General features: G+C 69.4%; 55 protein-coding genes, 4 tRNA genes and 2 pseudogenes (2 of these 61 cut by a window edge). 42 read left to right on the top strand and 19 right to left on the bottom strand.

The window, feature by feature from the left end; genetic code table 11:
* Nucleotides 1-485 carry the 5' portion of an alpha/beta hydrolase gene (locus ACXVUM_RS18005; protein WP_458523285.1) on the bottom strand. 253 nt of this gene lie to the left of the window's left edge, so 485 of the gene's 738 nt are visible here — the first part of the coding sequence; it begins with the start codon at nucleotides 483-485; its stop codon lies off the left edge, out of view.
* A 186-nt stretch (nucleotides 486-671) separates the two neighbouring features.
* Between ACXVUM_RS18005 and ACXVUM_RS18000 the strand changes: the two genes are divergently transcribed.
* Both ACXVUM_RS18000 and ACXVUM_RS17995 read left to right on the top strand, forming a co-directional pair.
* The gene (locus ACXVUM_RS18000) at nucleotides 672-1043 is read left to right on the top strand and encodes an OB-fold nucleic acid binding domain-containing protein (RefSeq protein ID WP_458523284.1); all 372 of its coding nucleotides are present in this window, start codon (nucleotides 672-674) and stop codon (nucleotides 1041-1043) included.
* Nucleotides 1033-1737, top strand: coding sequence for a DUF3159 domain-containing protein (locus ACXVUM_RS17995; RefSeq protein ID WP_458523283.1), 705 nt, complete (start codon nucleotides 1033-1035; stop codon nucleotides 1735-1737). The genes ACXVUM_RS18000 and ACXVUM_RS17995 overlap by 11 nt, the downstream gene beginning before the upstream one ends.
* A gap of 56 nt (nucleotides 1738-1793) precedes the next feature.
* Here ACXVUM_RS17995 and ACXVUM_RS17990 read toward each other — a convergent pair whose 3' ends face one another.
* Together ACXVUM_RS17990 and ACXVUM_RS17985 are read right to left on the bottom strand one after the other, a co-directional pair.
* Nucleotides 1794-2453 carry a potassium channel family protein gene (locus ACXVUM_RS17990; protein WP_458523282.1) on the bottom strand — a complete coding sequence of 220 codons (660 nt, stop codon included), beginning with the start codon at nucleotides 2451-2453 and terminating at the stop codon, nucleotides 1794-1796.
* The gene (locus tag ACXVUM_RS17985) at nucleotides 2450-3115 is read right to left on the bottom strand and encodes a potassium channel family protein (protein WP_458523555.1); all 666 of its coding nucleotides are present in this window, start codon (nucleotides 3113-3115) and stop codon (nucleotides 2450-2452) included. Before ACXVUM_RS17985 ends, ACXVUM_RS17990 begins: the two co-directional genes overlap by 4 nt.
* Nucleotides 3116-3238: 123 nt before the next feature.
* Between ACXVUM_RS17985 and ACXVUM_RS17980 the strand changes: the two genes are divergently transcribed.
* The 3 genes from ACXVUM_RS17980 to dxs are packed head-to-tail and all read left to right on the top strand — an operon-like array spanning nucleotide 3239 to nucleotide 8524.
* Nucleotides 3239-5275: an APC family permease gene (locus tag ACXVUM_RS17980; protein WP_458523281.1), complete on the top strand. Its 2037-nt coding sequence runs from the start codon at nucleotides 3239-3241 to the stop codon at nucleotides 5273-5275.
* Nucleotides 5272-6561, top strand: a complete 1290-nt coding sequence (locus ACXVUM_RS17975) for a class I SAM-dependent RNA methyltransferase (protein WP_458523280.1) — start codon at nucleotides 5272-5274, stop codon at nucleotides 6559-6561. The genes ACXVUM_RS17980 and ACXVUM_RS17975 overlap by 4 nt, the downstream gene beginning before the upstream one ends.
* A gap of 49 nt (nucleotides 6562-6610) precedes the next feature.
* On the top strand, nucleotides 6611-8524 hold the full coding sequence (gene dxs, locus ACXVUM_RS17970) for a 1-deoxy-D-xylulose-5-phosphate synthase (protein ID WP_458523279.1): 1914 nt from the start codon (nucleotides 6611-6613) through the stop codon (nucleotides 8522-8524).
* Nucleotides 8525-8531: 7 nt separating this feature from the next.
* On the opposite strand, the gene ACXVUM_RS17965 is transcribed toward dxs, so the two are convergent.
* The gene (locus ACXVUM_RS17965; protein WP_458523278.1) at nucleotides 8532-9836 is read right to left on the bottom strand and encodes an HRDC domain-containing protein; all 1305 of its coding nucleotides are present in this window, start codon (nucleotides 9834-9836) and stop codon (nucleotides 8532-8534) included.
* A gap of 5 nt (nucleotides 9837-9841) precedes the next feature.
* On the bottom strand, nucleotides 9842-10453 hold the full coding sequence (locus ACXVUM_RS17960) for a DUF3000 domain-containing protein (RefSeq protein WP_458523277.1): 612 nt from the start codon (nucleotides 10451-10453) through the stop codon (nucleotides 9842-9844).
* 136 nt (nucleotides 10454-10589) lie between these two features.
* Between ACXVUM_RS17960 and hemE the strand changes: the two genes are divergently transcribed.
* From hemE to hemQ, 3 genes are read left to right on the top strand one after another with little or no spacing between them, the layout of a single operon-like run.
* On the top strand, nucleotides 10590-11648 hold the full coding sequence (hemE, locus tag ACXVUM_RS17955) for a uroporphyrinogen decarboxylase (RefSeq protein WP_458523554.1): 1059 nt from the start codon (nucleotides 10590-10592) through the stop codon (nucleotides 11646-11648).
* Entirely contained in the window at nucleotides 11645-13060 is a 1416-nt protein-coding gene (gene hemG, locus ACXVUM_RS17950; RefSeq protein WP_458523276.1) for a protoporphyrinogen oxidase, read from the top strand. Before hemE ends, hemG begins: the two co-directional genes overlap by 4 nt.
* Nucleotides 13057-13752, top strand: a complete 696-nt coding sequence (hemQ, locus tag ACXVUM_RS17945) for a hydrogen peroxide-dependent heme synthase (RefSeq protein ID WP_458523275.1) — start codon at nucleotides 13057-13059, stop codon at nucleotides 13750-13752. The genes hemG and hemQ overlap by 4 nt, the downstream gene beginning before the upstream one ends.
* Before the next feature lie 27 nt (nucleotides 13753-13779).
* Here hemQ and msrB read toward each other — a convergent pair whose 3' ends face one another.
* From msrB to ACXVUM_RS17925, 4 genes are all read right to left on the bottom strand, one after another.
* A complete protein-coding gene (msrB, locus tag ACXVUM_RS17940) occupies nucleotides 13780-14202 on the bottom strand; it encodes a peptide-methionine (R)-S-oxide reductase MsrB (RefSeq protein ID WP_458523274.1) in 423 nt (140 codons plus the stop codon).
* Complete coding sequence (locus ACXVUM_RS17935; RefSeq protein WP_458523553.1) at nucleotides 14199-15386, bottom strand: glycosyltransferase family 87 protein; 1188 nt, start codon at nucleotides 15384-15386, stop codon at nucleotides 14199-14201. The genes msrB and ACXVUM_RS17935 overlap by 4 nt, the downstream gene beginning before the upstream one ends.
* Nucleotides 15387-15500: 114 nt before the next feature.
* Nucleotides 15501-17090 (bottom strand): alpha/beta hydrolase, encoded by a 1590-nt coding sequence (locus ACXVUM_RS17930; RefSeq protein WP_458523273.1) that lies wholly within the window; start codon nucleotides 17088-17090, stop codon nucleotides 15501-15503.
* 68 nt (nucleotides 17091-17158) lie between these two features.
* Nucleotides 17159-17908, bottom strand: a complete 750-nt coding sequence (locus tag ACXVUM_RS17925; RefSeq protein ID WP_458523272.1) for a pyrimidine reductase family protein — start codon at nucleotides 17906-17908, stop codon at nucleotides 17159-17161.
* A gap of 20 nt (nucleotides 17909-17928) precedes the next feature.
* On the opposite strand from ACXVUM_RS17925, the gene zapE reads away from it, so the two are divergent.
* Complete coding sequence (gene zapE / locus ACXVUM_RS17920) at nucleotides 17929-18942, top strand: cell division protein ZapE (RefSeq protein WP_458523271.1); 1014 nt, start codon at nucleotides 17929-17931, stop codon at nucleotides 18940-18942.
* On the opposite strand, the gene ACXVUM_RS17915 is transcribed toward zapE, so the two are convergent.
* Nucleotides 18939-19499, bottom strand: coding sequence for a GNAT family N-acetyltransferase (locus ACXVUM_RS17915; protein ID WP_458523270.1), 561 nt, complete (start codon nucleotides 19497-19499; stop codon nucleotides 18939-18941). The genes zapE and ACXVUM_RS17915 overlap by 4 nt on opposite strands.
* Before the next feature lie 121 nt (nucleotides 19500-19620).
* Between ACXVUM_RS17915 and ACXVUM_RS17910 the strand changes: the two genes are divergently transcribed.
* A complete protein-coding gene (locus tag ACXVUM_RS17910) occupies nucleotides 19621-20070 on the top strand; it encodes a hypothetical protein (protein WP_458523269.1) in 450 nt (149 codons plus the stop codon).
* Here ACXVUM_RS17910 and ACXVUM_RS17905 read toward each other — a convergent pair whose 3' ends face one another.
* Nucleotides 20071-21225, bottom strand: coding sequence for a GTP-binding protein (locus ACXVUM_RS17905; RefSeq protein WP_458523268.1), 1155 nt, complete (start codon nucleotides 21223-21225; stop codon nucleotides 20071-20073).
* A gap of 149 nt (nucleotides 21226-21374) precedes the next feature.
* On the opposite strand from ACXVUM_RS17905, the gene ACXVUM_RS17900 reads away from it, so the two are divergent.
* The 8 genes and pseudogenes from ACXVUM_RS17900 to ACXVUM_RS17865 all read left to right on the top strand — a co-directional run bounded on the left by ACXVUM_RS17900 (nucleotide 21375) and on the right by ACXVUM_RS17865 (nucleotide 28572).
* Nucleotides 21375-21503: a hypothetical protein gene (locus ACXVUM_RS17900; RefSeq protein ID WP_458523267.1), complete on the top strand. Its 129-nt coding sequence runs from the start codon at nucleotides 21375-21377 to the stop codon at nucleotides 21501-21503.
* 105 nt (nucleotides 21504-21608) lie between these two features.
* Nucleotides 21609-22115, top strand: a complete 507-nt coding sequence (locus ACXVUM_RS17895) for a hypothetical protein (protein WP_458523266.1) — start codon at nucleotides 21609-21611, stop codon at nucleotides 22113-22115.
* 451 nt (nucleotides 22116-22566) lie between these two features.
* A pseudogene (locus ACXVUM_RS17890) lies at nucleotides 22567-23704 on the top strand (tyrosine-type recombinase/integrase).
* Nucleotides 23705-23887: 183 nt separating this feature from the next.
* A complete protein-coding gene (locus tag ACXVUM_RS17885) occupies nucleotides 23888-24115 on the top strand; it encodes a DNA-binding protein (protein ID WP_458523265.1) in 228 nt (75 codons plus the stop codon).
* Between the two features lie 179 nt (nucleotides 24116-24294).
* Nucleotides 24295-24702: a helix-turn-helix domain-containing protein gene (locus ACXVUM_RS17880; protein WP_458523264.1), complete on the top strand. Its 408-nt coding sequence runs from the start codon at nucleotides 24295-24297 to the stop codon at nucleotides 24700-24702.
* Nucleotides 24703-24888: 186 nt separating this feature from the next.
* On the top strand, nucleotides 24889-25185 hold the full coding sequence (locus ACXVUM_RS17875) for a hypothetical protein (protein WP_458523263.1): 297 nt from the start codon (nucleotides 24889-24891) through the stop codon (nucleotides 25183-25185).
* A gap of 284 nt (nucleotides 25186-25469) precedes the next feature.
* On the top strand, nucleotides 25470-26963 hold the full coding sequence (locus ACXVUM_RS17870; RefSeq protein ID WP_458523262.1) for a phage major capsid protein: 1494 nt from the start codon (nucleotides 25470-25472) through the stop codon (nucleotides 26961-26963).
* A gap of 841 nt (nucleotides 26964-27804) precedes the next feature.
* Complete coding sequence (locus tag ACXVUM_RS17865) at nucleotides 27805-28572, top strand: DUF5131 family protein (protein WP_458523261.1); 768 nt, start codon at nucleotides 27805-27807, stop codon at nucleotides 28570-28572.
* On the opposite strand, the gene tcmP is transcribed toward ACXVUM_RS17865, so the two are convergent.
* Nucleotides 28540-29535 (bottom strand): three-Cys-motif partner protein TcmP, encoded by a 996-nt coding sequence (tcmP, locus tag ACXVUM_RS17860; RefSeq protein WP_458523260.1) that lies wholly within the window; start codon nucleotides 29533-29535, stop codon nucleotides 28540-28542. The genes ACXVUM_RS17865 and tcmP overlap by 33 nt on opposite strands.
* Before the next feature lie 554 nt (nucleotides 29536-30089).
* Here tcmP and ACXVUM_RS17855 point away from each other — a divergent pair.
* Complete coding sequence (locus tag ACXVUM_RS17855; protein WP_458523259.1) at nucleotides 30090-30851, top strand: hypothetical protein; 762 nt, start codon at nucleotides 30090-30092, stop codon at nucleotides 30849-30851.
* Between the two features lie 372 nt (nucleotides 30852-31223).
* Here the strand turns inward: ACXVUM_RS17855 and ACXVUM_RS17850 are convergent, their stop codons facing one another.
* From ACXVUM_RS17850 to ACXVUM_RS17835, 4 genes are all read right to left on the bottom strand, one after another.
* Nucleotides 31224-31379 (bottom strand): hypothetical protein, encoded by a 156-nt coding sequence (locus ACXVUM_RS17850; RefSeq protein WP_458523258.1) that lies wholly within the window; start codon nucleotides 31377-31379, stop codon nucleotides 31224-31226.
* A 125-nt stretch (nucleotides 31380-31504) separates the two neighbouring features.
* Nucleotides 31505-31579 (bottom strand) — tRNA-Val (locus ACXVUM_RS17845).
* Between the two features lie 19 nt (nucleotides 31580-31598).
* Nucleotides 31599-31672, bottom strand: a tRNA-Cys gene (locus ACXVUM_RS17840).
* Nucleotides 31673-31693: 21 nt separating this feature from the next.
* Nucleotides 31694-31766: transfer RNA gene (locus ACXVUM_RS17835), tRNA-Gly, on the bottom strand.
* A gap of 196 nt (nucleotides 31767-31962) precedes the next feature.
* Here ACXVUM_RS17835 and ACXVUM_RS17830 point away from each other — a divergent pair.
* From ACXVUM_RS17830 to ACXVUM_RS17770, 13 genes and pseudogenes are all read left to right on the top strand, one after another.
* Nucleotides 31963-32034: transfer RNA gene (locus ACXVUM_RS17830), tRNA-Val, on the top strand.
* Nucleotides 32035-32134: 100 nt separating this feature from the next.
* On the top strand, nucleotides 32135-32602 hold the full coding sequence (locus tag ACXVUM_RS17825) for a TIGR02611 family protein (protein ID WP_458523257.1): 468 nt from the start codon (nucleotides 32135-32137) through the stop codon (nucleotides 32600-32602).
* Nucleotides 32603-32712: 110 nt separating this feature from the next.
* On the top strand, nucleotides 32713-34767 hold the full coding sequence (thrS, locus tag ACXVUM_RS17820) for a threonine--tRNA ligase (RefSeq protein WP_458523256.1): 2055 nt from the start codon (nucleotides 32713-32715) through the stop codon (nucleotides 34765-34767).
* Nucleotides 34764-35321 carry an HIT family protein gene (locus ACXVUM_RS17815; protein WP_458523255.1) on the top strand — a complete coding sequence of 186 codons (558 nt, stop codon included), beginning with the start codon at nucleotides 34764-34766 and terminating at the stop codon, nucleotides 35319-35321. The genes thrS and ACXVUM_RS17815 overlap by 4 nt, the downstream gene beginning before the upstream one ends.
* Nucleotides 35322-35358: 37 nt before the next feature.
* Nucleotides 35359-35997, top strand: coding sequence for a phosphatidylinositol phosphate synthase (pgsA, locus tag ACXVUM_RS17810; RefSeq protein WP_458523254.1), 639 nt, complete (start codon nucleotides 35359-35361; stop codon nucleotides 35995-35997).
* The gene (locus ACXVUM_RS17805) at nucleotides 35994-36935 is read left to right on the top strand and encodes a phosphatidylinositol mannoside acyltransferase (RefSeq protein ID WP_458523253.1); all 942 of its coding nucleotides are present in this window, start codon (nucleotides 35994-35996) and stop codon (nucleotides 36933-36935) included. The genes pgsA and ACXVUM_RS17805 overlap by 4 nt, the downstream gene beginning before the upstream one ends.
* A complete protein-coding gene (locus ACXVUM_RS17800) occupies nucleotides 36932-38056 on the top strand; it encodes a glycosyltransferase family 4 protein (protein ID WP_458523252.1) in 1125 nt (374 codons plus the stop codon). Before ACXVUM_RS17805 ends, ACXVUM_RS17800 begins: the two co-directional genes overlap by 4 nt.
* A 43-nt stretch (nucleotides 38057-38099) precedes the next feature.
* A pseudogene (locus ACXVUM_RS17795) lies at nucleotides 38100-38588 on the top strand (exopolyphosphatase); the annotation flags it as partial.
* 155 nt (nucleotides 38589-38743) lie between these two features.
* A complete protein-coding gene (gene pdxS / locus ACXVUM_RS17790) occupies nucleotides 38744-39676 on the top strand; it encodes a pyridoxal 5'-phosphate synthase lyase subunit PdxS (RefSeq protein WP_458523251.1) in 933 nt (310 codons plus the stop codon).
* A 67-nt stretch (nucleotides 39677-39743) separates the two neighbouring features.
* A complete protein-coding gene (locus ACXVUM_RS17785; protein WP_458523250.1) occupies nucleotides 39744-40535 on the top strand; it encodes a PP2C family protein-serine/threonine phosphatase in 792 nt (263 codons plus the stop codon).
* Nucleotides 40536-40623: 88 nt separating this feature from the next.
* Nucleotides 40624-41484 (top strand): acyl-CoA thioesterase, encoded by an 861-nt coding sequence (locus tag ACXVUM_RS17780; protein ID WP_458523249.1) that lies wholly within the window; start codon nucleotides 40624-40626, stop codon nucleotides 41482-41484.
* Nucleotides 41481-42083, top strand: a complete 603-nt coding sequence (gene pdxT, locus ACXVUM_RS17775) for a pyridoxal 5'-phosphate synthase glutaminase subunit PdxT (RefSeq protein ID WP_458523248.1) — start codon at nucleotides 41481-41483, stop codon at nucleotides 42081-42083. The genes ACXVUM_RS17780 and pdxT overlap by 4 nt, the downstream gene beginning before the upstream one ends.
* A 120-nt stretch (nucleotides 42084-42203) precedes the next feature.
* Nucleotides 42204-42956 carry a YebC/PmpR family DNA-binding transcriptional regulator gene (locus ACXVUM_RS17770; RefSeq protein ID WP_458523247.1) on the top strand — a complete coding sequence of 251 codons (753 nt, stop codon included), beginning with the start codon at nucleotides 42204-42206 and terminating at the stop codon, nucleotides 42954-42956.
* A gap of 10 nt (nucleotides 42957-42966) precedes the next feature.
* Here ACXVUM_RS17770 and ACXVUM_RS17765 read toward each other — a convergent pair whose 3' ends face one another.
* Complete coding sequence (locus ACXVUM_RS17765) at nucleotides 42967-43572, bottom strand: hypothetical protein (protein WP_458523246.1); 606 nt, start codon at nucleotides 43570-43572, stop codon at nucleotides 42967-42969.
* A gap of 118 nt (nucleotides 43573-43690) precedes the next feature.
* On the opposite strand from ACXVUM_RS17765, the gene ruvC reads away from it, so the two are divergent.
* From ruvC to ACXVUM_RS17725, 8 genes are all read left to right on the top strand, one after another.
* Complete coding sequence (gene ruvC, locus ACXVUM_RS17760; protein ID WP_458523245.1) at nucleotides 43691-44239, top strand: crossover junction endodeoxyribonuclease RuvC; 549 nt, start codon at nucleotides 43691-43693, stop codon at nucleotides 44237-44239.
* Nucleotides 44236-44844 (top strand): Holliday junction branch migration protein RuvA, encoded by a 609-nt coding sequence (gene ruvA / locus ACXVUM_RS17755; protein ID WP_458523244.1) that lies wholly within the window; start codon nucleotides 44236-44238, stop codon nucleotides 44842-44844. The genes ruvC and ruvA overlap by 4 nt, the downstream gene beginning before the upstream one ends.
* Nucleotides 44841-45971: a Holliday junction branch migration DNA helicase RuvB gene (ruvB, locus tag ACXVUM_RS17750; protein ID WP_458523243.1), complete on the top strand. Its 1131-nt coding sequence runs from the start codon at nucleotides 44841-44843 to the stop codon at nucleotides 45969-45971. The genes ruvA and ruvB overlap by 4 nt, the downstream gene beginning before the upstream one ends.
* 121 nt (nucleotides 45972-46092) lie before the next feature.
* The gene (gene yajC, locus ACXVUM_RS17745; RefSeq protein WP_458523242.1) at nucleotides 46093-46461 is read left to right on the top strand and encodes a preprotein translocase subunit YajC; all 369 of its coding nucleotides are present in this window, start codon (nucleotides 46093-46095) and stop codon (nucleotides 46459-46461) included.
* A 173-nt stretch (nucleotides 46462-46634) separates the two neighbouring features.
* On the top strand, nucleotides 46635-48155 hold the full coding sequence (gene secD / locus ACXVUM_RS17740) for a protein translocase subunit SecD (RefSeq protein ID WP_458523552.1): 1521 nt from the start codon (nucleotides 46635-46637) through the stop codon (nucleotides 48153-48155).
* On the top strand, nucleotides 48152-49327 hold the full coding sequence (gene secF, locus ACXVUM_RS17735; protein WP_458523241.1) for a protein translocase subunit SecF: 1176 nt from the start codon (nucleotides 48152-48154) through the stop codon (nucleotides 49325-49327). Before secD ends, secF begins: the two co-directional genes overlap by 4 nt.
* On the top strand, nucleotides 49324-49887 hold the full coding sequence (locus ACXVUM_RS17730; protein WP_458523240.1) for an adenine phosphoribosyltransferase: 564 nt from the start codon (nucleotides 49324-49326) through the stop codon (nucleotides 49885-49887). The genes secF and ACXVUM_RS17730 overlap by 4 nt, the downstream gene beginning before the upstream one ends.
* A gap of 29 nt (nucleotides 49888-49916) precedes the next feature.
* Nucleotides 49917-52373 (top strand): RelA/SpoT family protein, encoded by a 2457-nt coding sequence (locus ACXVUM_RS17725; protein WP_458523239.1) that lies wholly within the window; start codon nucleotides 49917-49919, stop codon nucleotides 52371-52373.
* 57 nt (nucleotides 52374-52430) lie between these two features.
* On the opposite strand, the gene ACXVUM_RS17720 is transcribed toward ACXVUM_RS17725, so the two are convergent.
* Complete coding sequence (locus ACXVUM_RS17720) at nucleotides 52431-53471, bottom strand: peptidylprolyl isomerase (RefSeq protein WP_458523238.1); 1041 nt, start codon at nucleotides 53469-53471, stop codon at nucleotides 52431-52433.
* A 224-nt stretch (nucleotides 53472-53695) separates the two neighbouring features.
* Between ACXVUM_RS17720 and ACXVUM_RS17715 the strand changes: the two genes are divergently transcribed.
* Together ACXVUM_RS17715 and hisS are read left to right on the top strand one after the other, a co-directional pair.
* Complete coding sequence (locus ACXVUM_RS17715) at nucleotides 53696-54418, top strand: MBL fold metallo-hydrolase (RefSeq protein ID WP_458523237.1); 723 nt, start codon at nucleotides 53696-53698, stop codon at nucleotides 54416-54418.
* Complete coding sequence (hisS, locus tag ACXVUM_RS17710) at nucleotides 54415-55725, top strand: histidine--tRNA ligase (protein WP_458523236.1); 1311 nt, start codon at nucleotides 54415-54417, stop codon at nucleotides 55723-55725. The genes ACXVUM_RS17715 and hisS overlap by 4 nt, the downstream gene beginning before the upstream one ends.
* 7 nt (nucleotides 55726-55732) lie before the next feature.
* Here the strand turns inward: hisS and ACXVUM_RS17705 are convergent, their stop codons facing one another.
* A protein-coding gene (locus ACXVUM_RS17705) for an ABC-F family ATP-binding cassette domain-containing protein (protein WP_458523235.1) crosses the window boundary here: on the bottom strand, nucleotides 55733-56729 show its 3' portion. Its footprint extends 647 nt past the window's final position; 997 of the gene's 1644 nt are visible here — the last part of the coding sequence; the start codon falls outside the window, past its right edge; it ends in the stop codon at nucleotides 55733-55735.

The raw sequence follows: 56729 nt of genomic DNA, 5'->3' as shown, positions 1-56729 counted from the left end.
GTGCGCAGCGCAGTCCACGATCGCCCCAGTTCGGCACCCAGCCAGTCGGGGCTCGACGCCCGCATCCTCGCCACCGCCGCGTCGACGCCGTTCGCCTCGATGTCGGCGACGGTCGCCAGGGCCGCGGCGGCGGCGGGGGAGGGCCCGACGTCGGAGCCGCCGGCGGGCCACGGCGGGCTCGCCGCGACGACGCCCGCGCAGGACACACCCGCCGTCGCCGCCCAGTGCACCGCCACGCACGCCCCGATCGAGACGCCGGCCGCGAGGACGGGGCCGTCGGCGGCGGCTTCGTCGAGCGCCGCGAGATACGACGCGACCACCCCCGACGGGCCCGGGTCGACCGCGATCAACGGCACGCCGAGAGCGTCGGCCAGCGGTGCGAACGCCCGCGCCGCATAGTGCCCGTCCGACCCCGCTCCGGGCATCGCCACCAGCGACGATGCGATCGGCACGGCGAGGCCGCGGCCTCGGGTGGGTCGACTCACCCGACGATGGTCCCCCGGCGTGTGGTGCACACCCCGACGTGGGTCTACCCTGAGGATCCGACCAACGGCAGACAGCCGTCGTCGACGAGTTCCGGCGGACCGCCGGCGGGGCATGAGAAGGGTGATGATGATCGGTGGCCGGAGGCCCGCAATGATCGTTCCCGTCACACACACCGGGGTTCTCTCGTGACCGCCGCCGGTTACCTCAAGCGGCTGGGCAAGCGACTGACCGCCGATCTCGAGGAACTCGACGCGGAACAGATCTCCGAACAGTCCCAGGCGACCGGCGCGCAACGCGCCTGCGACTGCGGACAGGGTGAGGAGGTCACCATCCTCGGTGAGCTCCGGTCGGTGCAGACCTGTTCCAAGGCCGCCAAGACCGGGGTCGTCGCGGAGTTCTTCGACGGCACCGACGTCGTGGTGCTCAAGTGGATCGGCCGCAACCGGATCCCCGGTATCGAACCGGGCCGCAAACTCACCGTGCGCGGCCGTCTCGGGGTGAAGGACGGCGTCAAGGTCGTCTACAACCCCTACTACGAGCTCCTCGGTGACGACTGACGGCTCCCGGCCGGACGCGCACGAGGACGCTGCCGACGCCCCGGCGGTCCCCACCCTGCTCGAGCAGATGGGTGGCGTCTGGGGTCTGATCTACTCCACGGTCCCGATCGTCGTGTTCGTCGCGGTCAACGCGCTGTCGTCGTTGACGCCGGCGATCGTGGCCGCGATCGGCGTCTCGGTGGCCATCGCGATCCTGCGCCTCGCGCGGCGCGAGCCGGTGCAGCCGGCCATCTCGGGTCTGTTCGGCGTCGCGATCTGTGCGTTCATCGCCTATCGCACCGGCGACGCCAAGGGCTTCTTCCTGTTCGGCATCTGGAGCACGCTCGTCTACGCGGGGGCGTTCGCTCTGTCGATCGTGGTGCGCTGGCCGCTGGTCGGCGTCATCTGGAACGTGGTGAACGCCAACGGCACAGCATGGCGCAAGGACCGCCGGACCCTGCTGGCCTACGATCTCGCGACTGCGGTGTGGGCCGTGCTGTTCGGTGTCCGCTACCTCGTCCAGTCGTTCCTCTACGACTCCGATCAGACCGGGTGGCTCGCCGCCGCGCGGATCGGGATGGGCTGGCCGCTGACGGCGGTGGCGGCGCTGGCGACCGTCCTACTCGTGCGGTGGGCCGAACGCACCTCCGAGGCGTCCGACGCGTCGTCCGCGGAGATCGCCGACGACGACCCCGCGACGGAGTCCGCGCGCTGAGAGTCCGTCCGGCCCGGAACGCGGTCGACGACGTGCCGGCCCGACTAACGGGGCCGTCAGGACTGCAGGATCGCGGCCTGCAGATCGTCCTCGACCTCGGCGGGTGCGATGAACACCAGTTCGTCGCCACCCTCCACCGGGTCGTCGGGCTGCGGGACGATGACCCGCCCGCCGCGCAGGATCGCCACCAGCGCGGCGTCACGCGGCAGGAGCAGCTTGCGCACCGGCTTGCCGGCGAACGACGTGTCCTGCGGGAGGGTGATCTCCACGAGGTTCGCCTGACCCTGTCGGAACGTCATGAGACGCACCAGGTCACCGACGGAGACGGCTTCCTCGACCAGGGAGGCCAGGATGCGTGGGGTCGACACCGCGACGTCGACGCCCCAGTCCTCGCCGAACAGCCACTCGTTGCGCGGATCGTTGACACGGGCGACGACGCGGTTCACGGCGAACTCGGTCTTGGCCAGGAGGCTCACCACCAGGTTGGCCTTGTCGTCACCGGTGGCCGCGACGACGACGTCGAAGGTCTGCAGTCGCGCCTGTTCGAGGTTGTCGAGCTCGCAGGCATCCGCGTGCACCCACGTCGCCCCGGGCACGGCCTCGGCGTCGATGCTCTCGCGACGCCGCTCGAGCAGGACCACCTCGTGATTGCCGCCGATGAGTTCCCGTGCGATGGAGCGGCCGACGGCACCTGCGCCGGCGATGGCGACCTTCATTCCCCGCCCTCCCGCTGTGCCCCGGCGATGGCGAACGCCTCGTCACGGTGGTCACGCAACACCGCGACGAACACCGAGTCGTCCTGTTGCAGCACCGTCCGCGCCTCGGGCAGCAGCGACGTGCCCACGCGACTGATGAACGCGATGCGGGCGCCGGTCTCCTCCTGGAACACCTTGACGGTCTGCCCGATCCAGCTCTCGTGGACGGTGATCTGGGTGACCAGCACCGATCCCGACGGATCGCGCCATGCCGTCGCCGAGTCGCCGACACCGAGCGCGGCGACGAACCGCTGCGTCGTCCACGGCACGGTCGCGACGGTCGGGATGCCCAGACGTTCGTACACCGCGGCGCGCTTCGCGTCGTAGATACGGGCGACGACCCGCTCGACGCCGAACGTCTCCCGGGCCACACGCGCGGCGATGATGTTGGAGTTGTCGCCGGAGGACACCGCGGCGAACGCGTCGGCGTCGGCGATCCCGGCGGCTTGCAGGACGTCCCGGTCGAATCCCACACCGCGGACGGTGGTCCCGCCGAACGACGGGCTCAGACGTCCGAAAGCGGCGTCCTCGCGATCGACGATCGCGACCGTGTGGCCCTTGCTGTCGAGGGCGTGCGCGAGCGACGACCCGACGCGCCCGCAGCCCATGATCACTACCCGCACCGTGTGTGTGCTCCTCATCCGGCGACGATCGCTCCTCGTCGCGGGCGCTCGACGCGACCCGCCATTGCGGCGAACGCTACCGCCCGCCGTCGCCGTCCGTGTGCCCGCGTCTAAGGTTGCCTGGTGTCCAGGGTGTCCACCGTCTCGGTCGCGGCGAAACGCCTGCTGCTCGGCCGTCCGTTCCGCAGCGACACGCTCGGGCACACCCTGTTGCCCAAGCGCATCGCCCTGCCGGTGTTCGCCTCCGACGCCATGTCGTCGGTGGCCTATGCACCGCAGGAGATCTTCCTCGTGCTGTCCGTCGCGGGCCTCTCGGCCTACTCGTACACACCGTGGATCGGTCTCGCCGTGGCCGTCGTCATGGCTGTCGTCGTCGCCAGCTACCGGCAGAACGTGCACGCCTACCCGTCGGGAGGCGGCGACTACGAGGTCGCCACGGTCAATCTCGGGCCCAAGGCCGGTCTGACGGTCGGCAGTGCTCTCCTGGTCGACTACGTCCTCACCGTGGCGGTGTCCATCTCGTCGGCCGCGGAGAACATCGGATCGGCGATCCCCTTCGTCGAGCAGCACCGCGTGCTGTTCTGTGTGGTGGCGATCGTGCTGCTGACGAGTGTGAACCTCCGTGGGATCCGCGAGTCCGGGACCGCGTTCGCGATCCCCACATATGCGTTCATCGCCGGCATGGTCGTCATGCTCGTCTGGGGATTCGTCCAGATCTTCATCCTCGGCGACTCGGTGCGGTCGGAGACCGCCGACTTCACCGTGAAGGCGGAGAACAGTCACCTCGTCGGCATCGCGTTCGTGTTCCTCATCGCCCGGGCGTTCTCCTCCGGCTGTGCCGCGCTGACCGGTGTCGAGGCGATCAGCAACGGGGTGCCCGCGTTCCGGAAGCCCAAGTCCCGTAACGCGGCGACCACACTGCTGCTGCTCGGCAGCATCGCGGTCGCGTTGCTGATGGGCATCATCCTGCTGGCCCGCAAGATCGGGGCGAAGTACGTCGAGAACCCGGGCAACGATCTCGTCGGGGCGCCCGACGGCTATCAGCAGAAGTCGCTGGTGGCCCAGCTCGCCCACGCGGTCTTCGCCGACTTCACGCCGGGCTTCTACTTCGTCACCACCGTGACCGCCCTGATCCTGGTGTTGGCGGCGAACACCGCCTTCAACGGGTTCCCGGTGCTCGGATCGGTGCTCGCACAGGACCGCTACCTGCCGCGGCAGCTGCACACCCGCGGCGACCGGCTGGCGTTCAGCAACGGCATCCTCTTCCTGGCCATCGCCGCGATCGCGTTCGTGGTGGCGTTCGGGGCGCAGGTCACCGCGCTCATCCAGCTCTACATCGTGGGTGTCTTCGTCTCGTTCACGCTGTCGCAGATCGGCATGGTCCGGCACTGGACCCGCCACCTGCGCACCGAGTCCGACCCCCAGGCCCGTGGCCGGATGCAGCGCTCGCGGGTGGTCAACTCGATCGGCCTGCTCATGACGGGCAGCGTGCTGATCATCGTGCTCATCACGAAGTTCCTCGCCGGCGCCTGGATCGCCATCGTGGCCATGGTCGCGATCTTCGGCCTCATGCAGCTCATCCACCGCCACTACGCGTCGGTCCAGCGGGAGTTGGAGTCGACAGAGGACGACGGCGTGCTCCCCAGCCGGACCCACTCGGTGGTGCTGGTGTCCAAGCTGCATCTGCCGACGAAGCGTGCCCTCGGCTATGCCCGCGCGACCCGACCGGACACCCTGGAGGCCATCACGGTCAACGTCGACGACCGGGACACGCGTCGTCTCGTCGCCGAATGGGAGTCCAGCGAGCTGACGGTCCCGCTGAAGGTGATCGCGTCGCCCTACCGCGAGGTGACGCGACCGGTCATCGACTACGTCCGCCGGATCCGGCGGGAGTCGCCGCGGGACGTCATCACCGTGTTCATCCCCGAGTACGTGGTCGGCCACTGGTGGGAGCAGATCCTGCACAACCAGTCCGCGCTGCGGCTGAAGGGGCGTCTGCTGTTCGAGCCCAACGTCATGGTCACATCGGTCCCGTGGCAGCTGTCGTCGTCCGATCGCCGCAAGGACCGCGACGGTGACTACAACGCCCCCGGCGACATGCGACGCGGTGTGGTCGACATCCCGCCGGCCGCGATGTCCACCGACGACAGGACGTCGTGACCGTCGGCGACCGCGATTCGTCGTCGGGCTCACCCGGCGTCGGGGACCTGGTGGAGGTGGACGGCCTGCGCGCGGGCAACGGCGGTGTGATGGTCGGCCGGCACGACGGGCGGGTGGTGTTCGTCCGCGGAGCGCTCCCCGACGAACGGGTACGCGTCCGGATCACCGACGACCGGAAGGCCTCCTATCTCACCGCGTCTGTCGTCGACGTCGTCGACGCGTCGCCGCATCGTGTCGGGGATCGTTGTCCCGCGGCGGCGTCCGGTGCGGGCTGTTGCGACCTGGCCCATGCCGATGACGCGGGCGCCCTGGCGGTGAAGTCGCGCGCCGTGGGCGACGTACTGAGCCGCATCGGCCATCTCCCCGACGCGGTGATCGACGGGATCGAGCTCCGACAACTGACACCGACCGCCGGATACCGCACCCGCGTCCGCCTGGCCGTCGACGCCGACGGTGTCGCCGGCAACCACGTCCGCGCCGGCGACGCGGTGGTGACCGCGGCATCCTGCGCCCAGCCCGTCCCGGAGATCACCGACGCGGTCGTCTCCCGTACATGGACACCCGGCTCGGAGGTCGTCGCCGTCCGCGGCGACGACGGCACCGTGCACCTCGCCGAGCGTGCGCCCGACACGCGACGATCGGGGACCACCCGGGCCCGGTCGCAGCGGTCGCGGTCGCGACGGACCCAGGAGCCGCCGCGGGTGGTGGCCGGCAGCGGGTCGGTCGTGCGACGTGTCGGTGCCCGCGAGTGGGCGATGCCGATGGCGGGCTTCTGGCAGGCCCACACCGCCGGCGCCGAGGCATACGCAGGGCTCGTGGGGGAGATGGTGCGCGACGCCGCCCCGGAGGCGTCCGGGGCCTGGGACCTCTACGGCGGTGCCGGAGTGTTCGCGGGCGTTCTCGCCGACGTGCTGCCGGCACTCGACCACGTGACGATCGTCGAATCCGATCCGGACGCGATCGCCGCCGCCCGCCTCACCTTCGCCGACGACGCGCGGGTGGCCGCCTACCGCGGACCCGTCGGACCGGCGCTCGGCTCGTTGCCTCGTCCCGATGTCGTCGTCGCCGACCCGCCGCGGTCGGGTCTGGGTGCCGACGTGGTCGCCGGGATCGCGGCCGCCCGCCCGCGCGTGGTGGTGCACGTCGGGTGCGACCCGGCCGCGGCTGCTCGTGACCTGGGTCTGTTCACCGGACACGGCTACACGGTGGAGCGGCTGGTCGCGATCGACGCGTTCGGTCTGACGCATCACGTCGAGGTGGTCGCGGCCCTGGTTTCCGTAGACTGACCGACACGTCCGAGTGGATGTGCGGACACGGAGAGGAGCGTCGACGCCGATGGGTGTGTTGGAGCGTGTGGGGTCACCGCGAGACCTGCGAGCCCTGACCGGTGACGAGCTCGGCGAGCTCGCCTCGGAGATCCGCACCTTCCTCATCGACAAGGTGTCGGCCGTGGGCGGCCACCTCGGCCCCAATCTCGGCGTCGTCGAGCTCACCCTCGCGGTGCACCGCGTCTTCGACTCGCCGCGGGACGCCGTCATCTTCGACACCGGACACCAGTCCTACGTCCACAAGATCGTGACCGGTCGTCGCGACGGATTCGACACCCTGCGCCAGCGCGGTGGTCTCACCGGCTACCAGGAGCGGGCGGAGAGCGAACACGACTGGGTCGAGTCGTCTCACGCCTCGGCGGCGCTGTCCTACGCCGACGGGTTGAGCAAGGCCTTCGAACTCGACCACGAGGATCGTCACGTGGTGGCCATCGTCGGGGACGGCGCGCTCACCGGTGGGATGTGCTGGGAAGCCCTGAACAACATCACCGCCGGCGACCGGCCCGTCGTGATCGTGGTGAACGACAACGGGCGCTCCTACGCCCCGACGATCGGTGGTTTCGCGAAGAACCTCGCCGCTCTGCGACTGCAGCCCGGATACGAGAAGGCGCTCACCGAGGCCCGCAAGGTGCTCACCGGGGTGCCCGTCGTCGGCTCGCTCGCCTACGCGGTCCTGCACGGCATGAAGAGCGGGATGAAGGACTTCCTCGCCCCGCAGGCGATGTTCACCGACCTCGGCATCAAGTACGTCGGCCCGGTCGACGGACACGACCTCGCCGCGATGGAGAACGCGTTGGCCCACGCCAAGGCGTTCGGTGGCCCGGTCATCGTGCACGCGGTCACCCGTAAAGGCATGGGATACGCACCGGCCGAGAACGACGAGGCCGACCAGATGCACGGCATCGGCATCATCGACCCCCGGACCGGGCGCGCGACAAGCGTTCCGCCGCAGGACTGGAGTTCGGTGTTCTCGGCGGCCCTCGTCGAGGCGGCAGCGCGCCGCGAGGACATCGTCGCCGTCGTGGCAGCGATGGCGGGCCCGACGGGGCTCGCGCCGTTCGCCGAGCGCTTCCCGGACCGCATCTTCGACGTCGGTATCGCCGAGCAACATGCGCTGACGTCGGCGGCCGGACTCGCACTCGGCGGCAAGCACCCGGTGGTCGCGATCTACTCGACGTTCCTCAACCGCGCGTTCGACCAGTTGCTCATGGACGTCGCGCTGCTGAAGCAGCCGGTCACCCTCGTCCTCGACCGCGCCGGCGTCACGGGCCCGGACGGCCCCAGCCACCACGGCATGTGGGACCTGTCGCTGATGGCGATCGTTCCCGGCATGCGGGTGGCCGCCCCGCGCGACGCGCTGCGTCTGCGGGAGGAGCTCGGTGAGGCACTCGACACCGACGCCGGGCCGACGGCGCTCCGCTACTCGAAGGGCGCTGTGCCCGAGGACATCCGGGCCGTCGAACGTCTCGACGACGGCGTCGACGTCCTCTACCGTTCGCCCGGGTCGGATCCGGTCGACGTGCTCGTCGTCGGGGTGGGCGCCTTCTGCACCCTCGCTGTCGACACCGCGGAACGACTGGGGAAGCAGGGTATCCGCGCCACCGTCGTCGACCCTCGGTGGGTGCTGCCGGTACCGGACAGCATCGTGGCCTTGGCGCGTGCGCACCGACTCGTGGTGACCGTGGAGGACTCGGGGGTGCACGGCGGTGTCGGGTCCGCGGTCGCCTCGCGGTTGCACGCCGAGAACGTCGACGTCACCATCGCGCAGCACGGGATCCCGCAGCAGTTCCTCGAGCACGCCTCGCGGGGGGAGATCCTCACCGACCTCGGCCTGACGGCACAGGACATCGCCCGCGGGATCACCGCGACGGTCGCGACGATGCAGTCGGTTCCCCTCACCGACGACGTCTCCGCGCGCTGAGCCGCCGTCAGCCGTTAGGGGTGGTCTCCTCCGGCGGTTCGGTCTCGACGGCCTTTCGCATGGCCCCGGCGATCACCGGCCCGCACAGTTCGGCCTGCCATGGTCGGGCACCGAGCGACCGCAACCGATCTCCCACGGCGTCGTCGGTCGCGGGATCGACTCCGTCCCAACAGATCTGACGGAGCAGGTCGGGCTGGAGCAGGTTCTCGACGGGGGTGGACACCGTCTCGGAGAGAGCGGCCATCGCCGGCCGCACCGCAGCGATCCGGTCGGCGGCAGCGGGGTTCCGATGCGACCACCGGTTGACGGCGGGCAGGCCCACGCTCCGAGCGGTCCGGGGCGGCAGTTCGGAGTCCGGGAGGCGACGCGCGCGGTCGAGTGCGTCGAACCATCGTCGCGCAGAACGGCGTTGGCGGTGTCCCCCGAACACCGGCAGCGCGACCAGCTCGTCGACCGAGGTGGGCGCGGCGGTGGCGGCGGCGACGATCGCCGAGTCCGGCAGCACCCGACCGGGCGCGATGTCGCGGTTCGCCGCGACCTCCTCGCGAGCTGTCCACAACTCGCGCACCGCGGCCAGGGTGCGCGGCGACTTCACGGTGTGCAGACCCGAGGTGCGTCGCCACCGGTCCGGACGGGGCGCAGGATCCGGTTTGGTCCGCACGTGGTCGAACTCCTCGGCGGCCCAACGGGTCTTGCCCGACTCCTCGAGGGCGGCCGCCACGGCGTCACGCAGTTCGACGAGCACCTCGACGTCGAGCGCGGCGTAGTTCAGCCAGTCGTCCGGGAGCGGCCGCTTGGACCAGTCCGCCGCACCGTGCCCCTTGGCCAGACCCAGTTCGAGGAAATGCGCCACCATCGCGGCCAAGTTGACGCGCGGCAGCCCCAGCAACCGGCCGGCGAGTTCGGTGTCGAAGAGATCGGCGCAGACGAAGTCGAGCTCTCGCAGGCAGGGCAGATCCTGGTCGGCGGCGTGCAGCACCCATTGGGGCCCGTCGAGCGCCTCGATCAGCGGCCCGAGGGCATCCGGGTGGTCGATCGGGTCGACGAGAAAGCTGCCCGCGTCGGTCCGCTTGATCTGGATCAGATACGCACGGTTGGAGTACCGGAAGCCGGAGGCGCGCTCGGTGTCGAGGGCGATCGGACCGTGACCGGCCGCGATCCGTCGGGCGGCGTCGGCGAACTCCTCCGGCGACGACAACACCGGCGGCACACCGTCGGCGGGATGCGCCAACGGGACGACTGTCGGTTCGGCGTCGGCCGGTGTGGCATCGGACTCGCCGGGGTCGGGTGCGTTGTCGGGCGGTGGCGTCATCCGTGTCAGGTGACGCGGTCGCCGACACCGAGCGTCGTGACACCGCTCGGCGGCAGACCGGCGGCCAGGGACAGGACGTCGCAGAACGCCTCGACGTGGGCCGCGAGGTCGACACTGAGTGCCGTCCACGACGCCCGTAGTTCGAGTTGGTGCGCGCGGGGCGGACCGGAGATGTCGCCGTAGCGAACCGACGTCGTCGAGGTCACGGTGCCGCCGAGCGCGGTCACGGTGGTGTCCGACAACGGCTCACCCGACAACGCGTCGACGAGCCAGCTCCACGCCACCTCCGGCAGCAGGGGATCGGTGGCCAGTGCGGCCTCCACCTCGGCCTGGATGAACGCGACGAGACGCATGGTGCCGTTCCAGGCGTCTTGGCCCTCGGGGTCGTACAACAGGATCAGACGCCCGAACGCGCTGCCGTCGGAGTCGGTGGGGATCTGCGAGGAGTCGGGGTCGATGGTGCGGACCTCCGCCCCGATCGCATGGCTGAAGGGGGCGAGTCGCTGGGGCGGACGAATACTGCCGACCTCGATGTCGGGTCGGATACGCGCAGCGTGCATCGAGTCGACCGCGCTACGGAAATCGTCGGGCTCCGTGCGAGCCCCGGATGAGGTCACCTGAGCACGGTAGGCACAGGAGGGGCTCGTACGCAGGAGGCGCGCCGGGCGACGGACTGCCCGGCGGAGCGGCGAGCAGGGGGACGGGAGAGCGCGGGACAGGGGAGCACGGGGCGCGTGGGACCATGGGGCGGTGATGAGCCAGCAGACGCCGGGCCCCGTACGCCGTATGCCCCTGATCGCGGCCGCGACCGGCGCGACCCCGTCGCGGCGTCCGGTGTGGTTCATGCGGCAGGCGGGACGATCGCTGCCGGAGTACCGGGCGATCCGCGCCGACCGCGGGATGCTGGAGTCCTGCTTCGACGCCGACCTGCTCGCCGAGATCACGCTCCAGCCCGTCCGCAGGCACGGGGTCGACGCGGCGATCCTCTTCTCGGACATCGTCGTGCCGCTGCGCGCGGCGGGCATCGACCTCGACATCGTCAGCGGTACCGGCCCGGTCATCGCCTCGCCGGTGCGCGACCGCGCCGCCGTCGACGCACTCCCGCGACTCGTCCCGGGTGAGGTGGGGTCGATCGCCAAGGGGATCGGGGCGATCCTCGCCGACCTGCCCGACGCCACCGCGTTGATCGGGTTCGCCGGTGCCCCCTTCACCCTCGCGTCCTACCTCGTCGAGGGCGGTCCGAGCCGGAACTACGAGCGCACCAAGGCGCTCATGCACGGTGAGCCGCAGACCTGGGAGCGTCTGCTCGCGGCGCTCGCCGACATCACCATCACGTTCCTGCGTGTCCAACTCGACGCCGGTGTCCACGCGGTCCAGCTGTTCGACTCCTGGGCCGGCGCTCTGTCACTGGCCGACTACCAGCGGTTCGTCGCGCCGCAGACACGCCGTGTGCTGGCCGAGGTCGCCGACTACGGCCGCCCCCGGATCCACTTCGGCGTCAACACCGGCGAGCTGCTGCACGAGATGGGTGCGGTCGGCGCCGACGTCGTCGGGGTCGACTGGCGGATCCCGCTGGATGTCGCCGCTCGACGGATCGGGCCCGGCAAGGCGGTCCAGGGCAACATCGACCCCTCGGTGCTGTCGGCGCCGTGGGAGGTCGTCGAGGCCGAGGTGCGCCGGGTGCTCGCCGAGGGTGAGGCCGCCGTCGCCGCCGGCGCGACCGGCCACATCGTCAACCTCGGTCACGGTGTGCTGCCGTCCACCGATCCCGACGTGCTCACCCGGATCGTCGAGCTCGTCCACTCGGCGTGACCGGTCCGGTCCGCGTCGCGGTCGTCGGTGCCGGCGTGTCCGGCCTGACCGCCGCGCTCACGCTGCGGGATGCGCTCGATCCGGATGCACAGATCGACGTGCTGGAGGCGTCGTCGCGCCCCGGTGGGCTCCTCACGTCACGCACCGTGGCCGGGGTCGATGTCGACGCCGGCGCGGAGTCGTTCATCGTCCGACGCCCCGAGGCGCTCGCCCTCGTCGACCGGCTCGGACTGTCCGAGCACGTCGTGACGCCGACCGGACGCCGGCCCGCCGTGCTCGCCCGCGGAACGCTGCAGCCCCTGCCACGGCCCACGGTGATGGGCATCCCGGCCACACCCGACGCGGTCGTCGCCGTCGCCGACGACTCGGATCTCGCCCTGATGGCCGACGAACCCGACCGTGCGTTCCGGTGGACGCCGGGCGACGACGTGGCGATCGGAGCTCTCGTCGGGGAGCGGTTCGGCCGGTCGGTCGTCGACCGCAGCGTCGACCCGATGCTGTCGGGGGTGTACTCCGCCCGCGCCGACGACATCGGGCTGCGCGCGGCACTGCCGCAGATCGCGGCCCGGCTCGACGCGGGTGCGGGAAGTCTCACCGCGGCGATCGGGGCCGTGCTCCCGCCTCCGTCCGACACCCCGGTCTTCGGCGCACTGCGCGGCGGGTACCGCACGCTCGTCGACGCCCTGATCGACGCCGCCGGCGTGACTCCCCGCTACGACGCCCCGGTCACCGCGATGGGCAGGGACGGCGACCGGTGGGTGCTCGGCGTCGGTGACGGACCCGACCTGCCCTGCGACGCGGTGGTCCTCGCCACCCCGGCGCCCGCGGCGGCGCGGCTGTTGAGCGGCGATGCGGCGCAACGGCAGTCGCCCCTCGGCCAGGTGCAGGTGGCCGGCTCGGCACTCGTGCTGCTGGCCCTCGGCGAGACGGTGGACCTGCCCGACCACTCCGGTGTCCTCATGGCGACGGGGGAGGCCACGACCGCGAAGGCGATCACCCTCAGCTCGCAGAAGTGGCCGCATCTCGGTGCGGGCCCGCGGCTGGTCCGCGTCTCGTTCGGACGACTCGGGGACCCGGTCGACGACGTCGACGACGCCCATCTCGTCCGGGCGGCGATCGCCGACCTCGGTCTCGTGTGTGACCTCGCAGGGGCGCGTGCACCCCGCGACACCGACGTCCTCGACACCGCGGTCCAGCGCTGGCCGATCGGGTTGCCGCGTTATGCACCCGGTCACGGGAACCTCGTCGCCGCCGCCGACGCAGCTCTGCCCACCGGCGTCGCCACATGCGGCGCCACCTACGCGGGTGTGGGGGTCCCTGCGTGCATCGCGCGCGCCCGGGTCGCCGCCGACCGGATCGTCGCGCATCTCACGGCCGATCGCCCCGAGCACGGTGGCACGATGGGCGCATGACCCGTCTCGACTACGCCGCTCTGAACTCCACCGTCCGTTACCTGATGTTCTCGGTGTTCTCGGTGCGTCCGGGTGAACTCCCGGCCGACCGCACCGATGTCATCGCCGAGACCCGCGAGTTCGTCGAGAAGCTGGAGACCACGGGCGTCGTCGTCCGCGGCCTGTACGACGTCGCCGGGATGCGCGCCGACGCCGACTTCATGATCTGGTGGCACGCCGAGCACATCGAGGATCTCCAGCGCGCCTACGCCGACTTCCGGCGCACCACCACCCTCGGGCGGGCGAGCACGGCGGTGTGGAGCAACGCGGCGTTGCACCGTCCCGCGGAGTTCAACAAGAGCCATGTCCCTGCGTTCCTCGCGGGTGAGGAGGCGGGCGCCTACATCTGCGTCTACCCGTTCGTCCGCAGCTACGAGTGGTACCTGCTTCCTGACGCGGAGCGCCGGACGATGCTCGCCGACCACGGCAAGGCCGCCCGCGAGTACAAGGACGTCCGCGCGAACACCGTCGCGTCGTTCGCGCTTGGCGACTACGAGTGGATCCTGGCGTTCGAGGCCCCCGAGCTGCACCGCATCGTCGACCTCATGCGCGATCTGCGGGCGACCGAGGCCCGCCTGCACGTCCGCGAGGAGGTCCCGTTCTACACCGGACCCCGCGTCGAGGTCGACCAGCTCGTCGCCGCGTTGCCCTGACGTGTCGGGCGCCCAGGCGCAGCGGCCTCAGGCCTCCTCGAGGCGCATCGACACACTGTTGATGCAGTAGCGCAGGTCGGTGGGGGTGTCGTAGCCCTCGCCGGCGAAGACATGGCCGAGGTGGCTGCCGCAGTTCGCGCAGAGGACCTCGGTGCGGAGCATGCCCATCGAGCGGTCCTCGTGTTCGATGATCGCGTCGCCGGCCAGCGGGCTGAAGAACGACGGCCACCCGCAGTGCGAGTCGAACTTCTGCTCGCTGCGGAACAGCTCGGCGTCGCAGGCGCGGCAGCGGTAGACACCGACGGTCTTGGTGTCGGTGTACTCACCGACGAAGGGTGCCTCGGTGCCCGCCTGACGCAGGACCCGGTACTCCTCGGGGGTCAGCTGCGCGCGCCATTCCTCGTCGGTCTTCTGGACGGGGGGAGTGGTGCCGGTGCGATCGACGCTCATGCCTCCACGGTAGCGCGCGGGCTGTCGACACCCGGGGTCTCGCGCTGGGCGCGCAGATCGAGCCACCGGAACAGCAGCACACAGAAGATCGCGATCAGGAGCAGCGACCATCCCCAGGTGACCTTGTTGTACTCGAGGATCCGGCCGAACGCGGCCCATCGCTTCGACAGGAACGAGTCGAACGTCATGCATCCGACGACTCCGAGCCAGGCGGGCCAGTTGCGCATCACCGACCCCGGCCGGACGACCGTCATGAGGAGCGGGAACAGCAACATCGAGTAGTAGCCCTGGCCGAGCGAGGACACCAGGAACGACGTGACCAGCAGGACGCCGCTGGAGGTGGCAGCCCACATCAGTTCGTCGGTGCGCCGGTAGTGCCGGTAGAGGAACCACAGGCAGAAGACGGCCATCAGCACGCACGCGATCCGCAGCCCGTAGAGCAGCCACGGCTGTACCCCGAAGTAGGCGCCGTTGCCCACGATCGAACTGTTGTAGTAGTCGCGCGCCTCACCGAGATAGGGCACGGTGCGCTTGATGAACTCGACGGGATCCGCCGACAGCGGCCACGCGAGTGCGGTGAGCACCAGCGGGATCCCCACCGCGCCGGCGAACACCCGCCATTGCCGGTTGAGCAACGGCAACAGCAGCAGTGGCGCGAGGACGGGCTTGACCGCCAGGGTGATCCCGATCGGTACGCCTGCCCACCAGTCCCGGCGGCGCAGCATCAGCATCAGGAACGCGATCTCACCCAGCAGCACGAACGAGTTGAAGTTCGTGAAGATCAGTGTGTGCGCGACGGTCTCGGTGCAGAAGAAGAAGAACAGCACCACCGGGAACGCGACGGAGCGGCCGTCGAACCCGAACATCCGCACCAGCAGATACGCCGACACGATGAGCGCGACAACGGAGATCGCGATGAAGATCCAGCGTGCCCGTTCGGGGTCGATGTAGGCCATCGGCGACATCAGCAGGGTGCCCGACGGTGGGTACAGATAGTGCGGGTCCACGGTGTCGTAGTTCTCGCCGTAGACGGCGCGACCGTTGAGGAACGCCAGCGCGGCCTCGTACACGGGCCGGAAGTCGTCGGTTCGATCTCCGTTGACGCCCATGATGATCGAGCGCTGCAGGACGAGCACGACGGTGATCGGCCACAGGATCAGCGCGACGATCCGATCGGTCGGGATCGCCGGGAAGAGACGGGCATCGCTGCGCGCAGAGAGGTCAAGCGGCACCCGCGAACCGTACTACGCCGCGGTCCCCGCTCATCCGAGGCGCCGCTGGGCGCACGGCGTCGGGGGTCAGGACGGACATGCCCCTGACGGGGGGACGTCGCCCGAACGGGCGTAGCGGGTGACGATGTCGGCGGCGCAGTCGGAGTGTGCGGCGACCGAGAACCCCGGCCCGTCGTAGGTGATCGTCGACGCCGTCCCGCCGGCGGTGAGGATGAGCGGTGTCAGCGCCCCAGCCCCGGTACCGCCGTTGATGGTGTCGAAACCGCTGGTCAGGATGAGGATGGGCACGTCGAAACCGAGTGGGCGGGGCGCCGCGGGGCCGGCGGGCCAACCGGCGCAGCGCAGCAGCGACAACGCCGTCTGTGAGCCGGTGTACGGGTAGCGGTCCCGCCATGCCTGTTCCAGCGCGGTGACGTCGGTCTGCCCGATGGAACTGCTGGCGTCGTTGCACCGGGAGAGCAACTGGCCGTCGGTGCCCCGCAGAGCCCGTGCACGGTCGACCGCCGCGGTCAGGGCGGGCGAGTCACCCGAGGCGAGCAATCCGGCGACGCGGGCGATCGTGGAGGCGCGGTCGGTGGTGGTGAGCGCGATCTCCGTGGTCAGTGCGGCCAGCACGTCGGAGTCGGAGAGATCGCCGAGACGGCCCTGGGCCCCTTGCGCCACGAGCGATCGGATGGCGGCACCGGGGTCGGCCCCGAGCGGACACCCCTGCGATGCGCAGTCGGAGGCGAATCCGGCGATGGCGGCGTCGGTGCCCGCGGCGACCTGCTGGGCACGGTCGCGGACCGACGCACCGTAGAGGGCCGGGGTGTCCAGGACGAGGCGCCCCACCCGATCGCGGTAGAGCCCGGCGTAGGCGAGCGCCACGTCCGCCCCGGAGCCGACACCGATGAGTCCGATGCGGTCGACACCCCAGGTCCGTCGGAGTTGTTCGAGGTCCCCGGCTGCGTTCGCCGCGGTGTACGCCAGCTGATACGGGCTGAGGGTCTCGGTGCAGGCGTCGGCTGCCTCGGCGGCGGTGGTTGCCAGCAGGTTCTCGCGCGCGTCGGCGGTCCGGGTGGTCGGTGTCAGCCCGTTGTCCAGGACGATCGACCGTTCCGACCGGGTGAAGCAGTCCAGCGGGGCGCTCGACCCCGTCCCGCGCCGGTCGATGGCGACGAGCGGGTGATCGGCCAGCAGGGCGCGGCCGGGGCCGTCGGCCATGAGGATCCCCACCACCGACGACGGCATGTCGGTCCCGGCCGTGACGACGAGGGGAGCGCCCGAGGTCGGCGTGGAGGTGAGGCGGATGCGGACGGCGGAGATCTCGACGGTGTCGCGCGTCGCGACGCCGGGGGTGATCGTCGCGTCGTAGCTCGCGCAGTCGAGCCGGACGTCGCCGGCGGGTGCGGGGAGGCCGAACCGGGAGGCGAGGTCGCTCGGGCAGGGACGCCAGTTGAGGTCGTTGCGGGGTGCGGCCAGTGTCGGGGGCTGCGCGGGGACCGAGGTCGGGGCGCCCACCCCGCCACCGTCGTCGACGATGAGCGGGGGACCGGTGTCGGGCCCGATCGCGCAGGCCGCGACCGTGGCGGCGACGAGCAGGAGGGTCAGCACGCCGAACAGGTGACGACGCGGTCGTCGCGGGGAGGCTGTCCGCGGCGTCGTGGTCGGGCGCATGTCGGCGACTGTAGTCAGGTCCCCCGCGGTGCCCGTCGTGCCGCAGGTCGGTGCGGCGTCGGGCGGACTCAGCGGTCCCCGGCGGCGCGCGACCACCGTGTGAAGAGGAATCCCTCGTCGTCGGCCAGGACGTGATCGCGGGTCATCGTGCGCGGATCGATGTCACCGTCGCTGTGGCCGATCCGACCGGCCGACCCGGCGAGCAGGCTGGGGCCGATGGTGAGGCAGAGCTCGTCGACCAGGTCGGCGGCGGTGAGACGTCCGAGCAGCCCGGGGCCGCCCTCGCTGAGCACCCGCCACCGCCCGCGGGAGGCCAGATGGGCCAGGGCGCGTGTGAGGTCCACGCCGTCGGTGCCGCAGTCGACCAGCGTCGCCCCGGCGTCGACCAGGCGCCTGCGACGATCCTCGGGGGCGGAGACGCAGGTGAGGACGGTGGTCTGGGGTGCCGTGACGGCTGGGGAATCGGCGTTCAGGTTCAGCGATCCGGAGACGATGGCCAGCGTCGGCAGGGTGGCGTCGCGCGGGTCGGGGTCGATCGGCCCGTAGTCCTCACCGGTGACGGTGCCCGACCCGACGAGGACCACGTCGGCGAGGTCGCGCAGGACTCCGAATATCTGCTTGTCGCCGTCACCGCCGAGTCCGGCGGACGCCCCGTCGCGTGTCGCGGCGCCGTCGAGGGAGGTGACCATGTTGACCCGGACATGGCATCGGGGATCGGGATGTCCGGGTTCCGGATAGGCGTACAGCCGGCGCAGTTCGGCGTCGTCGACTGTGACCTGGGTCGCCTTCTGGACGAGGTACATCCGTTCATTGTCCATGTCGTCGCTACTGTCAGCGGATGACCGCACGTCTTGTCGACCGCACGCCACAGGTGGCGCCGGAGGCTCTGGTGGACCAGATGGTGCCGCCGCCGATGTTCGACGACGTCAGCTTCGAGTCCTACATCCCCGATCCGGACGAGCCCTCGCAGGCGGCGGCGGTCGAGGCCGGTCGGGACTTCGTGGCCCGGGCTCAGGCGGCGCGCACGGGCAAGCGGAGTCTGTTCGGCAAACGCACTCCGGGCCAGGGCGTCGGCCTCTATCTCGACGGCGGGTTCGGCGTCGGCAAGACCCACCTGCTGGCGTCGATCTACCACGAGATGCCCGAGCCGAAGGCGTTCGCGACCTTCGTCGAGCTGACCCACGTCGTCGGGGCACTCGGGTTCACGGCGTCGGTGGAGCGCCTCTCGCAGCACAGCGTCATCTGCATCGACGAGTTCGAACTCGACGACCCCGGCGACACGATGCTCGTCTCGCGCCTGCTGACCGAGCTGACCGCGAAGGGCGTGTCCATCGCCGCGACGTCCAACACCCTGCCCGGCCAGTTGGGGGAGGGGCGGTTCGCCGCGCAGGACTTCCTGCGGGAGATCCGGAAGCTGGCGGGTGTCTTCGACACCGTGCGGGTCGACGGACCCGACTACCGCCACCGCGATCTGCCGCCGGCACCGGATCCGCACACCGATGCCGAACTGGCCGACCTCGCCGAGCGCACCGAGGGTGCGACGCTCGACGAGTTCGACGCGCTCTGCAAGCACCTCGGCACCCTGCACCCGTCGAAGTACAAGGCGCTCGTCGAGGGGGTCACGCTCGCATGCGTCTCCGGGGTGCACGCCGCCCCGGACCAGACCGTCGCCCTGCGCCTCGTCGTGCTGGCCGACCGTCTCTACGACTCCGGGATCCCACTGATGGTGTCCGGCGGGAAGATCGACGAACTCTTCACCGAGGAGATGCTCGCCGGCGGGTACCGCAAGAAGTACCTGCGCGCGACGTCACGACTGCTGGCGTTGTCGCGGTTCGCCGAGTCGGCCAACTAGACCGACGGCGTCGTCTCGCCGAGTTCGCGGAGCATCACGTAGTCACGCTCCTCGATCCCGCCGAGCCAGAACGACTTCCGGCCGACGATGCGGAATCCTGCCTTCGTGTAGAAGCGTTGGGCGCGGAGGTTGACGTTGCTGACCCCGAGCCAGGCTGCGACGCTGCCGCGCCGGGCGGCGCGGTCGAGTGAGGTCGCGACCAGGGCCTGCGCGATTCCCGATCCGTGCGCGGACTCCAGGACGTACACCTTCGACACCTCGGTGACGGGACGGACCGGGATCGCCTCGCACACCTCGGGATCCGACGGCTCGGAGTGGACGATGAGCGTGTAGCCGACGATCGCCCCACCCGTGTCCCGAGCGACGAGGACGTCGCGGTCGGGTGCGGTGATGTGCTCGGCGAAGTGCGACGGGGTGAGGGTGGCCGCGATGAACGCGTCGGTGGACTCCGATGTCGTCCCGGGCGGGCAGGCGAGCGGGAACGTCACCGCCGCAACCGATGCCACGGCGGCGGCCTCGGCTACGTCGGTCACGGTCTCGATCTGCGGGGACGCCATGGACACATCTCAGCACAGGAGATCGTGTCCACGGCGCGCCGGTCAAGCCATCTGTCCACACCTGGGCCGCCTGTGGACAGGCCGATTGTCAGCTGACGGTCGGAACGCCAGGGTGCCGAGTATGACCATCGACGACCCGATCCCGCCCATCGAGACCGCAGAGAACCCGTTCACATCTCCCGAGGAGCTCCGACAGCGTTGGTGCGCTCTGATGGGGCCGCTCGGCTTCTCGGAGTCTCTTGTGTGGGTTGCGCCGGTCCACTTCGACAGCACGCTCCACAAGGTTGTCTTCCAGGTGGAGCGAACGCCCGTGCCGGACCCGTACCTCGCCGACGTGCTGATGCTGCGGTTGTCCGAGATGATCCACGGTAGCGAGGATCACGTCCACGGGTTCGCCCTGTTGCTGACGCGACCCGGCCGCAACGGCGTCTCTCCTTGGGACGTCGGGTGGGCCCGTCTGCTGGCGAACACAGCCCGGGCCCTCGACGTCCCGATCGAACCGATCTTCCGTGCGAACGGTCGCGACATCAGGGAGGTGTCACTCGCGGCGGACGAGGACTCCGCCGCCTGATCAGTGAGCGTGGGTGCTGATCGGCGCCCACGGCGGGAGGGGGTCGTCGAAGAGCTGCCACGACGACGGTCCGCCGGCCATCTCGGCGTCGGTCAACAGGGCGGGGTCCAGGAGACGACCCGGCGCCGAACGGTCCAGGTGCACACCGATGAACACGATCTCCTGTCCGGGTTGCTCATGGGGGATCGACGACCATGCCGCGGCCGGCTCCAGTGTCAGGTTCGGCCCCGCCTGGGACCAGATGGCGACGATGTCCGGTCGGGATGCCACCCAGCAGAATCCCTTGCTGCGCAGGATGCCTCGCAGTTCACCGAGCGCCTCGGCGAGTCGACGCGGGTGGAACGGTCGGTCGGCGCGATAGGTGGTGGAGGAAATCCCGTACTCCTCGGTCTCGGGGGTGTGCCCCTCGGCGATCTCGGTGGCCCAGTCCGGGTGTTCGGCGGCGACATCGGGGCTGTAGCGGCCGGTCTCGAGGACGGTGGCGAGGTCGACCTCCCCGGCGACCGTGTGCACCAGCTCTGCTCGTGGATTCAGGCGACGCAGCATCGCGGTCACCGCTCCGGCGGTCGCGGCGGAGACGAGATCGGTCTTGTTCACGACGATCACGTCGGCGAACTCGACCTGGTCGACGAGGAGATCGGAGATGGTGCGGGCGTCGCCCTCCGCGGCCTGCAGATCGCGCTCGGCCAGTGTCGCTCCGCGCGCCACCTCGCCGAGGAAGGTGGACGCGTCGACCACGGTGACCATCGTGTCGAGGCGGGCGACCTGCCCGAGACTGGTGCCGTCCTCGAACTCCCACTCGAAGGTGGCGGCGACCGGCATCGGCTCCGAGATGCCGGTGGACTCGATGATCATCTGGTCGAAGCGTCCCTCGCGGGCCAGTGCGCCGACCGACTCCATCAGGTCCTCGCGCAGGGTGCAGCAGATGCATCCGTTGGTCAGCTCGACGAGCTTCTCCTCCGTGCGGTCCAGGGCGCTCCGTCCCCGGGGTCCGTCGACCAGCGCCGCGTCGATGTTCACCTCGCTCATGTCGTTGACGATCACCGCCACGCGGCGGCCTTCGCGGTTGGCGAGCACGTGGTTGAGCAGGGTCGTCTTCCCGGCGCCGAGGAAGCCGGACAGGACTGTGACGGGTACGCGTGCCGTTGGGGTCATACTTAACGATAACCGTTGTCATTAACGGTGCCGCGTGAACCCCCGGCCACGCCCAAGAAATTTCGTTAATCGAACACGCGCTTTGTCAGTGAGGATTTACTGTCCCGTTACCGGGCGCACGGAGCGTCCGATTCGGGAAAGGATCGACCATGGGCTCTTCAGATCTCGGCACGTTGCTCGGACTGCTTCTGACGGGAAGCTCCGGTGGCGACAGCGGCGGCGCCGGCACCGGCCTCGGTGGGCTGCTGGGTGGACTGCTGGGTGGACTCTTCGGCTGAGCCACATTCGAACGACGCCCCCGGAGCTCGGCTCCGGGGGCGTCGTCGTGTTCTGGGGTGGTGTGGATGCGGGCACTGACTTCTGCCGAGACCTATCGTCTGTGCGTGACCGACACGACCGCCCACGACGCACGGGGGGCTCGTGGCCACGACTCCGGTCTGGAGGCCGACGCGCACCGCGCCCACATCGACGTTCTTCTCGCGCTGGTCGCGCCGCCGGGAGACGGCGGCATCGCAGATGTCGACTGGGGTGCATTCCAGGAGGAACTGGGCTGGGAGGCACCCGCTGACTACCGGGGGATCGTCACCCGTCACGGGGTTGGCCAATTCTCGGGGGAGTTCTTCGTCTTCGCTCCCGGCGGCGACGAAGGGCAGGACATCTACACCGAGACGCCGACGTTCCTGGACATCATCACCGACCCGTCATGGCAGGAGTACTTACACCGACCTGGCCTCGGTCCGGCTCTACGACCGGGCCGGCTTGGCGTCGTTCCTCGTGTCGGCGCTGACGGGCCGTTTCCCCGGAGACAAGGTCCACCCATCGGTCTCGGAGGCAGCGGCGTTCACCCGCTTCCGAGATCACCCCTGACAAACTCGATCGGCGGGAGGTAGCGGCCGATGCACGCGGGCCGGAGGCATTCCGCTCGAGAAGACACGAGCAGGTCATGAAACACGTCAGCCCCGGTGCGGAACCGGGGCTGACGTGATGGAACTCTGGTGCGCGATACTGGGATTGAACCAGCTATATCGGACACCGCAGATCGGTCCCTCCACCTGCGAGAACATGGGCCTCACCAGCGGGTAAGCAAAACAGTATCAGCGCGATCTAGTGCAGACTAGAGCGACGAATGTAGGTTCTTATTACATACTTACGGCAGCGCCGGACGCGATACTGGCGCGAAACAGGAGCGCGCCCGTGGCAACGATCGCCCGGTACTCGACGTCTCGAGGCGAGCCTCGTTGGCGCGTTCGTTACTCGCAGGACGGCGCGTCGACGAGCCGGTCGGGATTCGAGACAGAGGCGGACGCGCGCGAGTTCGCCGAGTCGCTCATCGGCGACGCCGTGACCACGCCGCGACGTCGTCGCGAGTTCGGCGCGATCCGGCCGAGCGGCAAGCGGCAAGCGGTGGAAGGCCACTTATCGCGGGCCCGACGGCCGCACGCACTCCGCACCGTCGCCGTTCGGGAGCCGAGTCGACGCCGAGGTGTGGCTCGGCGACCGGCGCCGGGAGATCGACCGCGGATTGTGGAACCCGGCCGCAGCCGAGCGCGAGGCGACGCCCGCACCGACGCTCGCCGAGTTCGGCGACGACTGGCTGGCGACGCGGACCGTGCGCGGGCGCCCGATCAAGGACCGCACTCGCGAGCACTACCGCAAGCTGCTCGACGAGCGGATCCTGCCGACGCTCGGCGACCACCGCGTCGACTCGATCACCGCCGACGACGTTCGGCGCTGGCACGCCGCGCTCGCCCCCGGCCGCGACACGATCCGCGCACACTCGTACTCGCTGCTCAAAACGATCATGACGAGCGCCGTCAACCGCGACCTCGTCGCCGCGAACCCGTGTCGCGTCGAGGGTGCCGCGACCGCACGTCGAAAGTCGCGCACCGTGCCCGCCACGCTCGCCGAGCTCGACACGATCGTCGTCGAGATGCCCGACCGACTGCGGCTCATGGTGCTGCTCGCGGCGTGGGGCGCAATGCGGCAGGGCGAGCTCGTCGAGCTCCGCAGATCCGACGTCGACCTCGAGGCGGCGACCGTCTCGATCACCCGCGCCGCTGTGCGCGTCGGCGGCGTCTACTCGATCGGCACGCCGAAGTCTGACGCTGGTGTCCGCGTCGTCGACCTACCGCCGCACCTCATGCCGCTCGTCGCCGAGCACCTCGAGCGGCACGTCGGGCCCCGCCTCTCGGATTTGCTGTTCCCGAACGACAGCGGCGAGCACCTACAGCCCTCGACGCTCTACCGGCACTTCTACCGAGCTCGGGCCGCGGCCGGTCGACCGGATCTCCGATTCCACGACCTGCGGCACACCGGCGCGACGCTCGCCGCCGTCTCGGGTGCCACTCTCGCCGAGCTCATGGACCGGCTCGGGCACACCACACCGGCCGCGGCGCTCCGCTACCAGCACGCCCCGCAGGTTCGCGGACGGCAGATCGCGGCCCGGTTGTCCGCGCTCGCCGAATCCGGCGATCTGTAGACGTCGTTATTGAATCGTGACATTGCGTTGTGACACGCCGAATGACCGCGACAGGACGCGACGCTGCGCGACACACGATCTAACGACACGCCACGAAAGCCGTTGCGCTGCAATGCTTTAAGTCGCTTGACGTCTCTGCACGTGGCTACCGTCTGCCTCACAACACGAGGAAGGGTCGGGACAGTGGCACGTAGGGCAGCGAGGGGCGGAGGCGCCGAGCTCATCGAGCGCGCCCGCTCGCGTCGGTGGGCGAATCGACAGACGACGGCGAAGTACATCGGGTGTTCGATCCGCACGCTGAGTGACTGGGAAGCGGCCGGGATTGTGAAGGGCTACCGGGCGGCGAACCGGATCGTCCGGTACGACCTCAACGAGATCGACGACGCATTCGAGTCCGGCGGGGCGGCATGAGCGGGCCCGTCTCGTCGCAGGAGGCTCGAGATCGACTCGAGGACAACGTGCACGACAGCCGCGCGGATCGCGTCGGCGAGGACACAGACGATGACGCCCGGCCGACCCGCCGCTCGTGACGACGGGACGACCGGACATGGGCGACTCATCCCTCCGCGAGGCTACGGCGATGATCCGACATGACGGCCGCGCAGCACGACGACAAGCTCGTCGGTCGGTTCGTTTGGGAGCAGGCGGTGCGCTCGATGCCGATGCACCCGACGCACAAGCTTGTCGGTCTACTTCTCGCCACCTACGGCGATGCTGCTGGTGGATCCATTTTCCCGTCGGTGGAGCGGCTCGCGGCCGACATCGGTCGATCAGAACGAACGGTCAATCGAGCTATGGACGATCTCCGCGAGCGCGGTCTCATCGTGGTCGTGAAGCGGAGCAATCAGTACGCGGCTGAACCGTCACAGCGGACGACTCATTATCGGCTCGCGCTGCCCGAGGGGTTGTGGTTCATGCCGCCTCGAAGCGACACCGATGTCGTGTCGAGTACTGCACAGCACGTTGTGGACAACCCAAACTCCAAGCGACACCCGTGACGCCTCGTGATCGGCGCCGGGAGAACTCGAGACGACATCTATGACAGACGAGACGACAACCTTGACGAGTCGAGGCGAAACCGGTGTCGCCCTACCAAGGTATTACCACCTCTACCAAAGAATCGAGTTGCGTCCGAACGTAACTCACTACCGCACGAACCCATCGCCACCGAGAGGAATCCCTGCATGAACCCCAACGAACTCGACGACGCGCGTCGTATCGAGCGCGCCGGTGACCGGCTCGCTCACGCTGTCGCCGCCGTCTGCACGTCACCCGAGGCGATTGGCGCCGTCATCACCGGCGCACTCGACGAGCACGGCATCGACGGGCCCGCAGTCGTTGGCGTAGCGTTCCGCACCCTCGCCCGCGGTCCTCTGCGCATGGCCGTCGAAATGTGCGACCGCCTCGCCCCCGACAACGTCATGCGCGGCGTCTGGTCGGACACCGCCGCCGGTATCGCCGACGGCGACGATCCGCGATGAGAGACGAGGATCGTGCTGAAATCGGCACCGCAGCAACAGAAACGACACGCCGGGCCCCATTGTGGCCGTCGCGGAGCTGGGCTAGCGTCAGTCGCGAGGCGATCAGTACCGGGTGACGCTCCGCGGCCCGAGAACCTCCCTCCACGTCGGCAGACCCGACCACCGTCGCGACACTCTCCGAGTGACGACACCGGTTCGGACGCAGCCACAGTCACCAGTCGTCGAGCACTGCCCGCGATGAGGGCAACACGCCGCGACACCAGCACCTACCGGGAGAAACCCGAGTGAATCAGCACATCGCCAAGCTGCGACGACTCACCCTCGATGAGCGCGGACTCGTCGACGCGGTACGGCGCGACACCGGATTCGAGTCGAGCTACCGCGGAAACGCGTTCGAGTACCTACAGGATCTCCGCGGCGGGCTCGACGAGGCGCTGCGCATGGCTCGCGGCTCCACGACGACCGGGCTCACGGCGTCCGATCAGCGAGTCGTCGACTCTGCGCTCGAGTATCAGCGACTGCTCGACTCATGGATGCCCGAGTTCGAGGCGCAGGCGGCTCGGTGGGAAGCCGAGGACCGCGCCGAACGACAGCGCGCCGACGACGCCGCACGCGCCCGTACCGGCAATACCGCCGACCCCCACGACCAGAACGGACGATCTGCCATGACCAGCGTGACCGAACCCGACATGTACCGCCGCGACAATCAGCGTCAGGTCTCGTTCCTGCGCGACCTCGCCCGCGCCCGCCTCGCCGGTGACTACGCCGCCGCCGACCGGCTGCGCGCCCACGACGAGCACGTCCGCGAGACACCCGCACTCGGCAACACCGGCGCCGTCGGCGGATCCGGCGGCGAGTTCGCGCCGCCGCAGTGGCTCGTCGACGAGTTCGTCGCGCTCGCCCGGCCCGGTCGCGTCACCGCGGACCTGTTCGCTCACGAGATCCTGCCTGACGGCGTGTCGTCAGTGAACCTGCCGAAGGTCGCGACCGGCACGAGCGTCGCACCGCAGACCACGCAGAACACCGCGCTCTCACAGACCGACCTCACCACGACGTCGCTCTCGAGCGGGATCGTCACGATCGGCGGCAAGCAACTCGTGTCGCGACAGCTGCTCGACCAGAGCGGTACGAATTTCGACGAGGTGATCGGCGCCGACCTGTCCGCCGCCTACGCGACGCAGATCGGGTCGCAGGCGATCAACGGCACCGGCACCGGTGGCACGCTGCGCGGCTACCTCACTGTCACCGCGGGCCCGACGCAGACGTGGTCCCCGGCCGGCACTCCGACCGCCGGCGGATTCGTCGGGCAGATCGGCGCGCTCACCGGTGCGATCGCGGGTGGGCGGTTCCTCCAGGCCGACACGATCGTCATGCACCCGCGGCGGTGGGCGTGGATCGCCTCGAGCCTCGACAGCACCGGCCGACCGCTCGTCGACCTGTCGGGCGACGGATCCGGGGTCAACTCGATCGCCGACGGCGAGCTCGCCGCGCAGGGTGCGGTCGGCAAGTTGCAGGGGATCCCGGTCTACATCGACCCGAACATCCCGACGAACCTCGGCGCCAACACGAACCAGGACGTCGTGCTCGTGTTCCGACGCAACGACATTCGGCTATGGGAGAGCGACCTGCGGTTCGAGGCATTCGAGGCGACATACGCCGACACCGCCGGTGTCCTGTTCCGTGCGATGGGCTATAGCGCCATGATCCCCGAGCGGTACGTCACCTCGGTCGGCCGGATCACCGGCACCGGGCTCGTCCCGCCGACGTACACAGCGTGACCGACACCCGCACGACCGACGCTGCGCGCATGGCCGCGTCGGTCGCCCATCCGTCGGTCTGCTCGGCGTCGCACTCGTCGTCGTCGGCGTCGGGCTCACCACCGGATCGTGGGGCGCCGCCGTGCTCGCCGCCGGTGTGCTGCTCATCGTCGACCGGGTATCCGAGAGCGTCAGCCCGACTCGGTGAAGTCCTGCGGCCGGGTGAGTGTGGGCGTCCTCTCCGCTCACCCGGCCGCGCTCCACCGCGCCCGGTACGGCGCGCAGACCGACAAGGGCGCGAGCCGCGCTCGGATCCGATGCTGGCCGCGCGGGACCGTCCGCCCCGCAGGACGTAACGCCGATTTTTGGAGGCGCACACCATGACCGCCACGCGCAGCCACAATTTCCGACCAGGCTCGAAACATTTCGGAGGAGTTTCGGTGATTTCGGTCGCTGAACAGGCGAAACCGCGGGAATGCGTCTCATGCGGAAGATCATTTCCTGCGACTACTCGCCGGGTGACGTGCTCGGCGTCGTGTGCCCGGGTGCTCGCGCAGCGGGCCCGTGACGCCGGGGGAGTCGGGGTGACTCGGGACCGGTGCTCGAGGTGTTCGGCGCCGGTCGACCGCAGTGCGGCGTCGGCCTCGGCGATCGTCTGTCAGCAGTGCCGCGCCGACGCCCGCGCTGCACGTCGCCACACGTGCCCGGCGTGCGGTGACGAGTTCACGGCGCCGCGATCGCGGTCCCGGTTCTGCTCGAGGCGGTGCGCGGCGTCAAACGCGGTGGGCACCAGAGCGCGGGGCTCGCGGAGTGACCTCACGAATCTACGTCGAACAGATATTCGATAAACTAAGGTGGCAAAATGGCGGATAGGTCGGCGATCGAGTGGACCGAAGCGACGTGGAACCCGGTAACTGGCTGTGATCGGGTCTCGGCTGGCTGCGATCACTGTTATGCAATGGCGCTTGCCAAGCGACTAAAAGCGATGGGCTCCAGCAAGTATCAGAACGACGGGGACCCGCAGACGTCCGGTCCCGGGTTTGACGTGACTGTGCATCCGCAGGCTCTAGATGAGCCGAAACGTTGGCGCGCACCGCGCACCGTATTCGTGAACTCCATGTCGGACCTGTTTCACGCACGAGTGCCAACTGATTTCGTGAGAGACGTATTCGACGTGATGCGCGAGACGCCGCAACACACCTACCAGGTGCTTACAAAGCGGAGTTTGCGTCTCACGCGGGTGGCGGACCAACTCGATTGGCCCGACAACCTTTGGATGGGCGTGTCAGTCGAGAGCTCTAACGAGTTCTATCGCATTGACCACCTCCGCGACACACCGCCAGCCGTTCGGTTTCTATCCTGCGAGCCAATGCTGGGTCCGCTCACAAACATCGACCTCGAGAGTATCGATTGGGTCATTGCCGGCGGCGAGTCTGGTCCGAACGCCCGCCCAATGGAGGTCAGCTGGGCGCGCGAGATTCGCGATTCGTGCGCCGAGGCCGGCGTCGCATTCTTCTTTAAGCAATGGGGCGGTCGGACGCCCAAAGCTCTTGGCCGAACGCTAGACGAACGCACTTGGGACGAAATGCCAACCTCCTCACGCGAACCGGTGCCACCAGTCGCGATCTGACGGATCCCAAGTAGCTGAGGGCTTCCACAAAGCCTGACCTGCTTTCGCTGGCTCATTGTCGCCCACCTCGAGCTCAATATCGTCGAAAAACGAGAACTGGCCCGTTGCAGCAATTTGAGCGTCTCGGGCCGCTTGCCGCATGCGCGGCTCGCGTTCCGCAGCCTTGTTGTAGAGATTCCGCATAATGCGGTCACCGGCGGGGTGATCGGTCGCGAACACCATGTCGAAAATTTGAACGCTGTTCCGAAGCATCTTCATCGGGATCCGGTGCGTAAATTTATAACCGAGATCGCTCTCGAGCCGAAACCGCATCAGGTTCACCATCGCATCGCGATACTCAGCCGCCGAAATGGAATTGCTCTCACGTGCGCGTTGAATCCGCAGCCAACGATCGTCTCCGTATAGCCGCGACACCCTCTCCCGGTACTCAGGTGACTTAGCCTCACGCACGATCATGGCAGGCGACATGAGAATCCATAACTCCGACTTCCACCCCGACTTGTTCCTCCGAAAGCGAGCAAGTTTTTCGATCGTGGGCCATTCGATCTCGGCCGCCTGCTGATCCAAAAACGCGAAAGTGGGTGCCCACCGATAGGCACTCAGATCTGCAAGTACCTCGTCAATGGTCGTGTTGCAGTCACCCTTTACGACACGGAACCGGTCGTCGCCGGGGAAGTGCTCGTGTAGATAACTCTCGAGGCGGTCAGCCCTTACGCCGAGCTCGCCGAAACGTAGCCTCGTAAAGGGTGGGTTGCTTCTCAGGGCTAACAGAGGTGAACCGTCAAAGCGTTGCTTCGTGTCTCGATCGATATTCAGTGGCTGGCCGGCCATGAGGTCGAGGTAGATGCGCTCGCTAGACTTTTTACTCGCGTTGTTGAACAGCGGAGCGTAGTCGGCGAGGATCTGAAGCTTGTTGCGTGTCCAGTAGGACCACTCCCGCGCTGACTCGTCCGCGCTAGCCATTCGATACCGCCCCGATCGACGAATGATGGTGAGTGGTCGCGCCGAAGCGCCCACAATGCATTTCGGCATTCACCCCGACCATCGGGACATTGTGCGCGACAAATGCGGGTGTCGTACCGATGTATCAACCTCGGCGTGTCGCAAGATTGCTGGGCAGCGGAGCCGATCGCGAAATGCACTGCGTCAAATGGGAAAGTGAACGACTCGACGCATTCGCTGCTCCGATCCTCTCAGTCGTGCTATCGGGCACCGTCAATTGGACGATCTTCGACCGCCGGAAGATCCCCGCGGTAGGTGATGGTGTCGCACTGATGGCAGATCCACGTCCGGCACGGCACCGCCCGCGTGTTGCTCCACCCCACGAGGTGCGAGCGGCGGGACCGCCAATCGGCGCTGCATGTCGGGCAGCGCCGAGGTTTCCACTCGATGACTCGCGACACGTCGCGCTGACCTCCCTCGGCCCGCGACGAGTGCTGTCGACCCTACGGTCGATGCACGACAAATTTCTCTCGACGGGCCTCGCGAGCGCCCCCGGCTGCCTCTAGCCTCGCGGCATGTCAAACGACGGCGTTGGTGCACGACCGCGGGACTGGTCTGCGCCGGACGAGTTTCAACAGCGGATTGAGCGTGACCGGCTCGACGAGCAGGTGTCATTCCTACTCGGCGAATCGATGGAACGCTCGGCGCTCAACCTCATCGGCGCCTACGAGAATGTCTATGTGCGCGTGCAGTATCTGCGGTCTGCACTCGCATCGCGCGGCGCAGATCTCGAGATGAAGGACAGCGAGGGGATCCCGCGCATTCTCAACGCAATTGCTGCGCACTCGTCGATTGCTTGGCCGCACGACGAGTTCTCGACGATGTTCGATCGAGCGCGGACGGTCCGCAACAAGCTCGCTCACATGTGGTGGATCCACGCAGTCGAAGGGGATGAGCCAAACCGCGTCATGACCGTCGTCGTGCCGACCAAGCAAGGGTGGAAAGACACCACGTGGAGCACGCCGATGTACTCGCTACAGGAAGTCCGCGAGTCGGAGCTCGAGCGGGCGCTCGAGTCGCTGGGGCGCATGCGTCGGTACGTGCACGCGCTGCAACGCATGGCGAACATCTTCCCCGGTATGCCCGAGACGCCGGGCGACCACTTGTACTCGCGATGGATGTTGCCGCTGCCGTGGTGGCTCGACGACTGGGGTCCCGAGTCAGATCACGTCCGAGCGGACCAAATCCGCACGGATCGGAGATCCGGCGAGGATCTAGACGAAGACTGCGCCGACGAGCGTCGCGGCCGTGTTGGCGAGGATGCCGATTGCAAGTAGGACGTAATCGACACGCGAGGATCGCGGAATCTCGCCGTCGCCGGGTGACTCGAGCGCAATAGCCTCGGCAAGCTGACCGACCAAAGCGGCTGCCTGTTCCTCGTAATTCGCCGCCCCGGCTACCGCTCCGGCCGGACCCAGCTCGCTTAGCTCGGCGGAACGACGTTCACGTGCGGACCTCGCGCGGTCGGCTCGTCTCTGCGCTGTTGCGACGCGATAAAGGCCGAGCGCTGCCGACACCGCACCGACGAGCGCCAAGATCGTGACAAACCACCGCGCAGTATTCACCCCGCGATCGTCGCATCCCCACTCACGCGATCCGACGCGTGTGAACGCGGACGCACTGTCCGCGGCGTCCGTTGGCCTCGTGTCCTAGTTCCCTCGAGACCGCATCTCGTGACGGTGGTCGATCAACGCCAACTCGACCATGAACTGAAAATCCACGTCGGAGAGGTCCTCGTCGAGTAGCTCGCGGAACCGGTGTGAGAGCGGGACCAGGTTGCGGTGCAGGTTGTCCTCGTGGTCCATCGGATCGGTCCTCTCCGGTCGTCGTCACTTGACAGACCGACACGCCGCTGTCGTGCGCTAATACGTACCTACGACAGAAACGAGTCAGCCCCGGTTCGAAAACCGGGGCTGACCTGGTATAACACTGGTGCGCGATACTGGGATTGAACCAGTGACCTCTTCCGTGTCAGGGAAGCGCTCTCCCACTGAGCTAATCGCGCGAGTATTGAGTTGACGATCTGGAGGCGGCGACGGGAATCGAACCCGTGTGCACGGCTTTGCAGGCCGTTGCCTCACCACTCGGCCACACCGCCACGGTGAAAATTCTTCCTCCGAGCGGATGACGGGATTCGAACCCGCGACCCTCACCTTGGCAAGGTGATGCGCTACCAGCTGCGCTACATCCGCGTGCCTCGCGTGGCCTTGTGGGCCTCGCGGTGCGAAGACGAACACTATCCGAGCCCCGGACGGCTTACAAATCGCCTGGTGAGCGCGTTTTCGCTTGCCGCGCCTGCGCGAGTCGGCGCACCGCCGGGCGATGCGGGGACAGTCGAATCACCGTGATAGTGTTCTGCACCTGTCGGAGCGTCTCGCCGTTCCGCGCGGTCCCGTGGCTCAGTGGAAGAGCGTCCCGTTCACACCGGGGAGGTCGCTGGTTCGATCCCAGCCGGGACCACCCATCCCATCCGTGCACCCCCTCCTTTCGGCGGTCCCGCCGGTATGTCCGATTACGTAGGCTGTGACCCGACCCAGTCACCGACGCGAGGACGCCAGAGATGACCGACCAGAGCGACGCAACGGTGACGCGCCCACACGACGAGGATCCGGTCGACGAGCCCGGCAGCCTTCTTCCCGACGGTCTGCAGCGGCGTCGGCAAGCGCTGGCGAAGCGTCCCGCTCTGGAACTCGCCTACCGGACCGGCGTCGGGGTGGTCGGCACCGCGGTGCTGATCGTCGGCATCATCCTCATCCCGTATCCCGGTCCCGGCTGGCTCGTCGTCTTCACCGGCCTCGGGATCCTCGCCACCGAGTTCACGTGGGCGCACCGTCTGCTGCGATTCGCGCGCGGCCGGTACGACGCATTCGCCGACTGGCTGAAGGCCCAGCACTGGTCGGTGCAGCTGCTCTTCGGTCTGTTCACCTTCGCGGTCGTCGTCGCCACCCTGTGGATCCTCGGTGCGCTGAAACTCGGTGCGGGGTGGGTGGGCATCCACTGGTCGTGGTTGGCCAGCCCGCTGTTCTGACACCTACCGACGTCGACGGCCCGAGGGTCGCCGGTCCACGGCCGATACGATCTATGCGGCCGACACCGGATGGGTGTCGGCCGTCCCGACATCTGCGAGGAGCCACCGCCGTGCCCGAGAACGTCCTGCCCGCATCCGTCCGCGTGCCGGCCGGGACCACGGCGGGGACCGCTCTGCGCGAGGCGGGCGCACCGAACAAGGGACCCGACGCGATCGTCGTCGTCCGCGACGCCGAGGGGAACCTGCGGGATCTGTCCTGGGCGCCCGACGCGGACACCGACGTCGAACCGGTCCGGGCCGACTCCGAGGCGGGTCGCTCGGTGATCCGTCACTCGACCGCACACGTCCTCGCGCAGGCGGTCCAGGAGCTGTTCCCGGACGCCAAGCTCGGCATCGGGCCGCCCATCACCGACGGCTTCTACTACGACTTCGACGTCGCCGAACCCTTCACCCCCGAGGACCTCACCGCCCTCGAGAAGAAGATGAAGCAGATCATCAAGAGCGGCCAGCGGTTCTCGCGTCGTGTCTACGACTCCCTCGACGAGGCGAAGGCAGAACTCGCCTCCGAGCCCTACAAGCTCGAGCTCGTCGACGACAAGGGATCTGCCGACGATCCCGAGGTGATGGAGGTCGGCGGGGGAGAGCTCACCGCCTACGACAACCTCAACCCCCGCACCGGCGAACGCATATGGGGTGATCTGTGCCGTGGTCCGCACGTGCCGACCACCAAGTACATCCCGGCCTTCAAGGTCACCCGCAGCTCGGCGGCCTACTGGCGCGGCGACCAGTCGAAGGCCGGCCTGCAGCGGATCTACGGCACCGCGTGGGAGTCGCAGGAGGCGCTCGACACCCACCTCGAACGCCTCGCCGAGGCCGAACGCCGCGACCACCGACGCCTCGGCGCCGAACTCGACCTGTTCAGCTTCCCCGACGAGATCGGTTCGGGCCTGCCGGTGTTCCACCCCAAGGGCGGCATCATCCGCAAGGAACTCGAGGACTACTCGCGGCTGCGACACGCACAGGCCGGCTACGAGTTCGTCTACTCGCCGCATGCGACGAAGGGCTCGTTGTTCGAGCTGTCGGGCCACCTCGACTGGTACTCGGAGGGCATGTACCCCCCGATGCAGCTCGACGAGGAGCGCAACCCGGACGGGACCATCCGCAAGCCGTCGGTGGACTACTACCTCAAGCCGATGAACTGCCCGATGCACAACCTCATCTACCGCTCCCGCGGCCGGTCCTACCGGGAACTGCCCTTGCGGCTCTTCGAGTTCGGCACGGTCTACCGGTACGAGAAGTCGGGTGTGGTGCACGGTCTGACGCGCGCCCGCGGCTTCACCCAGGACGACGCGCACATCTACTGCACCCGCGAACAGATGGGCGACGAGGTGCGGTCGCTGCTGCAGTTCGTGCTCGACCTGCTGCGCGACTACGGCCTCGACGACTTCTACCTGGAGCTGTCGACGCGGAACCCGGAGAAGTCGATCGGCTCGGACGAGGCGTGGGCCGAGGCCACCGAGGTCCTGCGCGACGCGGCGTCGAGCTTCGGTCTCGACCTCGTCGACGATCCGGGCGGCGCCGCGTTCTACGCGCCGAAGATCTCGGTGCAGGCCCGGGACGCGATCGGCCGCACCTGGCAGATGTCGACCATCCAGGTCGACCTGATGCTGCCCGACCGCTTCGAGCTCGAGTACACCGGCAACGACGGTGCCAAGCACCGCCCGGTGATGATCCACCGCGCCCTGTTCGGCTCCATCGAACGGTTCTTCGGTGTCCTCACCGAGCACTACGCCGGCGCGTTCCCCGCGTGGTTGTCGCCGGTCCAGGTGGTCGGCATCCCGGTCGCGGAGGAGTACGTAGGACATCTGCAGACCGTCGTCGACGCGCTGCGCGAGCACGGGATCCGCGCCGAGGTGGACGCCTCCGAGGACCGGATGCAGAAGAAGATCCGCAACCACACCACGGGTAAGGTCCCGTTCATGATGCTCGCCGGCGACCGCGATCAGCAGGCGGGCGCCGTCAGCTTCCGGTTCCGGGACGGCACGCAGGTCAACGGTGTCCCGGTGTCCTCGGCGGTCGACGCGATCGTCGACTGGGTCCGTGCGCGGCGCAACGCCTCACCGACCGCGGCACTGTTCGAGCAGTTGGGCCCGGACGCGACGTGACCGACGAGACGATCCGCGACGAGGGCGCCGGCGAACCCGACCGGTTGACCCGGCTGTGGAGCCCGCACCGGATGTCCTACATCACGGGATCCATCAAGGCGCCCGCCGGTGGGTCGGCGGCGTCGAGCCACCCGTTCCTCGACATCCCGTTGATGTCCGACGAGGACGGGCTCGTCGTCGCACGCGGCGAGAGCGTCTACTGCGTGCTCAACCTCTACCCGTACAACCCGGGCCACTCGATGATCGTGCCGTACCGGCAGGTCGCCGACCTCGAGGATCTGACGACGGCCGAGAGCACCGAGCTGATGGCGTTCACCCAGCGGCTCATCCGGGCGATCAAGTCGGTGTCGAGGCCGCACGCGTTCAACGTCGGCCTCAACCTCGGTGCCGCGGCGGGCGGATCACTCGCCGAGCACCTGCACATGCACGTCGTCCCGCGGTGGGGCGGCGACGCCAACTTCATCACGGTCATCGGCGAGACCAAGGTCATGCCGCAGCTGTTGCGCGACACCCGCGCACTCCTGGCGCAGGCGTGGACCGCCGTCGGGCACTGACATGGCGAGGTTCCTCAGCATCCGTGGACGCGCGGGCATGGGCAGGATCACCGAGCCCATCGCACGGGTGCTCCTCAAGGCGGGACTCTCGCCCGACTCGATGACCGTCATCGGCACCGTCGCGTCCGTCGCCTCCGCCGTCGCGCTGTTCCCGACCGGGCACCTCCTGATCGGTGCGCTGCTCATCTGGCTGTTCGTCATGTTCGACATGCTCGACGGCGCCATGGCTCGCGCCCGGGGTGGCGGGACGCGGTTCGGGGCCGTCCTCGACGCCACCTGCGATCGCATCGCCGACGGGGCCATCTTCGCCGCGCTCGGCTGGTGGAGTCTCGCCCACCAGGACAACCGGGTCCTGTTCGTGGGCCTGATGATCTGCCTGGTCACCTCGCAGGTGATCTCGTACGCCAAGGCACGTGCGGAGGCGAGCGGCCTGAACGGCAACGGGGGTCTGATCGAGCGTCCGGAACGGTTGATCATCATCCTGGTCGGTGCCGGGGTCACCGGGATGGGACTGCCGTGGGCGATCGACGTCGCGGTGTGGGTGCTCGCGGTCGGCAGTGTCGTCACCGTCGGCCAGCGGATGCAGTCGATCTCGCGCTCGCCGGGCGCACGCGACCTTCTCCCGCTGGACACCGCGACTCCCGAGCCGACCGGAGAGCAGGGCCCGACCCGGTGAGTCTCGCCGAACGCGCCGCCGACCTCGGCTACGGCGCCGGGTGGTCGCTGATCCGTCGTCTGCCCGAACCGTGGGTGCGTGCGGCGTTCGACGCCGCCGGCAGCCGCGCGGGCGGCAACGGCGGGCCGGAGCAGTTGCGTCGCAACCTGTCCCGTGTGCTGGGGGTCGACCCGACCGACGTCCCCGACGACCTCATGCGCGCCTCGACCCGCTCGTACGCCCGGTACTGGCGCGAGGCGTTCCGTCTGCCGTCGATGGACTTCGCGACCGCGGCGTCGCGGGTCCATGTCGCGCCCGCGGACCTCGCGAACTTCGAACAGGCCCACGCCCGGGGCAAGGGTGTCGTGTTCGCCCTGCCGCACAGCGGCAACTGGGACATGGCCGGCGTGTGGCTGGTGAACCGGATCGGCGGGTTCTCGACCGTCGCCGAGAGGCTGCGGCCGGAGTCGCTGTTCGAACGCTTCGTCGCCTACCGCGAGAGCCTCGGTTTCGAGATCTTCCCGCTCAGTGGCGGCGAGACGCCGCCCTTCGCGCTGCTCGCGGAACGACTGCGCGCGGGCAAGGTGGTGTGTCTGCTGGCCGAACGCGACCTCGCCGAACACGGTGTACCGGTGACGTTCTTCGGGGAACCGACCCGCATGCCCGCCGGGCCGGCCAAGCTCGCGATGGAGACCGGTGCGGCTCTGCTGCCGGTCCACCACTGGTTCACCGACACCCACGGTTCGCAGATCTCCTGCGACCCTCCCGTCGACGTCAGCGGCGGCGTGCAGGCCGCCACGCAGGCGATGGCCGACGTGTTCGCCCGCAACATCGCGGCCCACCCCGCGGACTGGCACATGCTGCAGCCGCTGTGGGAGGCCGACTGGTCGCAGCGCCGTCGGGAGCGACTCGGGGCCGGTGACGACCCGCGCGGCACCGGGAGCGGGGGTGACCGATGAGGATCGGGATGATCTGTCCGTACGCCTTCGACACACCGGGCGGTGTGCAGGCGCACGTGGTCGAACTCGCCCAGGTGTTCATCGAGCGCGGACACACCGTCAGCGTGCTCGCACCCGCGGGGGACGAGGTCGCCCTGCCCGACTACGTCGTGTCCGTCGGTCCGGCGTTGTCCATCCCGTACAACGGGTCGGTCTCGCGGGTCGCGTTCGGACCTGACGCCTACCGGCGGCTGCGCACGTGGTTGCGCGACGGGCGGTTCGACGTGCTCCACGTCCACGAGCCCAACGCGCCCAGCATCTCCATGCTGTCGCTGATGGTGGCCCAGGGGCCGATCGTCACCACCTTCCACACGTCGACGACGAAATCGTTGTGGCTGAGCATCTTCCAGGGGATCCTGCGGCCGTACCACGAACGGATCGTCGGCAAGATCGCCGTCTCGGAGCTGGCCCGTCGCTGGCAGATGGAGTCCCTCGGTTCCGACGCGGTGGAGATCCCCAACGGCATCCACGTCTCGGCGTTCGCCGATGCGCGTCCGCTGGAGGGCCACGGCCGACGCGGCCGCACCATCCTGTTCCTCGGTCGCTACGACGAACCCCGCAAGGGCATCGACGTGCTCATGCGCGCGCTGCCGTCGATCGTCGCCGCGGTCCCCGACGTGTCGGTCCTCGTCGTCGGCACCGGTCACGAGCGTGCGCTGCGGCGGCGCGCCGGATCGCTCTCCGACCACCTGGTGTTCCTCGGACAGGTCGACGACGCGACCAAGGCCAGGGCGCTCGCCTCGGCCGACGTCTATGTCGCCCCGAATCTCGGTGGCGAGAGCTTCGGCATCGTGCTCGTGGAGGCGATGGCCTCCGGGGCGGCGGTGGTCGCGAGCGACCTCGACGCCTTCCGGCGTGTCCTCGACGACGGTCGGGCCGGACGCCTCGTGCGCGCCGGTGAGCCCGCCGCGTTGTCGTCGGCCGTCGTCGACCTCCTCCGCGACGAGGACGCCCGCGCCGCGCTGGTGGCCACGGCGCACGAGGTGGCGATGCGGTACGACTGGTCCCGCATCGCCGACCGGATCCTGCAGGTGTACGAGACCGTCGTCGTCGGCGCCGAACCGGTGTTCGTCAGCGACTGATCCGCCCGACTGTTCGCCCGCACACCCCACCAGGAGGCAATCCATGACGGTGTCCGCTCTGACCGTCCTCGTCATCGCGATCGTGCTCGTCGTGATCGGTGTCGGGGTGGGCTGGGTGTACAAGACCGCCAACCGTCTCGACCGGCTGCACGTCCGTGTCGACCTCGCGTGGCAGGCGCTCGACTCCGCGCTCGCACGGCGGGCGGTGGTGGCGCGTGCGATCGGCGCCGGTCTCGGCCCCGACGGTCGCGAGTTGATCACCTGCGCCGATCGCGCCGAACGCGCGGACCGGGAGAACCGGGAGGCCGCGGAGAACGCCGTGTCGGCGCATCTGGCCCAGGTCGACCACTCGACGCTGCGGGCGCAGCTGGTCTCGGAGCTCGCCGACGCCGAGACGCGGGTGATGATCTCGCGGCGGTTCTACAACGACGCGGTCCGTGACACCCTCGCGCTGCGCGATCGACGACCGGTCCGCTGGCTGCAACTCGGCGGCACGGCCGCCGAGCCGCGCTACCTCGAGATCGTCGAGCGCGTGACGTCCTGAACACCTCGTCCGGCATCACCTCGGAGGAGCCTCGCACTCCGCATGGGTGGCGGAGAGGGACCTACGCCTAAACTCGATGCACACCATCTGCACGAACTCGATGGTGGGCAGACATCAGCGCACGTCAGGAGACGAGAGACACGATGACCACCGCCAACGGACACGGGGCCGAGCAGACCGAGGGCACCGAACCGACGGGAGCGGGCACCGCGCGCGTCAAGCGCGGCATGGCCGAGATGCTCAAGGGCGGCGTGATCATGGACGTCGTCACCCCCGAGCAGGCGAAGATCGCCGAGGACGCCGGCGCGGTCGCCGTGATGGCCCTCGAACGCGTCCCGGCCGACATCCGCGCCGAGGGCGGAGTGTCGCGGATGAGCGACCCCGACATGATCGACGGCATCATCTCCACCGTCTCCATCCCGGTGATGGCCAAGGCGCGTATCGGCCACTTCGTCGAGGCGCAGATCCTGCAGAGCCTCGGCGTGGACTACATCGACGAGTCCGAGGTGCTCACCCCGGCCGACTACACCCACCACATCGACAAGTTCGCCTTCACGGTGCCCTTCGTCTGCGGCGCGACCAACCTGGGTGAGGCGCTGCGTCGCATCACCGAGGGTGCGGCGATGATCCGGTCGAAGGGTGAGGCGGGCACCGGTGACGTCTCGAACGCCACCACCCACATGCGGACCATCGGCGGCGAGATCCGTCGGCTGACGTCGTTGCAGCCCGACGAGCTCTACCGCGCCGCGAAGGACCTGCAGGCGCCGTACGAGCTGGTCGTCGAGGTCGCCCGCCTCGGACGTCTGCCCGTCACGATGTTCACCGCCGGCGGTATCGCCACCCCGGCCGACGCCGCGATGATGATGCAGCTCGGCGCGGACGGTGTGTTCGTCGGCTCCGGCATCTTCAAGTCCGGCAACCCCGCCGAGCGGGCCGCGGCGATCGTGCAGGCCACCACGTTCCACGACGACCCCGACGTGCTCGCGAAGGTCTCGCGGGGGCTGGGCGAGGCGATGGTAGGGATCAACGTCGAGCAGCTCCCCGCTCCGCACCGTCTCGCCGAGCGCGGCTGGTAGGGACCACGGCCATGGGTCGGGGGACCTCCATCGTCGACGACGTGGCGCGACCGCGGGCGGCGTCCCGATGAGCGCGACGGGAACGCCCATCCGCGACGCCACCGTCGCCGGCGTGCAGCACCGGGGCGAGCTCGACCTCCTGTGGTCGGCCGTCAGCGACGTCGGTCTGGTCCGCGAGACGAACGAGGACGCCGCACTCGTGGCCGACGGTCGGTTCCTGCTCGCCGACGGGATGGGCGGCCACGACCGTGGCGAGGTCGCCAGCGAGAACGCTCTGACCGCCCTGGCCGAGGTGGAACTCGGCGCGATGGCGGACACGCGCGCCGGAGTCGTCGCCGCGCTCGACTCCGCGCAGCAGACGATCGCCGACATCTCGTCCCGCAGTGAACGCCGCGCCGGCACCACGGTCACCGGTGCCGTGCTCGTCACCTACGAGGACGCCGATCAGTGGCTCGTCCTCAACATCGGGGACTCCCGCACCTACCGCTGGTCGGACGGCACGCTCGACCAGGTGACGGCGGATCACTCCCAGGTGCAGGAACTCGTCGACGCGGGCTACCTCACCCCGGACGAGGCGCGTGTGGACCCACGCCGCAACGTCATCACCCGCGCGCTCGGGGCGGGTATGGACGCCGAGGCCGACTTCTTCCTGTTCCCGGTCGTGCGCGGTGACGTCCTGCTGGTCTGTTCCGACGGTCTGACCGGCGAACTGCCCGACGGTGAGATCGCCGCCATCGTCGCCGACCACGCCGCGGCCCAGACCCCGGACCCCCAGGCGCTGGCCACCGAACTCGTCCAGGCCACGCTCTCACTCGGGGCACGTGACAACGTCACCGTCGTCATCGTGATGGTGCGCTGACACACACCCCGCGCCGTGGATGCCCGTTCCGGGCGCCGCGGATGAGAAGATCGGTCCCCGTGACCAGCGACACCCGGGCGGAGCACTGATGGCGACCATCGAGGAGATCCTCGAGCTCGAACGGATCGACGACGACATCTATCGGGGCAAGGCGCACACCAGCCAACTGCAGCGCACCTTCGGCGGTCAGGTGGCGGGTCAGGCGCTGGTGTCGGCGACCCACACCGTCGACGACGCCTACCGCGTGCACTCTCTGCACGGGTACTTCCTGCGGCCGGGCAACCCCGACGCGCCGACGATCTTCCTCGTCGACCGCATCCGGGACGGACGGTCGTTCTGCACCCGCCGGGTGACCGGCGTCCAGGACGGCGAGGCCATCTTCACCATGTCGGCGTCGTTCGGGGTCCCCTCGGAGGGGCTGACGCATCAGGACCGGATGCCGCAGGCACCCGAGCCCGACGAACTGCCCGACCAGTCGGCCACCATGACCGAGGCGCAGCGGTCGGTCTTCCGCGAGTGGGAGAACTTCGACCTGCGGATCGTGCCGCGCGAGCAGCTGGTGACGCACCCGAATTTCGCGTCGCAGCAACGGGTCTGGTTCAAATATCGGCATCCGTTGCCGGACGACCAGGTGTTCCACGTGTGCACGCTGGCGTACATGAGTGACATGACGTTGCTCGGTTCGGCGAAGGCGGTGCACCCCGACGAGAACCCGCAGAGCGCCTCGCTCGACCACGCGATGTGGTTCCTGCGCCCCTTCCGCGCCGACGACTGGCTGCTCTACGACCAGACCTCACCGTCGGCCGAGGACGGTCGGGCACTGACCCAGGGCCGCATCTTCGACCGCGACGGTCGGATGGTCGCCGCCGTCACGCAGGAGGGACTGGCACGCACCGGCCGCCCGATGCCGGTCGACCAACACGCCCGACGCCCCGGTCAGGAGCAGTGACCGTCCGGATCGGGGTCCTCGCACTCCAGGGCGACGTCCGCGAGCACGTGGCGGCACTGGCCGAGGCCGGCGCCGTCGGCGTGCCGATCCGGCGACCTGCGGAACTCGCCGGGATCGACGGCATCGTCCTCCCCGGCGGCGAGTCGACGACGATGAGCAGGCTGCTCGGCGTCGTCGGGCTGTACGACCCGTTGCGCGAGGCGATCGCGACCGGCCTGCCCGCCTACGGGTCCTGCGCCGGGATGATCCTGCTGGCGTCGGAGGTGCTCGACACCCGTCCCGACGCGCGGCATCTCGACGCCCTCGACATCACCGTGCGCCGCAACGCCTTCGGGCGACAGGTGCAGTCGTTCGAGACCGACCTGCCCGTCGGTGGTGTGGACGGTGGCCCGGTGCGGGCGGTGTTCATCCGCGCCCCGTGGGTGGAGGCGACCGGTCCCGACGTCGAGGTCCTCGCCCGCGTACCTGACGGCCCGGCGGCGGGTCGGGTGGTGGCGGTTCGGCAGGGCTCGGTGCTCGCGACGTCGTTCCATCCGGAGGTCACCGGCGACCACCGGGTGCACCGGCTCTTCGTGGACATGGTGTCGGCGACCGGCTGAGGCCGTGTGACGTGCGGGTAGACTCGATCCGCTGACCAGTAGAGCGTGCGCGCACCCCCGTCCGGCGGACGAAACGGAGTCCCCGACGTCGCGGTGGGTGCGAGGAAAGGGGCATGTGCGATGAGCGGCCACTCCAAATGGGCCACCACCAAGCACAAGAAGGCGGTGATCGACGCCAAGCGCGGCAAGATGTTCGCCAAGCTGATCAAGAACATCGAGGTCGCCGCGCGGACGGGCGGTGGTGACCCGGCGGGCAACCCCACGCTGTACGACGCGATCCAGAAGGCCAAGAAGTCGTCTGTCCCGAACGACAACATCGAACGCGCACGCAAGCGCGGCGGTGGGGAAGAGGGCGGCGGCGCCGACTGGCAGACCATCACCTATGAGGGCTACGGACCCAACGGCGTCGCGATCCTCATCGAGTGCCTCACCGACAACCGCAACCGCGCCGCGGGTGAGGTGCGCACCGCCATGACCCGCAACGGCGGCACCATGGCCGACCCCGGCTCGGTCGCCTACCTCTTCACCCGCAAGGGTGTCGTGACGCTGGAGAAGGCCGGACAGAGCGAGGACGACGTGCTCGCCGCCGTCCTCGACGCCGGTGCCGAGGAGATCACCGACCTCGGTGAGGCGTTCGAGATCCTCAGTGAACCGACCGATCTCGTCGCCGTCCGCTCCGCGCTGCAGGAGTCGGGCATCGACTACGACTCCGCCGACGCCAGTTTCCGCGCCTCGGTCGAGGTCCCCGTCGACGCCGACGGGGCACGCAAGGTGTTCAAGCTCATCGACGCACTCGAGGACTGCGACGACGTCCAGGAGGTCTACTCCAACGTCGACGTCTCCGACGACGTCCTCGCCGAGATCGACGCCTGACCCCTGCGGGTCACGCCTCCCGCACCGCCGGCCGATCGGGGTGGTCCCAGCGGACCTCCACGTCGGCGGCGGGCGCGTCGGCCGCATCGTCGAGAAGAGGTGCGATCGTCCAGTGCTCGTCCTCGGGGGTGCGGCGGCGCAGAGACGCCTCGGACATCGTCAACGCCACGGTCAGGTCGAACCGCAGTCCGCTGCCGAGCAGCATCGGCCCGGTCACGATCACGACCTGCGACGGCCCCGCTGGAACGACGTCGTCGCGAAATGATCTGTCCCGCTGGGCATCCCACAGGCGTGGCAGCCAGCGTCCGTCGTCCCGCAGGGCGTCGAGCACCTCGCGTCGCAGCGCGGCGTGATCGAACCACGCCGTCCGATAGCTGTGTGCGTCGGTGCGTCCCCATTCCATCCGCAGCGACGCCGCCCGCACCCAGTGGCGGGTCTCGACGACGTCGGCGGCTCGTCCGCGGGCCCGCAACGCCGCGGCGAGTCGACCGGCGATCGCGGCGGGATCCGCCGCGTCGGCGCCGTCGACGGCGATCACCCGGCGACCCGGCATCGCCTCCACCCGCGAGGCACACTCCTCGACGAGGCGGTCGGGACTGACGGATCGGTAGCGCATCCGATCCATCCTCGCGCGCCGGTGGGGCGGGGGTCGTGTCGGTCCCCGGTGCCGTCGCCCGTGCCCGCTACCATCTCGAACAACTGTTCGTCTCGTCGATGATGCGCGGAGGTCGGGTGTGCGGGTGATGGGTGTCGATCCCGGGTTGACGCGGTGCGGTATCGCACTGGTCGAGTCCGGGGCGGGCCGCGCGGTGACCGCGCTCGACGTCGACGTGGTCCGGACGCCGAGCACGATGGACCTCGCCGAGCGATTGCTGGCCATCCACACCGCGGCCGTCCACTGGCTCGACACCCACCACCCGGACGTGGTCGCCGTCGAGCGGGTGTTCGCGCAGAACCAGGTCAGCACCGCGATGGGCACCGCGCAGGCCGGCGGGGTCATCGCCCTGGCCGCCGCGCAGCGGGGCGTCCCGGTGCGATTCCACACCCCCAGCGAGGTGAAGGCCGCCGTCACCGGCAGTGGTCGCGCCGACAAGGCGCAGGTCACCGCAATGGTCACGCGCATCCTCGGGATGCAGACGAAACCGAAACCCGCGGACGCGGCCGACGCGCTGGCGTTGGCGATCTGTCACTGCTGGCGCGGCCCGATGGCCGAACGTCTCGCCGCCGCCCAGGCACGGGCCGTCGGTGCCGCGGGCAGCCGGACCTCGTGGGTGCCGCGATGATCGCGTCGTTGCGCGGACCGGTCCTGCACATCGCACTCGACCACCTCGTCATCGAGTGCGCCGGCGTCGGCTATCGGGTGTTGGCGACGCCGTCGACGCTCGCGGGTGTCCAGCGCGGCGCCGAGACGACGTTGCTCACGGCGATGATCGTCCGCGAGGACTCCATGACGCTGTACGGCTTCACCGAGCCCGACGCCCGAGACCTGTTCGCACTGCTGCAGACGGTCACCGGTGTCGGCCCCCGCCTGGCCATGGCGACCCTGGCGGTGCTGGAACCGTCGGCCCTGCGCGCGGCGCTCGCCGACTCCGACGTGAAGGCGTTGTGCACCGTGCCCGGGGTGGGCAAGCGGGTCGCCGAGCGTCTCGTGGTGGAACTGCGCGACAAGGTGGACCGCCCGCAGTCCGGCCCGGGTGACGGCACGGGTGTCGGGGCCGTCACGTCGATGAGTGTGCGTGACCAGGTCGTCGAGGCGCTCGCCGGGCTCGGGTTCCCCGTGCCCGCCGCGGAGAAGGCCGTCGCGGCCGTCCTCGCCGACGACCCCGACGCCGACTCCGCCCGTGCCCTGCGCGCCGGTCTGGCCCTGCTGGGGAAGACGACGCGATGAGCGATGTGTTCGACCAGCCGACGGGGGACGGGTCCGAGGACGGCGAGGATCGCACCGTCAGTCCGTTCACGGTCGCCTCCGACGGTGACCTCGACGCGGGCCTGCGACCGAAGTCGTTGGCGGACTTCATCGGTCAGCCGCGGGTGTGTGAACAGCTCGAACTGGTGCTCGCCGGGGCACGCGGCCGCGGCGGGACACCCGACCACATCCTGCTGTCCGGCCCGCCGGGTCTGGGCAAGACGTCGCTGGCGATGATCATCGCGGGCGAGATGGGGTCGGCGATCCGCGTGACCTCCGGGCCCGCGCTGGAGCGGGCCGGTGACCTCGCGGCGATGCTGTCCAACCTCGTCGAAGGTGACGTCCTCTTCATCGACGAGATCCATCGGATCGCCCGCCCGGCCGAGGAGATGCTGTACCTCGCCATGGAGGACTACCGCGTCGACGTGGTGGTGGGAAAGGGACCGGGTGCGACGTCGATCCCGCTCGACGTCGCACCGTTCACGCTCGTCGGGGCGACCACGCGGTCGGGATCGCTGACCGGACCGCTGCGCGACCGTTTCGGGTTCACCGCGCACATGGAGTTCTACGAGCCGTCGGAACTGGTGCGGGTGCTGGAACGCTCTGCCGGGATCCTCGGCGTCCGCATGGTGTCCGACGCGGCGATCGAGATCGCGGGACGCTCGCGGGGGACGCCGCGCATCGCCAACCGACTGCTGCGCCGCGTCCGTGACTACGCCGAGGTCCGGGGTGACGGCACGGTCACCCTCGCGGTGGCCCGCGCGGCGCTCGCCGTCTACGACGTCGACGAACTCGGGTTCGACCGCCTCGACCGCGCCGTGCTCGACGCGTTGGTCCGCGGGTTCGGTGGGGGACCGGTCGGGGTGTCGACGCTCGCCGTCGCGGTCGGTGAGGAGCCGACCACCGTCGAGGAGGTCTGCGAGCCGTTCCTGGTGCGTGCCGGGATGATCGCGCGCACCCCGCGCGGTCGGGTCGCCACCGCGGCCGCCTGGCACCACCTGGACCTGACACCGCCGGCCGGTGCGATGACCGGCGCCTACGGTGTGCGCACCCGCGACCTGCAGAGCGAGGCGCTCTTCGATCCGGGCGAGGGCACCCCGGGCGGCTGATCAGGCGGAGAGGGCGTGTGATGCCCGGAACGTCCGATTCTTGCGCGAGGTGGCACACTGGTCTGCGTCCCGGCACGCTGCGGCGTCGCCCACCCGAGTTCGTCACGAGGTTCGTCACCCCATGGAATTCCTCTTCCCGGTCATCCTTCTCGTCCTGGTCGGCTTCATGCTGCTCACCGCTCGCCGTCAGAAGAAGGCGCAGGCGCAGACCCAGCAGATGCAGGACTCGCTGTCGATCGGCGACCGCGTGCAGACCACGTCCGGCGTCTACGGAACGGTGACCGGCGTCGACGACGGCGTCGTCGACCTCGAGCTCGCCACCGGGTACGTCACCCGCTGGAACCGTCTCGCCGTGCGCGAGATCGTCCACGACGAGGACCTCGCCGCCTCGTACCCGGGTGCGCCGACCTCGGCCGTCCCCTCCGACGACACCGAGGGCGGGGACGACCGCCCCGTCGCGCTCGAGAAGGACTCCGAGCGGGAGCGCTGACCAGGCGCTGCGCCCCGCGCGCACCTCGGCGGTCGCCTGACGGCGACGGCCGATGATGCCGTGCGCGGAGGCCACGTAGCCTGTCTGCGGACCGTCGGCACCCCGGCGGCGTCCCCCGCTTCACCCGAGGAGTCGTTGCACTCGTGGCACCGTCGAAACGCGAGACCCCGCCCATGGTCATCGTGGGCGCTTTTGTGGCGCTCGTGCTCATCGTCTACGCGCTCGTCTTCTTCACGGGCGGCGGCGGCGCGAAACCCAAGCTCGGCATCGACCTGCAGGGCGGTACCCGCGTCACACTGACCGCGCGCACCCCCGACGGCAGCGCTCCCGCCAAGGACCAGCTCGACCGCGCGAAGCAGATCATCGAGCAGCGCGTCAACGGCCTGGGCGTCTCGGGTTCCGAGGTGATCATCGACGGCAACAACCTCGTCATCACCGTGCCGGGCACCGACGGACGTCAGGCGCGCACCCTCGGTCAGACGGCGCGGCTCTATGTGCGGCCGGTCGTCGACGTGAAGCCGGCCACCCCGATGCAGCCGGTGCAGCAGCCGGCCGGCGAGACCTCCGAGCAGGCCATCGCGGCGGCCAAGGCGCAACGCCAGGCCCCGGCGAACGCCAACACCACGCAGCTCGAGAGCCGTCTGGCTCAGACGAACTGCAACCCGCGGTCCAACGACCCGCTGCAGGGCAACGACGACCCGAACCAGTACCTCATCGCGTGTTCTCAGGACGGCAGTCAGGTCTATCTCCTGGGTCCGGAGATCATCGACGGCCGCGACATCGACAACGCGACCGCGACCACCAACCCGCAGACCGGGGCGTGGATCGTCCAGGTCGGATTCAAGGGTGCCGCCCGCGACTTCTGGCCGAAGTACACCGGCGAGAACGTGGGCAAGCAGACCGCGTTCACCCTCGACTCGAAGGTGGTCAGCGCACCATCGATCAACGGCGCGATCACCACGCCGACCACCGAGATCAGTGGCAACTTCACCCAGTCGGCCGCGAATGACCTCGCAAACGTCCTGAAGTACGGCTCCCTCCCGCTGTCGTTCAAGTCCTCCGACGCCGAGACCGTCTCGGCCACACTGGGTCTGGCGTCCCTGCGTGCGGGCTTGATCGCCGGCGCGATCGGGCTCGCCGCTGTGCTCGTCTACGCCCTGCTCTACTACCGGATGCTCGGGTTCCTCACCATGCTGTCGCTGGTCGCGTCGGGCGTGATGGTGTACGGCATCCTCGTGCTGCTCGGGCGGTACATCAACTTCACCCTCGACCTGTCGGGCATCGCCGGTCTCATCATCGGTATCGGCATGACCGCGGACTCGTTCGTCGTCTACTTCGAACGCATCAAGGACGAGATGCGGGAGGGCAGGAGTTTCCGATCCGCGGTACCGCGCGGCTGGGCCCGCGCCCGCCGCACCATCTGGTCGGGCAACGCGGTGAGTTTCATCGCCGCGGCCGCGATCTACTTCCTCGCCATCGGTGAGGTCCGCGGCTTCGCGTTCACCCTCGGCCTGACCACCATCCTCGACATCGTCGTGGTGTTCCTCGTGACCCACCCGCTGGTCGTGCTGGCCAGCCGCTCGACGTTCCTGTCGAAGCCGTCGGTCAACGGACTCGGCGCCGTCACCCAGGTCGCCCGGGAGCGACGAGCCGCGGCGAACACACAGACCCGCAAGGAAGAGGCGGTCCGATGAGCCGGGACACCGGCATCGTCATCGACGACGACGCCACCGAGGCGCGGAACCGGGGCGTCGCACAGAAGCACTCGCTGCTGTCGCGGCTCTACACCGGTACCGGTGCGTTCGAGATCGTCGGCCGTCGCCGCATGTGGTTCATCATCACGGCCGCGATCGTCGCGATCTGCCTGCTGTCGATCGTGTTCCGCGGTTTCACCCTGGGCATCGACTTCGAGGGCGGCACCCAGATCTCGTTCAAGAACACCTCGCAGACCTCGACGTCGGCGGTGGAGAAGGTCTTCTCCGACGCCCTCGGTCGCGACGCGGAGACGGTGCAGACCGCCGGGTCCGGGTCGAGTGCGACGGTGCAGGTGCGCACCTCGACGTTGACGCAGGCGGAGACCGAGAAGATCACCTCCGCGCTGGCGGAGCGGTTCGGCCCGACCCTGACCGCCGACGACATCAACTCGTCCGACGTGAGTTCGACGTGGGGAGGGGAGGTCACCGAGAAGGCGCTCATCGCTCTCGCGGTGTTCCTCGTGATCGTCCTGGTCTACATCGCGGTCCGTTTCGACAAGGAGATGTCCGCCGCGGCGATGGCCACGATGTTCTTCGACATCATCGTGACCGCGGGCGTCTACTCGATCGTCGGCTTCGAGGTGACACCGGCGACGGTCATCGGTCTGCTGACCATCCTCGGCTTCTCGCTCTACGACACGGTGGTGGTGTTCGACAAGGTCGAGGAGAACGTCCGCGGTGTCCTGCACACCACCCGACGTACGTACGCCGAGCAGGCGAACCTCGCCGTCAACCAGACACTCATGCGGTCGATCAACACCACCGTCATCTCGGTGTTGCCCATCATCGCGCTGATGGTCATCGCGGTGTGGCTGCTGGGCGTCGGGACGCTCAAGGACCTCGGTCTGATCCAGCTCGTCGGCGTCGTGGTCGGCACCTTCTCCTCCGTCGCCTTCGCGACACCGCTGTTGGTGACGTTCAAGGAGCGCCGCAAGGACATCGGTGAGCACACCCGCAAGGTCCTCGCCCGCCGTGCCGGCGTCGACGCGTCGGAGACCGAGACGGTCGCCGGGGCAGGGCGCCGGACGTCGCTGACGAAGGCCACCGCCGGGACGCAGACCACCGCCGCAGCAGGTGAACGCCCGTCGGGGAAGCGGAACCGGCGCCGATGACCGCCACACAGACCGGCGACGCGGCGGCCCGTGCCCGACAGGCCATCGCGACCCACATCCGACTCGTCCCCGACTTCCCGGAGCCGGGGGTCCAGTTCAAGGACCTGACCCCGGTCCTCGCCGACCCCGAAGGCCTCGCGGCGGTCACCGCAGCGCTGGCCGAGGCGGCCGGTCCGGCGGATCTCGTCGCCGGTATCGACGCCCGCGGATTCCTGCTCGGCGGCGCGATCGCGCTGCATCTCGGTGTGGGTGTCGTCGCCGTGCGCAAGGCGGGCAAGCTGCCACCGCCGGTCCATGCCGAGAGCTACGACCTCGAATACGGCTCGGCCTGCCTGGAGATCCCGGCCGACGGGGTGGCGCTGGCCGGGCGGCGCGTGTTCGTCGTCGACGACGTGCTGGCCACCGGCGGGACGCTCAACGCCGCCATCGCGCTGCTCGCCGCCGCCGGCGCGCGCGTGGAGGCCGCCGCGGTCGTCATGGAGATCGAGGGACTGCCGGGCCGGGACGCGGTGGGTGCCGCGCATCCCGACCTCGTGCTGACGGGTCTGACCACCGGGTGAGGACTACCATCGCCACCGAGGAGGTGTAGATGGCAGACGACACCACCGCGGGTCCGCGCGATGCGTCCACAGACGCCGCAACGCATGCGGGTGAGTCCGTGCCCGACACCGGCGACACCACGGCCGGTCGGACCACCGCACCGACGGTGACCGACCCGGCCCCCAGTTCTTCTCCAGCCGCCCCGACCTCCGCTCCCACCGCGGCCGAGTCCGTCGCGCAGACGTCGGGCTCGTCGGCCTCCCGACGCGTCCGCGCCCGACTGGCCCGCCGCATGACGGCCACGCGAAACCCGATCCGCCCGGTCCTCGAGCCGCTCGTCGCGTTGCACCGCGACCTGTACCCCAAGGCCGACGTCGTACTCCTGCAGCGCGCCTACGACGTCGCCGACCGTCACCACGACGGACAGTTCCGCAAGTCCGGTGACCCGTACATCACCCATCCGCTCGCCGTCGCGACGATCCTCGCCGACCTCGGGATGGACACCACCACGCTCGTCGCGGCGCTGCTGCACGACACCGTCGAGGACACCGGGTACAGCCTCGACGCGCTCGCCGCCGACTTCGGCGAGGAGGTCGCACACCTCGTCGACGGTGTGACCAAGCTGGACAAGGTGGCCCTCGGGCACGCCGCCGAGGCGGAGACCATCCGCAAGATGATCATCGCGATGGCCCGTGACCCGCGGGTGTTGGTCATCAAGGTCGCCGACCGCCTGCACAACATGCGCACCATGCGGTTCCTGCCGCCGGAGAAGCAGGCCCGCAAGGCCCGCGAGACGCTCGAGGTGATCGCACCGCTGGCACACCGCCTCGGGATGGCCACGGTGAAGTGGGAACTCGAGGACCTCGCGTTCGCGATCCTGCACCCCAAGCGGTACGAGGAGATCGTGCGCCTCGTCGCCGACCGGGCACCGTCGCGCGACACCTACCTGGCTAAGGTCCGCACCGAGATCACGGCGTCGCTGAACGCCGCGCGCATCACCGCGACCGTCGAGGGTCGCCCCAAGCACTACTGGTCGATCTACCAGAAGATGATCGTCAAGGGGCGTGAGTTCGACGACATCCACGACCTCGTCGGGATGCGCATCCTGTGCGACCAGATCCGCGACTGCTACGCCGCGGTCGGCGTCGTGCACTCGCTGTGGCAGCCGATGGCCGGGCGGTTCAAGGACTACATCGCGCAGCCCAGATTCGGTGTCTACCAGTCGTTGCACACCACCGTCGTCGGGCCGGAGGGCAAGCCGCTGGAGGTGCAGATCCGCACCCGCGACATGCACCGCACCGCCGAGTTCGGCATCGCCGCGCACTGGCGGTACAAGGAGACCCGCGGTCGCAACGGCGCCAAGGGCGACGATGCCGCCGAGATCGACGACATGGCGTGGATGCGTCAGCTCCTCGACTGGCAGCGGGAGGCGGCCGACCCGGGCGAGTTCCTCGAGTCGCTGCGGTACGACCTCGCGGTCAAGGAGATATTCGTCTTCACCCCGAAGGGTGACGTCATCACGTTGCCCGCGGGATCGACCCCGGTCGACTTCGCCTACGCGGTGCACACCGAGGTGGGCCACCGCTGTATCGGCGCACGCGTCAACGGTCGGCTCGTCGCGCTGGAGCGGACGCTGGAGAACGGCGAGGTCGTCGAGGTGTTCACCTCGAAGGCGCCCAATGCCGGCCCGTCGCGGGACTGGCAGGGGTTCGTCGTCTCACCCCGCGCCAAGGCGAAGATCCGGCAGTGGTTCGCCAAGGAGCGTCGCGAGGAGGCGCTCGAGGCCGGCAAGGACGCCATCGCGAAGGAGGTCCGTCGCGGCGGATTGCCGTTGCAGCGCTTGATGAACGGCGAGTCGATGGCCGCCATCGCCGCAGAGTTGCGCTACGTCGACGTCTCCGCGCTGTACACGGCGATCGGGGAGGGACACGTCTCCGCCCGGCATGTCGTGAGTCGGCTCGTCGCCGCGCTCGGCGGCATGGACGACGCGGAGGAGGAACTCGCCGAGCGGTCCACCCCGTCGACGATGCCGTCACGGCCGCAACGGAACACCGATGCCGGCGTCGTGATCCCCGGCGCCGACGGGGTGCTCGCGAAGCTCGCGAAGTGCTGCACCCCGGTGCCCGGCGACGAGATCCTCGGCTTCGTGACCCGCGGCGGCGGGATCAGCGTGCACCGCACCGACTGCACGAATGCCGAAGCGCTGCACGAGCAGTCGGAGCGCATCATCGAGGTGAAGTGGGCGCCGTCGCCGTCGTCGGTGTTCCTGGTGGCGATCCAGGTGGAGGCCCTCGACCGGCACCGGCTGCTCTCGGACGTGACGAAGGTGCTCGCCGACGAACGGGTCAACATCCTGTCCGCGTCGGTGAACACGAGCCGTGACCGCGTCGCCATCAGCAAGTTCACGTTCGAGATGGGTGACCCGAAGCACCTCGGTCACGTGCTCAACGTCGTCCGCAACGTGGAGGGCGTCTACGACGTCTACCGGGTGACGTCAGCCGCGTGAATCGCATCTGCCCGGTCGGCGGTGGGGTGGGGTGTGGCCCGATCGGCCGAGGGACCGTCAGGAGACGGTGGCCTTCTCGATCGTCGTGGTGAGCTTCGGTGTGCCGTCACCCGGTGTCGGGGCGTAGGTGACTGCCCCGGTGTTGGGATCCTGCGACGGCCGGATGCTCGGGGTGATGCCGCCCTTGGAGATCTTGTCCAGGATGGGCAGACCGGCGGGGTCGATCGACCCGACGACGCTGTAGTTCGGCGGCAACTGGCTGTCGTTGATGGCGATGAACAGCTGCGACGAGCCGGTGTTCTGGCCCTGCGCCTGGCCGCCCTGCCCGGTCTGATAGCTGTTCGCGATCGCTACGGTGCCGCGGGGATAGACCACCGAGCTCGGGACGCCGAGAGCCGCGAGCTGGGGGTCCTGCGGGACCGCCTTGAGGTTGGTGGGGAACTCGTCGGGGCTGGTCCATCCGGGACCGGACGCACCGGTGCCGGTGGGGTCACCGCACTGCAGGACCGCGATCTTCCCCGCGCCGCCCTCGGTGAGGCGGTGACAGGTCGTGTCGTTGTAGTAGCCGTCCTTGATGAGCGACACGACGGCGCCGACGTTGCAGGGCGCGTCCGAACGCTTCAGCGTCACCGGCAGCGTGCCCTGGGTCGTGGTGAGCGTGGCCTGGAGCTCGCCCTTGCGCAGCTGGCGACTGTCCGGCAGCGGTGCCGTGCGCTGCTTGGCCTTTCCGGCCACGAACTGGTCGCGGAACTGCTCGGCCAGCGCCCGCTGCTGGGGCGACAGGTTCGGGGGGATGGTCGGCGGGTCGTTGAACGGGTTCTGGTCCGCCGGGGTGGGGGTGTAGGCGCAGGAGATGTACTTCGCCTTCTCGCGGTCGTCGAGGACCTTCTTCACGATCAGGGTGCCGCCTGTGGCGACCACGGCGACGACGACCACGATCGAGGTGGCCAGGATGATCCGCTTGCGACGACGCGCTGCGGCCTCCTGAGCCCCCAGACGCTGTTCGAGCTTCCGCTTCGCCTCGGCGCGTCGCTGCTCGTTGCTGAGCTGCTCGCCGCTGTCCGGGACGTCCTCGCCGGGATGCTCGGTGTTCGGCACAGCTCTCCTGACCTCGATCGATTGACGGTGGCCCGACTCCGGGTCGCGGCCTGCACAGCGGCTGCGGTGCGCCCACGACGACTGCCCCGAGGCACACCGCCGGAGCAGGGTCGCCGGTGAGAGTGTGCCAGCACAGCCTGTGAATCGTCCCGACCGGGTCGCGACGACACGGACCTCACGGCCCGGTTTGCCATGATGGAGGTTCCGACCACGACAGGAGAGTCATGTTGATCACGGGGTTCGCCGCGGGCGTGTTCGCGACGAACTGTTATGTCGTCGCCGACGGTCCGGGCGCCGACGCGGTGATCGTCGACCCGGGCCAGGACGCGGCTCCGGCCGTCTCGGACCTGCTCGACGAGCACGGGTTGACCCCGGTCGCCGTGCTGCTGACGCACGGCCACCTCGACCACACCTGGGACGCGGCGGCGCTGTGCGAGAAGTACTCGATTCCCGCCTACATCCACCCGGCCGACCGGCCCATGCTCTCCGACCCGGCGTCCGGGATCGGGCCCGCGTTGTCCTCGCTCATCGGCGACCTGAGCTTCGCCGAGCCGGAGACGGTGGTCGACTTCGTCGACGGGCAGGCGGTCGACCTGGCCGGCATCCGGTTCGACGTCGTCGCGGCCCCCGGACACACCCGCGGATCGGTGCTGCTCACCACCACCGTGCCCGTCGAGGACGCCGAGGTGGATGTCTGTTTCTCGGGCGACGTACTCTTTGCGGGTTCCATCGGCCGGACGGATCTGCCGGGTGGCGACCACCAGCAACTGCTGAACAGCATCGCGACCACGCTGCTCACCCGTTCCGACGACACCCAGGTGCTGCCCGGTCACGGGTCGCAGACATCGGTGGGACGCGAACGCGCCACCAACCCCTTCCTGGCGGATCTGCCGGGCGGCGGGCCGGATGCCGCCTCGTACCCCCGGAAAGGACGACACGGACTGTGAGCGCCGAAGCGCCCGGCTCGACCCCGACCCCGTCGACCCCTCCGCCGTCGGCGTTCCAGGCGCCGCGCGGGATCCCCGACTACCTGCCCCCGACGTCGGCGACCTTCCTCGCCGTCCGGGACGAACTGACCCGCGCGGCGCGCCTGGCCGGCTACTCCCACGTCGAGTTGCCGGTGTTCGAGGACACGGCGCTGTTCGCGCGCGGCGTGGGGGAGTCCACGGACGTGGTGTCGAAGGAGATGTACACCTTCGCCGACCGCGGTGACCGCTCGGTGACGCTGCGTCCGGAGGGCACCGCCGGTGTGATGCGCGCGGTGATCCAGCACGGGCTCGACCGGGGTCAGCTGCCGGTCAAACTCAGCTACCACGGACCGTTCTTCCGCTACGAGAAGCCGCAGACCGGGCGATACCGACAACTACAGCAGGTCGGGGTGGAGGCGATCGGGGTCGACGACCCCGCCCTCGACGCCGAGGTGATCGCGATCGCCGACGAGGGGTTCCGCCGGCTCGGGCTCACGGGCTATCGCCTCGAACTCACCTCACTCGGGGACGACACCTGCCGGCCGCAGTACCGCGAGGCGCTGCAGCAGTTCCTGTTCGGACTCGACCTCGACGAGGACACCCGGCGGCGCGCGGAGATCAACCCGCTGCGCGTCCTGGACGACAAGCGGCCGGAGATCAAGGCCGCCACGGCCGACGCACCGCTCATGCTGGACCACCTGTCCGACTCGGTGGCCGAGCACTTCGCCGCGGTGCGACGGCATCTCGATGCCCTCGGCGTGGCCTACGAGATCAACCCCCGCCTGGTGCGCGGGCTCGACTACTACACCAAGACCACCTTCGAGTTCGTCCACGACGGTCTCGGCGCCCAGTCGGGCATCGGGGGCGGGGGACGCTACGACGGCCTCATGCGTCACCTCGGCGGCAAGCAGGAACTCTCGGGCATCGGGTACGGCCTCGGCGTCGATCGCACGGTCCTCGCGCTCGAGGCCGAGCAGGTCGCCGCGACCACCGGTGGGCGGTGCACCGTGTTCGGCGTCGCCCTGGGCGACGCGGCCCGTGACCGCATGGTGGCACTGGCCGGCGCGTTCCGCGCACGCGGTGTCGCCGTCGACATCGCCTACGGCGGCCGGGGACTGAAAGGCGCGATGAAGGCGGCCGACCGGTCCGGCGCACGGTGGGCGCTGGTCCTCGGGGACCGTGAGCTCGAGGCGGGACAGGTGGAGGTCAAGGACCTCACCGACGGGTCGCAGCGCACGGCGTCCCTCGACGCCGTGGTCGGCGAGATCGTCGCACTCCCCGCCTGACGCGCCCTCAGACCAGGCTGTCGTCGAGACGGCCGGCGTCCATCGTCCAGCGTCGGGTGGCGCGCACGGTGTCGAGCATGCGGCGGTCGTGCGTGACCAGCACCAGGGTGCCGTCGAAGGTGTCCAACGCCGACTCGAGTTGCTCGATGGCGGGCAGGTCGAGGTGGTTGGTGGGTTCGTCGAGGACCAACAGGTTGACCCCGCGCGCCTGGAGCAGCGCGAGTCCGGCCCGGGTGCGTTCCCCGGGCGACAGGTCGTCCGCGCGGCGGAGCGCGTCGTCGCCGCGCAGACCGAACTTCGCGAGGAGTGTGCGGACGTCGGCATCGGTCCAGTCGGGCACCTGCGCCCAGAAGGCCTCCGAGAGCGACTGCGGTCCGGTGAACGCCCCACGCGCCTGGTCGATCTCGCCGACCTCGACACCCGACCCGGTGGTGACCGATCCCCGGTCGGGGGCCGTGCGTCCCAGCAGCACCGACAACAGTGTCGACTTCCCCGAACCGTTCGGCCCGGTCAGCAGGATCCGGTCGCCGGCATCGACGGCGGTGTTGACGGGCCCGAGGGTGAAGCGCCCCCGGGCGACGACGACGTCGTGCAGGGTGGCGACGACACCGCCGCCGCGGGGGGCGCGGGCGATCTCCATCCGCAGCTCCCACTCCTTGCGTGGCTCCTCGACCACCTCGAGTCGTTCGATGCGGCGTTGGGTCTGCCGCGCCTTGGCCGCCTGCTTCTCGGTCGACTCCGCGCGATGCTTGCGGGAGACGGTGTCGTTGTCGGTCGCCTTGCGCCGGGCGTTGCGGACCCCGTGTTCCATCCAGTTGCGTTGCGTCCGAGCGCGTTCCTCCAGGGAACTGCGCGTGTCGGCGTACTCCTCGAACCGCTCCCGCGCATGACGCCGCGCGACCGCGCGCTCGGCGAGGTACGCCTCGTATCCACCGGAGTAGGCGGCGATGGTCTGCTGCGCGCGGTCGAGTTCGACGATGCCGGTGGCGCAGCGGGCGAGGAAC

Source organism: Williamsia sp. SKLECPSW1 (genome assembly GCF_054332755.1).
Note: the sequence above shows the minus strand (reverse complement) of the source record. Positions and strands in the feature narration are given on the sequence as shown.

Coding starts and splice junctions, on each gene's coding strand:
- ACXVUM_RS17990 (WP_458523282.1), bottom strand. CDS start 2,453: ATGAAGGTCGCCATCGCCGGCGCAGGTGCCGTCGGCCGCTCCATCGCA.
- dxs (WP_458523279.1), top strand. CDS start 6,611: ATGGGTGTGTTGGAGCGTGTGGGGTCACCGCGAGACCTGCGAGCCCTG.
- ACXVUM_RS17965 (WP_458523278.1), bottom strand. CDS start 9,836: ATGACGCCACCGCCCGACAACGCACCCGACCCCGGCGAGTCCGATGCC.
- hemE (WP_458523554.1), top strand. CDS start 10,590: ATGAGCCAGCAGACGCCGGGCCCCGTACGCCGTATGCCCCTGATCGCG.
- hemQ (WP_458523275.1), top strand. CDS start 13,057: ATGACCCGTCTCGACTACGCCGCTCTGAACTCCACCGTCCGTTACCTG.
- msrB (WP_458523274.1), bottom strand. CDS start 14,202: ATGAGCGTCGATCGCACCGGCACCACTCCCCCCGTCCAGAAGACCGAC.
- ACXVUM_RS17930 (WP_458523273.1), bottom strand. CDS start 17,090: ATGCGCCCGACCACGACGCCGCGGACAGCCTCCCCGCGACGACCGCGT.
- ACXVUM_RS17925 (WP_458523272.1), bottom strand. CDS start 17,908: ATGGACAATGAACGGATGTACCTCGTCCAGAAGGCGACCCAGGTCACA.
- zapE (WP_458523271.1), top strand. CDS start 17,929: ATGACCGCACGTCTTGTCGACCGCACGCCACAGGTGGCGCCGGAGGCT.
- ACXVUM_RS17915 (WP_458523270.1), bottom strand. CDS start 19,499: ATGGCGTCCCCGCAGATCGAGACCGTGACCGACGTAGCCGAGGCCGCC.
- ACXVUM_RS17910 (WP_458523269.1), top strand. CDS start 19,621: ATGACCATCGACGACCCGATCCCGCCCATCGAGACCGCAGAGAACCCG.
- ACXVUM_RS17905 (WP_458523268.1), bottom strand. CDS start 21,225: ATGACCCCAACGGCACGCGTACCCGTCACAGTCCTGTCCGGCTTCCTC.
- ACXVUM_RS17900 (WP_458523267.1), top strand. CDS start 21,375: ATGGGCTCTTCAGATCTCGGCACGTTGCTCGGACTGCTTCTGACGGGA.
- ACXVUM_RS17880 (WP_458523264.1), top strand. CDS start 24,295: ATGACGGCCGCGCAGCACGACGACAAGCTCGTCGGTCGGTTCGTTTGG.
- ACXVUM_RS17875 (WP_458523263.1), top strand. CDS start 24,889: ATGAACCCCAACGAACTCGACGACGCGCGTCGTATCGAGCGCGCCGGT.
- ACXVUM_RS17865 (WP_458523261.1), top strand. CDS start 27,805: ATGGCGGATAGGTCGGCGATCGAGTGGACCGAAGCGACGTGGAACCCG.
- tcmP (WP_458523260.1), bottom strand. CDS start 29,535: ATGGCTAGCGCGGACGAGTCAGCGCGGGAGTGGTCCTACTGGACACGC.
- ACXVUM_RS17855 (WP_458523259.1), top strand. CDS start 30,090: ATGTCAAACGACGGCGTTGGTGCACGACCGCGGGACTGGTCTGCGCCG.
- ACXVUM_RS17850 (WP_458523258.1), bottom strand. CDS start 31,379: ATGGACCACGAGGACAACCTGCACCGCAACCTGGTCCCGCTCTCACAC.
- ACXVUM_RS17825 (WP_458523257.1), top strand. CDS start 32,135: ATGACCGACCAGAGCGACGCAACGGTGACGCGCCCACACGACGAGGAT.
- pgsA (WP_458523254.1), top strand. CDS start 35,359: ATGGGCAGGATCACCGAGCCCATCGCACGGGTGCTCCTCAAGGCGGGA.
- ACXVUM_RS17800 (WP_458523252.1), top strand. CDS start 36,932: ATGAGGATCGGGATGATCTGTCCGTACGCCTTCGACACACCGGGCGGT.
- pdxS (WP_458523251.1), top strand. CDS start 38,744: ATGACCACCGCCAACGGACACGGGGCCGAGCAGACCGAGGGCACCGAA.
- ACXVUM_RS17785 (WP_458523250.1), top strand. CDS start 39,744: ATGAGCGCGACGGGAACGCCCATCCGCGACGCCACCGTCGCCGGCGTG.
- ACXVUM_RS17780 (WP_458523249.1), top strand. CDS start 40,624: ATGGCGACCATCGAGGAGATCCTCGAGCTCGAACGGATCGACGACGAC.
- ACXVUM_RS17770 (WP_458523247.1), top strand. CDS start 42,204: ATGAGCGGCCACTCCAAATGGGCCACCACCAAGCACAAGAAGGCGGTG.
- ACXVUM_RS17765 (WP_458523246.1), bottom strand. CDS start 43,572: ATGCGCTACCGATCCGTCAGTCCCGACCGCCTCGTCGAGGAGTGTGCC.
- ruvA (WP_458523244.1), top strand. CDS start 44,236: ATGATCGCGTCGTTGCGCGGACCGGTCCTGCACATCGCACTCGACCAC.
- ruvB (WP_458523243.1), top strand. CDS start 44,841: ATGAGCGATGTGTTCGACCAGCCGACGGGGGACGGGTCCGAGGACGGC.
- yajC (WP_458523242.1), top strand. CDS start 46,093: ATGGAATTCCTCTTCCCGGTCATCCTTCTCGTCCTGGTCGGCTTCATG.
- secD (WP_458523552.1), top strand. CDS start 46,635: ATGGTCATCGTGGGCGCTTTTGTGGCGCTCGTGCTCATCGTCTACGCG.
- secF (WP_458523241.1), top strand. CDS start 48,152: ATGAGCCGGGACACCGGCATCGTCATCGACGACGACGCCACCGAGGCG.
- ACXVUM_RS17730 (WP_458523240.1), top strand. CDS start 49,324: ATGACCGCCACACAGACCGGCGACGCGGCGGCCCGTGCCCGACAGGCC.
- ACXVUM_RS17725 (WP_458523239.1), top strand. CDS start 49,917: ATGGCAGACGACACCACCGCGGGTCCGCGCGATGCGTCCACAGACGCC.
- ACXVUM_RS17715 (WP_458523237.1), top strand. CDS start 53,696: ATGTTGATCACGGGGTTCGCCGCGGGCGTGTTCGCGACGAACTGTTAT.